We start from the raw sequence: 57,671 nt of genomic DNA, 5'->3' as shown, positions 1-57,671 counted from the left end.
AAAAAACAGATAAAACGGTTTATTACCAGGGAAATAACTATATAAGAAGTGACCGGCTACAGAATCAAAATGAAGATGGAAAGCAAATCAATGTCGTGCAAGTCGGATTTGGGTACTATTTTGTGAATGAACCGATTCGCTTTGACGGGAGCCGGACAATAGAAGGGGATCAGCTCACCATTGAAAATGGGAGCGAGCGTGAGACGTATCAGGTACAGCGTTTATCCAAAGAGGAAATCTTCGCTTTTTATCAGCCGGAAATCAGTGGTTTGGTGCAGCTTGTTCTATTTTATTTTGGGATGCTCGTCATTGCGATTTTCTTTCAATATGGGCAGCACTATTTACTCCAGCGTATTGCAAATCGCATTATTCAAAAAATGCGAGTGGACGTATTTGAACATATTCAAACGCTTCCGATTCGGTATTTTGATAATTTACCGGCTGGAAAGGTTGTCGCGCGGATTACCAATGACACAGAAACCATTCGTGATTTATATGTCACAGTACTAGCGAATTTCGTCACAAGTGCCATTTACATGATTGGCATTTATATCGCCATGTTTTTATTAAATGTGAAGTTGGCGCTCATTTGTTTAGTGGCTGTTCCGATTATTTTCCTATGGTCGATGACTTACCGAAAGTTTGCGTCGGTTTACAATCATCGCATTCGATCCATCATCAGTGAAATTAATGCCAAGCTAAATGAAGCTATTCAAGGAATGACGATTATTCAAGCATTTCGACATGAACAAGCAACGAAAGAAGAATTTGATGAGCTGAATAACAATCACTTTCGATATCAGCGAAAGATGCTTCATTTAAATTCACTGCTCTCACATAACTTGGTGAATCTGCTTCGGAACTTAGCATACGTCGCACTCATTTGGTATTTTGGCGGCGCGTCCTTAAGCGCGACGGGCATTGTGTCGATTGGGGTGCTCTATGCATTTGTCGATTATTTAAATCGTTTGTTCCAGCCGATTACAGGCATTGTGAATCAATTTTCTAGATTAGAATTAGCAAGGGTTTCATCTGAACGGGTCTTTCGATTATTAGATGAGCCTGGTACTGAAGTGGAAGAACCGGTTCAGAAGAAAATCGAGGGGCACGTTCAATTTCAGGATGTTACCTTTGCGTATAATGAAGGGAAAAATGTATTAAAGAACATCACCTTTGAGGCCAAAAAAGGTCAGACGGTGGCACTCGTTGGACATACCGGTTCTGGGAAAAGTTCGATCATGAATTTGCTGCTGCGTTTTTATGATATTCAGCATGGGGACATTCTCATTGATGGAGAAAGCATCTATGATCAGTCGCGCCAAACGCTGCGTAAGCAAATGGGCATTGTACTACAAGATCCTTATTTATTTTCTGGAACGATCGCATCCAATGTCAGTTTAGGAAATGAAGACATTAAAAGAGAAACGATTGAAACATCGTTAAAGCAAGTGGGCGCAGCAGAACTATTAAAGCATTTGCCTGAAGGTTTTGATGAACCAGTTGTTGAAAAGGGGAGTACTCTTTCCTCTGGGGAGCGTCAATTGATTTCATTTGCCCGTGCACTGGCATACGATCCAGCGATCTTAATTCTAGATGAAGCGACGGCTAACATTGATACAGAAACAGAAGCCATCATTCAACGGGCACTGGATGTCGTCAAAGAAGGACGAACCACTTTTGTCATTGCACACCGATTATCTACTATTAAGAAAGCTGACATGATTTTGGTGTTAGAAAAGGGTGAAATTGTCGAACGCGGCAGCCACGAAGAGCTCATGGAGCAAAGTGGACTGTATGCGCAAATGTACGAATTACAAAAGGGAGCTGTGACGAGCAGCTAATGAAGTATTTTAATATAGAAAGCCTCTTTCAACTGAAAGAGGCTTTTCTCAGTGGTGAAACTCAAGTAACTTTAATATTAATAGGAAGATATATTTTTGTAATTATGAATCAATATCACATATGTGAAATAAGATATGTAAAATGGTTAATTAATGAATTTTTATACATATTTTTTAGTTTTTTTATCCAAAAATATATGATTTTCTCTTATTTGTGATATTATATTCTTGTATCAAAAAACAGGAGGATTGAATATGAAGAGTAAAAAAAGGTTATTTAAGAACGTCATCTTGATTGCTGCAACAACATTAATTATTTCTGGATTTAGTGAAATTACATCATCTGCATCAGCAGCTGAACAAAAAGTACCAAAGAAACAAGTAGTCGAGACAAAAACTGATTTATCATCACAAATTCAATCATTTAAGACTGCTAATCAGGTTGGACAAGTTCATGCTTTAGGTAATATTGATTCTTCAGAATATGCTGCAAGGGTTACTCTTAATTTAAGCCAAGTTAGAAAAATGACATCTGCTCAGCGTAATATTTTTGATAAAGGATTTAATAAAAAAGATTACAGCAAGCTAAAAGATGCACTAGGCACAAGTGCGACTGTACTTGGATTGGTATTTGTAACTAGTACACCTGCAGGAGTAGTTGCGGGAGTGTCTGGTTTAATAACTACCTTAGCTCCTAGTGCTCGAGGTACTCTTAAGAATATGGTTTATAATGGATATTGGCAAATGGGGTATTTAGAAGACTTTTTAACTAAGAATAAAAAATACGATCTTATAGATGTTCAATTGCCTTTCATTGAGTACAAAGTAAAAGGAAAAAGAATTAGATTTGTTACAGGAAAAGGTGTAGTAAAAAGAGTTCATTCAAAATCAGGCTGGATTACTCTTTAATTGATTTTTTGAAATATTCAATTTAATTTATTTTTATACTCATATTAAAAAGTCGAGGTGATTTTCACCTCGGCTTTTTGAATTTCTCTGGCTACATTGGGTGTGTTTCCATCAATAAGCGATACCGACGCGTTGATGCACAAATTCCTTTGAGTTTAACTGCTGATACAAAAAGTGTGCGGTATCTTCAACTGAAATTTTCTGTCCATCTATAGGGAGAAAATTCTTTTCATAGCGATATGACCGTGTCACTTCTCCATCTGGTAAATAGGTTGGGCAAATGATTGTCCAATCTAGTTCAGTTGATTGAAGAATTTCAAATGCTTTGGCATGTTCTTTAGCAGCTCGGGAAGTGGTTCGCCTTGATTCATTTGTTTCAAAGCGGTAAAGCTCAGGCTGCTGCCTTGCTTTTAAAATCCCCGCAGTGCCAATCGTTATAATTCTTGATGTTCCTGTTTGCTTCATGGCTTGTACGATATGCTCCATTGAAACAGATAAAGTATCATCACCATCTGTTGATAGACAGCTCACGACAATATCTGATCCTTTAATCGTTTCAAGCACATCCTCTTGATTTCTGGAATTGCCGGTGACTTGAAACATACCCGCAAGCATTTCTTCCCGGTTTGTCCGAATTAACGAGCGAACCATGTAACGATCATCTTCTTTTACGAAACGAAGAAATGCTTGTCCTACACGTCCATGAGCACCGAAAAGAGCTATTTTCATCTGATCGATCCCTCCACTACATACTATAAGTGAAAAGAACTTAAAATGGTACAGTTTTATGTCATGCTTTTTTTATAAAGATGAAAGGACCGAATACTATGAGCATATTCACATAATAGAGAGAGACCGACAAATTGTAGAAGTTCAAAATTCACACCTGAAATAATGTCCATGAAGATCCGCTCCTTTCTAATACATCATATGAATTCAAAAGGAATCGGTGAGGGATAAAACCAAAAAAAGAAGACACCATAAGAGGTGCCTTCTATGATCCAGATATGAAATTAAGCTTTTGTTCCGCCAAGGTTTTGCTGAGCGTAAGATACAAGACGTTTCGTGATTTCTCCACCAACTGAACCGTTAGCACGAGCTGTTGTTTCTGCTCCAAGGTTTACACCAAACTCAGAAGCGATTTCGTATTTCATTTGATCGATTGCTTGCGCTGCTCCAGGAACTAGTAATTGATTTGAACTATTAGAATTTGCCATGATGTGAATCTCCTTTTTATATATGATTTTTTTGGTTGGGTTTGCTGGAATCGCACCAGCGAAATGACCAAGTCATTTGCCACTTGGCGAAACCCAATGTGGTAACTGCTTTGTACTAAATATTATGGTTCGCTACGAAAAAAACATACGGAAATAGAACATGGTAAATGTTGTTTTCATATACAAAAAACCACCACCCAATGGTGATGGTTTGTGGAACGTCTTCTTATTCAGCTGAGCGGATGCGCAGCTCAGTCTCTGTATCAAAGAAGTGCGCTTTATTCATATCAATGGCAAGAGGGATCGTCTGACCTGCCTGAATATCTGTGCGAGAATCAACACGTGCAATAAACGTTTGACCAGCGAGAGAAGAATAAAGCATCGTTTCGGCTCCCATTAATTCAGCCACTTCTACGTTTGCTTCAATTTTTGTTCCTTCAGAAGCCTCTATAAACACAGGCTCATCATGGAAATCTTCTGGTCTGATGCCTAGAATCACATCTTTTCCGATATAGCCCTGACTGCGTAATACTTTCATTTTTCCTTCTGGTACACGAATGTGCGTATTCCCAATGGCAATGGCTCCGTCAGACAGTTTTCCTGTAAAAAAGTTCATCGCTGGAGAGCCAATAAATCCTCCTACAAAGACATTCTCTGGGTTTTCATACACATCCTTTGGTGCGCCAACCTGCTGAATAAAGCCATCTTTCATGACAACAAGCCGAGTAGCCATTGTCATAGCTTCTGTTTGATCGTGTGTGACATAGATGAATGTCGTCTGTAGCCGCTGATGAAGTTTAGAAATTTCGGCACGCATCTGAACTCGAAGTTTAGCATCTAAATTAGAGAGAGGTTCATCCAAAAGAAAGACTTTTGCATCTCGCACAATGGCCCTTCCAAGTGCAACACGCTGTCTTTGACCTCCAGACAATGCCTTAGGTTTTCGATCTAAGTATTGTTCAAGTCCTAATATTTTTGCAGCGTTTCGTACCCGCTCATCAATTTCTGCTTTAGGAAATTTTCGAAGCTTTAATCCAAAAGCCATATTATCGTACACATTCATATGAGGGTATAAGGCATAGTTTTGGAAAACCATCGCAATATCCCGATCTTTTGGTGCCACATCATTCATTCGCTTGCCGTCTAATAGAAAATCCCCTTGTGAAATTTCTTCAAGGCCTGCAATCATGCGGAGAGTTGTTGATTTTCCGCACCCAGATGGACCAACAAACACAATAAATTCTTTATCCTCAATATGTAGATTAAAGTTATCTACTGCTGTTACTTTGTTATCGTACACTTTATAAATTTGATTTAGCATCATTTCAGCCATAGGTGGTAGCCTCCCAGTCCTTTTTGAAAGCGCTTTACTTATAAATGAAGTGTATAAAAAGGAAGGGTGTCTGTAAATGGACAACGTGCACAACATCTTATTTTCATTTTTAGGCAAGGTGCTCATGATAGGATCATTTAAGAAAGATCGAGAAGATTCATCATGAAATAAGCAGCTGACGCTTCTTGAAAATGCCGTATATCTAGCCCTGTCCGTTCAATAAATTTATCAATCCGATACTGAAGGCTGTTTCGATGAACATATAACGCTTTTGCTGCCTGCGATGCATTTAAATTACACTGCATATAGGTCGTGAGAGTCCGGTAAACGTCCCGATCAAAGATTGTTTCTATAAATGCATCTGAAATAGCGGCAGAAACCATGTCTGTATCATGGCGAATGAAAGCAGGTAGACATTGATAAAATGTTGCAACCCCTGACCTAAGTTTTCCTTGCTTCAGATGCCATAAAAAGAGCTGATGTTCATTTAATAATCTCATTTTTAAATTTCCATTCGGCAAATGCAGCTGTCCTTGCATGAAGACAACGTCTGTTAAAAAATCACTTGTGATGGCTTGAGACAAATCATGTAGCTGTTCAAGTTGACCATTTTCTGATGTAGCGTTTGTTTGAATGAGCATAGCTGTTTCAGTGCCTGTCCATATGAAATGAATATGTTCGAGGCTGCTGTTCACAGCCTCTTTTATTTGCTGCCTTTGTTCTGCTTGATGATCCATTTTAAAAAAATGAACACGGACGGATTGATCTATGGTGATTGATTTGTTTTCAAAGAGATAGCTGTACCATTTCTGTTCTTCTTCCGTTTCCTGCGTATGAGGTACATCAATTGGTGTGAGGAATGAATTGAGAAGAAGCGCTTCTCTTTCTGTTAGCTCCGTTTTGTTTACTCCGAAAATTTCGCCTTTGTCTGTTTGATACCAGAGAGTTTGTTTATCATTTGTTGGTGAACTGATGATATGGTGTCCGTAAACAAGTTTTAGCTTTTCTAACATGGCGAGGCTCCTTAAACAGTTTAATCATACACATGGAATAGCATTAATTCGTGAATTTCTTCTTTTAAGGTTGGTTCAACTTCATGAGGCGGAAGCTGAGAGCCCCATTCAATATCACCCGTTTTGTGATAAATGCCTTCATAGTGTGAACCATTATGAAAAAAGGATATTTTCCAGCCAGGTAATTGCGCTTTTTTAAAGAGAGGTTTCCATTGAAAATGAGAAATCATATCATCATTGCCTCCTTGCTTTTATTGATGAAACAATAAATACACACGACAATCCGGAAACAACCTTGAACTTGGTTTTATTGTATCTCATCTGATGAAAAGAGCATAGGGAAAGCACAGATTTCAGAGACATGAAAAGAAAACATCAGTAGGCGTTTGCATGGTCTATAGGAGTAAGAGCCATTTGTGTTAGGTAAGATGCGTATTCAACGATTCTTTTCCCAATCAGCCATTCTGAGTTTTTCAATGGTGCATGCAGAAAAATCTCGCGGCCTGGACGAGAATTGGCTTCAAACATCCAGATAGCACCTAAGTGATCAATACCTAAGTCAAAACCAATTTCGCCAATCAGACCGGGCATTTTTTCATCTATCACACGACTAAGTGCGAGGGCAGTATCAGAGAGCTCTTGCAAAACCTTCAAACGTTTCTCTGCATCAGGAAAGATATCATACAGTGTTTTTACTGAACCACCATGCAGTTGATGGGTTGTGACAGTGTGATCTCCTGAAACTTTTCCAGCAGCGGCTGTAACAGTCCAATGACCATACTTATTTTTATTCGTATGAATTCTAAAATCCAGTGGTTGATTGTCTATTTGAAGAAGCTCAATGCCTTGTTGTGCAATCAAGTCGTGAATTGCACAATCTTCCCGCAGTTTTTTCACGAAATGATCTACGGAATGATATGAAGTGGATTTCCCTTTATTTGAGCAGACAGTGATCCCGTTTTCCGTCTTCTTTAACTGATAAATACCGTCTCCGTGACTGCCGTTTGTTGGTTTTAAATAAATGACATGATGCAGATGAAGGAGTGTTTCTATTGTAATTAAAGCATCAAAAGGATCTAATCGTATGGAATGTGGTAAGAAAAAGCTTGTTTTTTCATCTGTTAATAGCTGTTCATGAATGTCCCATTTATTAAAAAAATAAGGGTTGAACCAAGGGATATCGTAGTCTTGAGTGAGTTTTCGTTTTGTTTCTTGAATGAATGCCGACTGAGCAGCCTTTCTATTAGGCAGCCGGTCATAAACAACGGATGGGAGGGGCATCTGCTTTTTTACCCAGCGCTCCTCTTGGTAAAGCAAACCGTCTACTATTCCTTTATCCCAATCGATAGAATGAGTACCAAAAAGATATGCAAAACCAGCATGCTGCCTGCAAGATTGCAGCAGTTTTATAAAATAGGAAGATCTTGCGCCTAAAGGTGCTGTATTTTGTTCGAATCCTGCAGTGAAAATGCCGATGAGAGGTCCTATATAGAGTGTATGTTGAACTAATATGACATCAGCTTTCGTTTTGTATGGAATGAGTAAAGCGCAATAAAGGTCTTCTGATAATAAAATCCTTTGTGATTGATGATGATAGGAAATGGTGAAATCATCTACTAAACAAGAACCTAAAGCAATAGATAAAATTGCCCCCTGCTCTTTAAACTGGACAGGGAGATGTACTGTTTTTTCACTTGCTGAATGAGGAGCGATGATGTAGCGTTTTCTCTTCATAAGGAACCTCCTTTTCTTCAGCCATCATCGATTTGGCATGTTCAAGTATGGTCTGAATCAATTGATTCTCCCTCTCAGGGTAAGCTTTTAAAAAAGAGGATCGTCCTGGCTTTGATCTTACATTTGAGATGAAAAGTCTGCCTTCATTTGTATGAAGCAAGTCTATAGCGAATTCAATACACGGTGAGAAAGTTTTGTCTATAAACGCTGGAAGAGATGACTGAATGGAGGCAATATCATCTAACAACAGCTCCTTGATGTGTGGCTTTAATGAGTTTAAATAGTGATCAAAGGCTACCACATGAATGGAATTTTGTGTATTGCTTAAAAGGCTGTTTTCTACTGATGGTTTTGTATGAATCCCCATGCTATTCCATTGATTTTGTGAATTTTTTATAAGAAAAATCCTAATTTCATTGAATATAACGTCTTTTTGATCATTCGTGTTAAAAAATTGAAGGAAAGATCGGCCGATATACTTTTTGCACCAACGCTCAACCTCTTCTGAATGTGAAAAGGTGATGATTTGCTTAGCGTTTAGCTGCACAGTAATGAGTGATTTGTCTCTTAAAGAAATGAAGCAAGAGGGTGCTGCGTGCTGTTGAGAAAGCGGCTGTATTTTACAATATCCGCCCTTTCTGACCAAGTTGAGAAGGTCTGAAGGCTCTGTCAATAGAGAGCAGACTGGTAAGTATGGTTGTAAAGAAGGCAGGAGACGGAGCTGCTCGAATAGCCGCATTTTATTTGAAATTCCAGTATTCAAAAAAACGGTTTTTGGATACTTTTTTAACCAATTCATGATAGGTTTTGCTTTTTTAGATTGTGCGTCATGCTGATAAAGACAACGATCATAAATCAAGTCAGGAATCTGAAATTCTGACGCTTCAAATCCTTTGCCAGTCTTAAATTTTTGACCGTGAATGATATTTGAAGCAGGCTTTAAATCTAGAGGTGAAAAACGAACAACTTCTAAATCAAAAGAAGAGGCTGCTTTGGCAAGCTGAAGTGTGAATGCCTCTTCATGCTTCGGAGAAAGAGTGACAATGCCGAGCGTTGACGTCATGAAACAACACCTACTTTTCAAATTCTTTTTTTAACATCTGAAAAACACTTTTTGTTGATTTTACATAAACTTGGCGTTCCTATATCATTACGACAGATCGTTGTCTCATATGTCACATTGAATGCTTCATTTGCTTGGGCTCTTGACAACAACTATAATACGTATAGATAAAAACAATAAACTTCAGGTGTTGTTTGAAAGGTAGATGACGACTTTGGATATATTCACAACGTTTATCTTTATGATTGTGATAGGTGCAGTTATAGGGGCAGCAACAAACCATCTCGCAATTAAAATGCTCTTTCGTCCGTATAAGCCATATTATTTATTTGGGAAGCAGCTCCCATTTACACCAGGTCTTATTCCTAAAAGGAGAGATGAAGTAGCCAAGCAGGTTGGCGTCATGGTGATGGAGCATTTACTAACGCCAGAGGGTATTCAAAAACGATTTGAATCATCGGAGGCAAGGCAAGAGATATTGCAGACAGTGCACCGATATATTGATAAAGGTGCTGAAATGGAAATGACGGTTTTCTCCATGTTAGAAAGATACGGTTTTTCACAGGCTGACGTTAAAGCTGACGCATGGCTTCATCAGTGGACTGATCATAAGCTCCACTCACTGCTTGAAAAGTATGATCAGCAAACGTTGTCTGAGCTGCTGCCACAGGATGTAGAAAATAAGCTTGCATCCAAAATTCCACATGCCGCAGATTATATTTTAAAGAGAGGCATTCATTACTTTGAAAGTGATGAGGGAAAAGCAAGACTCGGTCATATGATAGATGATTTCTTAAAAGAACGAGGAATGCTTGGCAGTATGGTCCAAATGTTTTTAGGGAATTCAAGCTTAATTGATCGCGTACATCCTGAAATGATGAAGTTCTTAAAGAATGCAGAGACAAAAAGGTTTTTATCAGATTTACTTGTTCAAGAATGGGACAAGGTAAAGCAATTTTCTTTACATGAGCTTGATAAAAAATGGAATGTGAAAGAGCTTCTATTTAGTGTGAAAAAGCAATTGCTTTCACATTTTTCTACAAAGGTTCTGTTAGATAGACCAGTAGGAGTTTACATCAGTGCAGTAGCGGATGATCTTAAGACCAAGTTTGCTCCATCTCTCATTGATAAAGGGATTGAAGCCGCATCTAATGCGCTTGAGGGACTGCTCGCAAAGCTCCAATTTGAAGAAATTATTCGTGAACAAATTGAACTTTTCCCGCTTGAAAAAATGGAAGAGCTTGTGATCAGCATATCTAATAAGGAGCTGAAGATGATCACATTTTTAGGCGGTCTTTTAGGTGGATTGATCGGTGCTGTCCAAGCGATTTTTGTCACCTTATTCTAAGGCAAGATCGAGAAATTTCGATGAATTTATTGTATATATGTGAAACGAAAGCCATAGTTTGTTATAGTGGAGTGGTGTCCGCCGATCCATATCGGTGATAACGGATAGAAAGGAGACATAACATGTCTGTAAATCTTTATGATGTTGCATATGACCTTGAAAAAGCACTGCGTCATAGCGAAGAATATTCAGCGTTAAGAAATCTTTATGATGAGGTAAACGGGGATGAATCCTCTAAAAGAATGTTTGAGAACTTCCGTGACATTCAAGTAAACCTTCAACAAAAACAAATGACTGGTCAAGAGATTACACAAGAAGAAGTAGAGCAAGCGCAAAAAACGGTTGCACTTGTGCAGCAGCACGATAAAATCTCTCAGTTGATGGAAGCAGAACAACGCGTAAGTGTTCTCATCGGTGAATTAAATAAAATTATCATGAAGCCTCTTGAAGAGCTTTATGGAAATACAGAAGAAAATTAATTGAAAGGGCGATCATATTCGCCCTTTTTTTCATTCATATCGCCGCTTGTATATCTTTAAAAAAAGGGTTGTCGAAGCTCGTAAATTCTGCGATAATACTTATTGAAAGTGCTTTCAAAAAGCGCTATCGTGATGAATTGGGTGCGTTCCACTTTGGATTTACGGCGATGAGCCAAATGAGAGAGAAGCGCTTCTGGGAGAAAAGCAAAGCATAAGGGGATATGATATAAGCAATGCTTTGGTGTGTGAAAGATGAGGGGATCATGGGGAGCTTCATCACGCCATTGTTACGCATCCAAACCATACATAAAAAAAAGCCTAGGGGTAGGCTTTTTTTATTTGCGATTGAGGCATAAAACAAGGGCTGCTTCAACTGCATGTTCTAAAGCGATAAGCTAGGGCATATCCTCATCGTAAGTACAGTCATCAAGAAGGGGGATGCCTCAGTGTCAAAAAAGCTACTTGCACTCAATATAGATGGAACGTTACTTCGTTCCAATGGGAAAATCCATTCCGCTACAAAAGAAGCTGTGGAATATGTTAAGAAAAAAGGGGTTTACGTGACGATTGTCACCAACCGTCATTTTCGATCCGCGCAAAAAATTGCCAAGGCGTTGAAAATACCGACTTCAACTCTTGTGACGCATAGTGGTGCATTTATCGCTGATAAGCTTGATGAGCCGCTCCATGTGAAGAAATTAACGGAAGAGAAAACATTTAATCTTGTGCAGATCCTTGAAAGCTTTGATTGTAATGTTCGCTTGTTACATGAAAAATTCTCAATCGGCAATCGGAAAAAAACACAGTCTCAACTGATGGGAAAAACGTTGATTCATCCATCTGATCCCATTTTCTATCCCGTTCAATTTGTTGAATCATTAAGTGATATGCTCATGGATGAACCGGTTAGCACACCTGTCATTGAAGTGTATTCGACGGCAGCACTTCAGCCTGAAATCCACACAACCATTCAACAAGCATTCCCATCTGTGGATCTGATTAAGATCAGTGATGAGAAAATGAACATTGTATGCAAAGGGGTATCGAAAGAAGCAGGACTTTCTCTTTTAACTTCAGCACTAGGTTTTACATTAGAAGATACGGTCGTGATCGGTCACGGGACAGACGACATCCCGATGCTTGAGTTAGCTGGCTTAGGCGTTGCGATGGGGAATGCACCTCATTCGGTCAAACGTAAAGCCGATTGGGTGACACGTTCTCATGATGAACAGGGTGTTGCTTATATGATCAAAGAATACTTTAGAATGCAGCAAAGGGAAGGTTTTTTACATCAATTTGATATTAAACGATAATATAATGAAGGCCCTGTCTATTAAGAAATGGCAGGGCCTTCGTCTGTTCTCTTCATTGCTTTTCCTAGATGAATTTTGTAAAATGAAACAAGTTTGAAGATAAAGGTGATACGATGCGAATTTTAGTTAAAGGGCTGTCTGATGAACGATTTCATCGACCGCTTGTCAATATAGCCAATTTATTTGAAGAAGATAGTGAAGTGCTGTTTGATTCCGGTGAAGCAAACGATGGCCTAGTGATGGTGTTTGATTGGAAAGAAAATGGCGGTATGGTGGAGGCTTCTGGCCATATTGCTGGATCAGATATGACGAGTCGTTTTACAAGAGAGATGCCAGAGAGCTTGAATGAAAAAGAGCGCTGGAAGCAAATCAAAAACACTGTGTTGTCTGTTTATTTACATCTGCTTCAGGAATATACAGGAATGACGCAAAAATGGGGGATTCTTACGGGGATACGCCCTACGAAATTACTTCATAAGATGCTAAGAGAAGGCATGACAAAGGAAGAAGCACATGCAGCGTTAAAGCGCGATTACTTGATTCATGATGAAAAGATCCATTTGATGCAGGAGATTGTTGATCGTCAAATCAAAGCCATTCCAGATCTGTACGATCTACAGGAGGAAGTGAGTATTTATATCGGTATTCCTTTCTGTCCAACAAAATGTGCTTATTGCACGTTCCCTGCTTATGCCATTCAAGGACAAGCTGGAAGAGTGGGAACGTTTCTTTTTGGGCTGCATTATGAGATGCAAAAAATGGGCGAATGGTTAAAGGAACATGGGATTAAAGTGACGACTGTTTATTTTGGCGGAGGTACTCCAACGAGTATTACAGCAGAAGAAATGGATTTGCTGTATGAGGAGATGTATCGCTCTTTTCCAGATGTGAAACATATTCGGGAAGTCACTGTAGAAGCGGGACGACCTGATACGATTTCACCTGATAAGCTGGAAGTGCTCAACCGTTATCATATTGACCGGATTAGTATCAATCCGCAATCATATGAGAATGAAACATTGAAAGCGATTGGCCGGCACCATAGTGTGGAAGAAACGATTGAAAAGTATCATTTATCAAGGCAGTATGGCATGAATAATATTAACATGGACTTAATCATCGGGCTGCCAGGAGAAGGGCTAAAGGAATTCCAACATTCCTTGTACAAGACAGAAGAACTGAAGCCCGAATCTTTAACGGTGCATACACTTTCCTTTAAGAGAGCGTCTGAAATGACCCGCAATAAGGAAAAGTATCAAGTGGCAGACCGAGAAGAGATCACACGTATGATGGATGAAGCGGTTGCTTGGACAAAGGCACATGACTATCATCCGTACTATTTATACAGACAAAAAAACATTTTGGGGAATCTCGAAAATGTCGGGTATTCGTTAGATGGACAGGAAAGTTTGTATAATATTATCATTATGGAAGAGGTGCAGACGATCATTGGCATTGGATGCGGCGCTGCGAGTAAATTCATTGATCCGCGAACCGGAAAAATTACGCAGTATGCCAATCCAAAAGATCCAAAGTCTTATAATGATCGTTATGAGCACTATACGGAAGAGAAGATTCAGTTTCTTGAGTCATTATTTGTTTCTCACATGTAAACACTGCGGTGACGCAGTGTTTTTTTCATTTGTAAAAGGGTATATAGGGGGTAAAAAGATAAAGCAGGTGTACATATGATGGATGTGATCGGAATTGGGATTGGGCCAGCAAATTTAGGATTGGCCGCTTTATTAGAGGAGTATGAAGATGTGGCATGCTGTTTTTTTGAACAGGAAACCGAATTTGCTTGGCATCCTGGTATGCTCATCAAAGGAACGGACTTACAAGTTTCCTTTCTAGCGGACCTTGTGACAATGGCTAATCCAAGGAGCAAGTATACATTTTTAAATTATTTACATGAATCAAACAGGCTTCACCGATTTTATACATTTGAACAATTTGATATCCCCCGGAGAGAATTCAATGAGTATTTATCATGGGTTGCAGGTGAATTAGATAGCTGTCAGTTCGGGATGAAGGTGGAAGAAGTGACCGACTGTGAAGACGGGTATCTTGTAAAAGTTCGGCGGTTGAAAGATGGGGCGCTTTCTGAATATCGTGCAAAACATGTCGTTCTTGGAACGGGAAGCAAGCCGATGATTCCTGTCGATGTGCCAGAAGCTGCGTTGCCGCATGTGACCCATAGCAGCCGTTATGTGGATCAACAAAAAGAACTTCATGAAGCTGAAACGGTGGCGGTGATTGGTTCAGGTCAGAGTGCAGCTGAAATTTTCTTAGACCTGCTTCAGCATCAGAAGAAAGGACAGCAGCTTTCATGGTTTACACGTTCAAGTGAATTTAGAGAACTAGAGACAGCGGAGCTTGGTCAGGAGCTATTTACACCTAAGTATGTTGAATATTTTCATTCCCTTCCTTATGAAGAACGGATGAACACATTGCCTAGACTGGCAGGATTAAGGAATGGCATAGATGCATCGACGCTTTCTCACATTTATCAGGAATTGTACCATCGATCCGTTTCAGGAGAAGAGCCATCTGTACTCATTCAGCCAATGACGGAGCTTGAAGCGATACATATGGAGGATGAGCAGCAGTTAGAGCTGCATTTGAAACAATGGCAGCTGAAGAAAGAAAAGAAAATCACAGCCGATCATGTGGTATTGGCTACAGGATATACGCCTAATATTCCGGAATGGTTTAGCGTATATGAACCATTGATTGAATGGGAGAGCGATAAGCATTTTAAAGTGACAGACGACTTCAGGCTTGTGTTTAAAGACAAACGGTCTCATCATTTCTTTACATTCACGAACCTCGATCACTCTCATGGAACAGCGGCGACCAATTTAAAACTTTCGATCTACCGCAATCAGAAAGTCATCCGAACCATTCGCGGGGATACGAAAGAACAAGTGAAGCAAGAAACAGCATTTCAGCAATTTGAATAGATATAAAATAAAAAAAGGGCCCCAGCACAGGGCCCTTTTCAATTAAATGGTTGTTTCTCTTTTTACTTTTGGTTTTTCAGTTTTCCATTTGAAGATTTTGTTTAGGATTTGATAGATACGCTTTGATTCTTTCGTCACTAGCGGTCCTAAAATCGCAAGGATTAATACATATAATGCAGCAAATGGCTTCAATGTAGCGGCAAGCCCGCCTGCAATCCCAAGTTCGGCTACAATGATGGAAAACTCTCCTCTTGATACGATGGTTAATCCAATATTAGAAGAGGCTTTATGAGAGAAACCGGCTCTTCTTCCAGCAAACATCCCGGCGGTAAAGTTCCCGATCAAGGTGAGAATGACAGCACCGATCGCAAGCCAGAAGGCATCTCCTAATGTAAATGGATCAATACTTAGTCCAAAGCTGAAGAAGAACATGGCGCCAAAGAAATCTCTAAAAGGAACAACGAGATGTTCAATGCGGTCTGAATGCTCTGTTTCTGAAAACACAAGACCGAGTAAGAGAGCGCCAATGGCCTCTGCGACATGAATCGTCTCTGAAAAACCAGCCACGAAGAACAAAGCGGCAAAAATGACAATGATAAATACTTCATTTGAACGGATATCGAATAGTTTGTTTAATAGTTTTGGCAGCTTACGCGCGATGATAAAGAAAATCATCATGTAACCAAAAGCGATTAAAATAGATAATAAGGCACCGCCAACGGACGTGGCATCTCCAAGGACAAGACCTGATACGACAGATAAATAAACGGCGAGAAAAATATCCTCAAACATAATAATCCCAAGAATTAACTCTGTTTCAGGGTTCGCTGTCCGTTTTAAATCGACAAGGACTTTGGCGACAATGGCGCTGGATGAAATGGTGATAACGCCTGCCATAATGAGAACTTCAAGGAATCCAAAGCCTGTGATAAACCCATAAAGCAATCCTAAGCTAAAGTTGATCAAAATATAAATAGATCCGCCGACTGCAATGGATTTACCCGATTTTATGAGTTTGCCGACAGAGAACTCAAGCCCAAGGTAGAATAGAAGGAACAGGACACCCATTCTACCAAAAAACGAAATAATCTCGGTGCTCTCGATAAACTTCAAATCAATGATCCCAATGGTTGGTGCATGCGGACCAACAATCATCCCGAGGACAATGAGAAAAGGAATGATAGAAAATTTAATTTTATTGGCGATTAAGCTGGCAATGGCGATGAGAATAAGCGCCGTTCCAACTTCAAAGACTAAATGATCCATTCATCACTCTCCCCCTCTAGAAAGAAAATCACGTATCAATCGCTTCAAGTGTTTTCTTTCGCCTGAAATGACCATCGTATCATTTGCTTGAATAATCGAATCGGCACCGGGGTTGAGTAATTTTTCATTTGTATGTTTAATGATCGCAATGACGGTGACTTCATAATTTTGTCTCACATCTAAATCGCCGAGTGTATGTCCAACCGCTTTTGCGTCTTTTTCTACCTTAAACCATTCAATGATCAAATCATTGAACGCCATTTCAATCGTTTCAAGTGCTTGCGGCTTATACACCATACCGCCAATAATGGCAGCAATTTGCCGGGCTTCAGCATCATCGAGAGAAATGGTGGACAGTACTTCATCTGGATCTTCATCGTCGAAACGATAAATCTCCCGTCTGCCATCATCATGAATCACAATCGTCATCTTTTCTCTATTTCTCGTTTCAATTTCAAATTTCTTTCCAATCCCAGGAAGATCATTTTCTTTAATGTTCATTTTATCCCTCCGAATATGATAGGTTTTGTTTTTCATATAGTGAGTACGGATGAAATAAAATGAATCAGTCGAGGTAATTTGATTGGTACATAATGGGGATCGCACACTTCATTTCTAAAAAACATAAATCAATAGATAACGCTGTGGTTGATGCAAGCTTTACAAGAAAAGCTTTTGAAGCGCCCATTGATAACCTCTGTTTTAACAGAAGAGATGCGGCATGTTTTTTTGAAAACGGAGGTGTCTTCACAGCATTGATTTCTTCATCATAAATCGATGGAGAAATCAGGCTGGGTGTGCTCGCTTCTGCTTGTGAAGCAAAAACGACATTTGAAAAGGGAGAAAACATGACGATGCAGCTAATCAATATACATATGGAACTTCTTATCAATCATTCTCCCCCTTTCATATGATGTTTTATTTCTTATTTTACTATATAAAAATATATTTCTCGTTTCAACAATTATGCTTATTTTAGTATCAGTTGATCTTGAAATTTTTTATGTAGAGGAAAAGGAATTACTTGATGGAAATTGAAGTAAGTGATGAGCTTGAAAAGAAAGAGGGGAATGGATGATGACATATATCAATTGTCAGGTAGATGGGGATATTTTTGAAATCGTTTTCAATAGGCCTGAAGCGTATAATTCGTTTCATGTTGACATGTTTGCTGAATTGAAGGAAGCGTGTGATAGAGCGAGTGAGAGCAGTGCGAAAATTGTTGTACTCAAGGGGATGGGCAAAGGGTTTTCAGCAGGCGGAGATATTGGAATGATGCTAAAGCAAGATCGTGAAGAAGATTTTCATCGCGTGATGGATCTGATCGAGGGAATTACACTTTCTTTAGCCAGTATGAAAAAAGTGACGATTGCACTTGTCCACGGGGCAGCGGCTGGTCTTGCTTTTAGCTTTGCTCTTAGCTGTGACTATTTGTTTATGCATCAAGATGCTAAACTTGCCATGAACTTTAATGGAATCGGGTTAATCCCAGATGGCGGAGGGCATTTTTTCCTCACCAAAAGAGTTAGTGAGCAAACCGCTAAACAATTGATTTGGAGCGGGCAAAAGCTGCCGGCTGAAGAAGCGCTCAAGCTTCGCCTTGCAGACGGCGTGTTTCAAGATGAGGTGGATACGTATCAGAAAGCGTGCGTCAAGACGTTTTTAAATATGCCGCTTCAAGCCTTTGTTGAAACAAAGATGATTTATTTTCAGCAGTCAGAATCACAGCTGTTAGCCGTTCTTCAAAAAGAGCGTGCTGCACAAGCTAGACTGAGACAAAGCCGTGATCATCAGGAGGGTGTTCAAGCGTTTTTGGAAAAAAGACGTCCTGTGTTTCATTAAATAGAAGAATGAATGGCCGGCGGATGCCGGCTTTTTTAACGTTCAAATAAAAGAAGTTTACCTGCATCATTTACGAGCCGGTGAGAATGCTTTGTGTATTGTTGTTCGATTAAACGATGACGTCCTAATTCTTTTGCTTTTTCATCACTATCTGTGGTGATTTTTTCGTTTAATAAGGTTTCACCTGACGAATCAAATACAGTCAAAAAGTAGGTTTTCTCCATCTCTGATCTTCCCTTTCTTCTTGTTTTTTAATGAATTATACAAGGAGGAAGTTAAAACCTCTTTTTTTACCCCTAAAAATGTGTTTTTTAGAATAAGAGCGATAGAACGTGCATTCGTAAAAACGGCGTGATAAAATATGGACAACTACAGTAACGTACAAGGAGATAGACGTTTGACGAAGCTCACTTTTATTCATGCCGCAGATCTTCATTTAGATAGTCCGTTTGCGGGAATGTCCAATATACCGAACCGAATTTTTAAGAGGTTGAAAGAAAGTACATTTCAAAGTGCCAAGAACATGTTTGAACTTGCAATTGATCGAGAAGTAGACTTTATGCTGCTTAGCGGAGATCTATTTGACGAATCGAATCGCAGCCTAAAAGCACAACTTTTTTTAAGAAATCAGTTTCTTCAGCTGCAATCACACGGGATTGAAGTGTTTATTATTTATGGTAATCATGATCATTTAGGTGGTGAATGGACACCAATTGAGTGGCCAGAGAATGTTCACGTTTTTTTGAGCAGTACGCCAAGTGAGCAAGCCTTTTATAGAGAAGGTCAGCTTGTGGCAAGTATTTACGGGTTCAGCTACAAAGAGCGGGCTGTCCATGAAAATATGACACCTTATTATGAAAAAAAAACAGATGCCCCCTATCATATTGCCATGCTTCACGGCACATTAGCAGGTCAAGAAGGGCATGATGCGTATGCACCATTTCAGCTTCAGCAGCTTCTAGCGCGGGATTTTGATTATTGGGCGCTTGGACATATTCATAAGCGGGCTCTTCTGCATGAAGACCCAATGGTGATTTATCCTGGAAACGTGCAAGGAAGACATATAAAAGAAACAGGAGAGAAAGGCTGTTATGTCGTTTACCTATCTGAAGATGCTCAAAGAGCGGAGTTTATGAGCTGTTCAGATGTCATCTTTGAGACATTGATAATAGATATCACACATACCGCTCATATGACCGATCTTGTGATACTTGTGGACAAAAAGATGAGTGGACTGAAAGAGAGAGGTGTTCCTCATTTTGTGAAAATCGAACTAACTGGCGATGCTCCTGCTTATATGGAGCTCACGCAGCTTGAAGTGCTTGAGGAGCTGATGGCTGTTCTTCATGAACAGGAGGAAGATGAAGACTTGTTCGTTTGGGTGATGTCGATTGACTGCCGGACACATGTAGATGCCGTCTATCCAGAAGATTCTTTTTTGACAGAACTAACAGCAGAAATTGCCGAGTTTGATGCGTATGATGAGCTGCTTTCACCGATCAAGCGTCATCCAACCTATAGAAAGGCAGGAAGAGCTTTTACAAAAGAGGACGAGATCGATATTAAAGAAGAGGCACAAAGGCTGCTGGCAGAACAGCTGAAGCAATTATGAGAAAAGGAGAGGCATGATGAAAATACGTTCACTCCATATTGCGAATTTCGGGAAATTTTCCAATCAAACCTTCCACTTTTCTGATGACGGTTTTCAGTTAGTTTATGGCCTGAATGAATCGGGGAAAACGACATTGAAGGCGTTTACTGAATCGATGTTATTTGGTTTTTCCAAAAGCCATATGTATAAGCCGAAGCATGGCTCATTTTATGGCGGGTCTCTTACATGTTTAGATGAGGAATTAGGTGTGATTCATATTGAAAGAACATCTGATCATGGCGGCCAAGCTCAGGTGTTGCTGCCAAATGGTGAAGTGAAAGATGAAGCGTTTCTACATGCGATGTTAAAGGGAACGGATCGCAGATTATACCAATCGATCTATTCTTTTGACGTGTTTGGTCTGCAAAATGTACAAGCATTAAATCAAGATCAAATAGGGGAATTTCTACTCTTTTCAAGTTTGTTTGGCTCAGATGCGGCATCTAAAATGGACAGCAGGCTACTAAAACAGCAGGAGCAGCTTTTTAAACCGAATGGACGTAAGCCTGAATTAAATCAGCAGCTTGATCATGTAAAAGAGCTGTCAGGTAAGTTGAAACAGACCAAATTGGTAGAAAGTCGTTATACCGAAAAGAAAAAAGAACAAGCTGAATTAACCGAGAAGGTAGAAATGCTTCAGCATGAAATGAGACAGACTGAAAAAGAGATTCGGCATTTGACTGAACATATTCGACTTTATCCTATGATAGAAAAAAAGATAGAGTTAAAAAAAGATTTGGCTAGTTATCCAGAACGAGTCAAACGGTTTAGACCGGAAACCGCGCATGAACTTGATAAATTAGAATCACACCTTCACCCAAAAAAGGCGCAATTGACGGCACTGAAACAAAAATTAGATCATTTGCAAACGTCGCTCACGCAAGTTCAGCCACTCTATGACAAGGATACGGTATTGGAGATGAAGCAGGTCATAGCTGAATCATCTGATGCTGAACTTGTGAAGAAACGCTTAGCAGAAGGGAAAACAGAGCAGAATTCTTTGAAACAAAAAATAGAAGAAGCATCAGCGAAGCTGAAGTGGCAGCGTCCAATCAAGCTTGACCAGCTGGATGATTCACTTGACTTTGAGTGGGAATTAAAAGAGGCTGTGAGCCAATACGTTCGTTTAATGGATAGGAAAACACAGCTCGATGACCGGTTTGATCATGCAAGACATGAGCTGGAAGAAGCGGAAACCGCTCTAAAAGGATTAAAGGAACAGCCCGTTAAAGAGCAAGATGCAGAAGATGTCAGGGGCACAAGGGCTACAGTGAAACAGAATCATTCCAGAGTGTGGTTATTCCCGCTGATGTTCGTGCTATGTGCTGTCATTCTCACGGTCTTATTCGTTTTAGCAGAGAGCTGGGTGACGTTACTGTTTGCAGGATTTTCCGTATTTATCTTGATTGCTATTTATCCAGTGCTTAAACAGACTCAGATGAAGGAAGCAAACGACAGTAACGCCTATCATTCTTTTCAAGTTCAAACAGCTTCAGCTGAAACGCTAGTGAAGCAAAAGGAGCTTTTATACGAAAGAATGATACAGCAATATGAAGACTGGGAGCGGGAACTGGAACCTGTACAGCAGCAAGTAGAAGATATGAGAAGGCAGCTGGGTTTGTCCTCAGAGCTCTCATTCCTTGTGGAAGCTTTCCATATCTTGAAACAATTAAAAGCGAATACAGCGGCATATGAGGCGCTTAACAAGGAAATAGAGATGCTCACACAGCAGCAATCGACCTACGAGCAAAGAGTTTCAGCGCTCATGAGTCTCCTTCAAAGAAAAGAAGGGACCATTCAAGAGAATATCTCAGCCTTTCAAGAGATATTGAAAGATGAGGAAAAAAGAGAAAAAGAACGTCAGACATTGCACGTATCCATTCAGCATGTAGAGCACCAGCTGACAACATTAGAAGGAGAAGTTCAATATTATGAAAAACAAACGGACGAGCTTTTTCGAAAAGTAGAAGCAGCGTCAAAAGAAGATTATCATGTCCTATCTCATCTATCCAAAGAATACCGGGAGCGGCTGTACAATTTGCAGCAGCTGAACCAAGAGCTGCACAAAAGCGGTTATATAGATGAGGAAGAGGTCATTGTCCGTAAAGGTTTACGCACCCTTGAGGAGCAGTGTGCACAAGCAAAAAGGCGTCTGAATGACATGCAAGAGAATGTGACGAATATGAAAAGACGCTTGGCAGAATTAGCAGTAGAAATACGCCAAATAGAAGCATCAGGTACGGTGTCTGATTTGACTCATCAGCTTGCTGTAGAGCAGGAGCAGGCAAAGCATCTAGCGAAAAAATGGGCGGCTATTCAGCTCGTTCGTTCCGTCATTCGAGAGAAACTCAATGAGCATAAAGAAACGAGGCTACCAGCACTCCTCCAAACAGCTTCCCGATTTATTCAGCCGTTGACGAATGATCGTTATGAAGTGATTTTATTTTCTGCCGAAGATGACCGGCTGATTGTGAAACGGAGGGATGGACGCCTATTCCGCCCGGAGGAGCTTTCACAAGCAACATGTGAGCAGATTTATCTCTCGATTCGTTTTGCACTTGCTTTGTCCCACCAGCAAGAGTGTCAGCTCCCATTTATGATGGATGACAGTTTCGTTCACTTTGATCATGTCCGTCTAGACAGGGTGCTGGAGCTGATGAGTGAACTCACTCGTTTTGAATCACAGCTGTTTTATTTCACTTGTCATCATTATATGAAACAAGCAGCGGAAGACGGGCAGATTACGAGTTTAGTAGTGGAATGATTGACAAATTATGACTTATGTTATACTTATATGAGCAGAAACATGGAAGGAGCATTTATTGAATGGCTAAAGGGATCATGACCTATGACGTCGGCGAACAAGTTGACCTGCATTTATTAATTAAATCATCTACTAAAGGGATTGCGAGTAATGGCAAACCATTTTTAACGTTAATTCTTCAAGATCAAAGTGGAGATATTGAGGCGAAGCTATGGGATGCAAAGCAGAATGATGAACTCACATATGCTGCGCAAACCATTGTGAAGGTAGTAGGTGATATTCATCATTATCGCGGAAGGAATCAGCTGAAGCTTAGGAATATACGTCCTGTTGCTGAAAACGAGCAAATCCGCATTGATGATTTTCTAGAAACAGCTCCTATTCCAAAGCACGATATGATGGATACCATCATGCAATATATTTTTGATATGAAAAACCCTAATATTCAGCGTGTCACAAGACATTTGCTGAAGAAATATGGACAGGAATTCGCTGATTACCCAGCAGCTACGAAAAACCATCACGAGTTTGTTTCGGGTCTTGCCTATCACGTGGTATCGATGCTTCATTTAGCGAAATCCATTGTTGATCTATACCCATCACTAGATCGAGATCTTTTATATTCAGGGATCATTCTACATGATTTAGGGAAAGTCAAAGAGCTTTCGGGTCCTGTCTCCACCACATATACAGTAGAAGGGAACTTAATTGGCCACATTTCTATTATGGTGACAGAAATTGCGAAAGCCGCAGAGGAGCTTGGCATTGATTCTGAGGAAATTCTGATTCTGCAGCATTTAGTGCTGAGTCATCATGGAAAAGGGGAGTGGGGCAGTCCTAAACCACCAATGGTGAAGGAAGCCGAAATTCTCCACTATATAGATAATTTAGATGCAAAAATGAACATGATGGATCGTGCGCTTGAGCATGTGAAGCCAGGAGAATATACAGAGCGTATTTTTGCACTAGAGAATCGTTCGTTTTATAAACCAACCTTTCACAATGAATCATCATGATAAAACGCCCGTTTGATGCGGGCGTTTTTTTTCATAACTTGTCTTCTTTTCGCATAAGCATGTAACACAAAGGAAGAGAGATTAGTCCTGAAAAAGGAGGGGAAGACAATGTTATTTTTTCCATGGTGGGTATATGCATGTATCATTGGCATTATTTTTTGTGCCTATAAATTAATGACGACAGCCAAAGAGGAGCAAGAGATTGATCAATCCTTTATTGAAAAAGAGGGAGAAATCTTTATCGAACGAATGGAGCAGGAGAGAGAGCGTAGACGTCAAGGACAGCAAATGAAACGATCACAGGAAACGGCGAAGCATGAGGACCATTCGATTGCATAATCAATAAGAATAAAAAAACCCCTCTACAAGTTCATGTAGAGGGGTTTTTCGTTCATTATTGGTTTGTTGTTTGTTGTGTGGTTTGCTCAGATTTTTCTTTGAATGTATTTTCAAGTTCTTTATCTTTTACTTTCACATCAGCATCTTTCACCAATTTGTTTAAGATCGTCTGAATTTCATTGTTATCTGCTTGTTTTTGATCAAGCAGTTCTTTTTTCAAGTCTGCTTTCATGTCATCGTATTTACCGCGTTCTTCGGTCTTTTTAATGATATGGTAACCAAATTGAGATTTTACTGGTTTGCTGATTTCATTTACTTTTAGTTTGAAGGCAGCTTTACTGAAGTTCTCATCCATTTGGCCATCTTTTGCGAACCAGCCTACATCGCCGCCTTGTGCTGCTGAAGCAGTGTCAGTTGAATATTCAGATACAAGGTCATCCCATTTTTCGCCTTTATCTAATTTCTTTTCTACTTCATCTGCTGTTTTCTTGTCAGCAACTAAAATGTGGCTTGCACGGATTTTCCCTTTTAGGTCATCGTAATACGCTTTTACTTCTTTGTCAGTGATTTTGATGTTAGCTTTGGCAGCCTTTTGAGTCAGCAGCTCATATTTTACTTGATCTTTGATGTAATCTTTTCCGAATTCATCTTGAAGTTGTTTTAAACGATCTTCACCAAGTGTCTTTTTATATTCTTCCAATTTCTTATCAATTTCTTTATCTGATACTTTGTATTTGTCAGCAAGAACCTTTTGTTGAACAAGTAGGTTTAAAGCATCTCCACCTGCTTGTTTTTTAAGTGTTGTGTAAAGCTCTTCTTTTGTGACATCTCCTGATTTTGTTGTTGCGATCACTTCTTTGTCACCGCTACTGCATGCGCCAAGAGTTAAAACACTTACTGCTGTTACAGCTGCTAAAGCCATTTTTTTCATTCAAAAAACACTCCTAATCTTTCCAATTTATTTATCATTGCTTGTATCATAACATATTGTGACATGCTGTAAAAAGAAATGCAAATGGGAGGGCATTCGTCTAGTCAAATTTTTGCGACCAACATACACATATATTGATCACAAAAAGGAGGCTGAATTATATGGGAGCAGGATATTCTAATGGGTTTGCTTTATTGGTCGTGCTATTCATTTTGCTGATCATCGTTGGTGCAGCATATCTTTATTAATTAAATCGCTGTTACAGAAAGGAGCCGTCCTGCCATGCGTGCGTGCGGGCGGTTCTTTTTTAAAACGATGACAAGTGCCTAAACGTTTTAAAATTTTCTGCATACACTGAGCTTAGAACAGAGGAAGAACTGGCAGGAGGTGTTTTCACATGGGAGGAGAAGTCTTTGCTGGCGGTTTTGCACTAGTCGTCGTATTATTCATCTTATTGATCATTATCGGTGCATCTTGGATTTGCTAATAGATCATCATACACAAAAAGCTGCCATCAAACAGGCAGCTTTTGCTTTGATCTTAAATAGATATGGTAATTTCAACAAATGATGAGATCAGTAAGATCAGTATCGATACATTGATAAAGCGAAACACCTTATCTTGCCGTTCTTCAGGAATCTCTCTGACAAGGCATAATGTATTAGTAAGCCTGTTTATTGAATACACAATAAACGCGGCAAAGACGATGAAGTAAAATAAAACTATCGGAGATCCCCCCTCTCTATGCTATTCCCATACTACATTACCAAATTTTTTATGAAAAAGATAGAAGTTGGCTTTAAAAACCTCATGATGAGGAAGTTGGGTCAACTAAAATATCAAACTCGTCTTGGGCTTGATCAATGATGCATGATTTTGGCGCTTTTAGCAGTTTCCAAGCAAATAAAAAGTCAGGCAAACAATAGCCTGCATGAATACTTGCGATCATGATAAAATAGTGTGCGTACATTGGAAATGCCATTCCTAAAACAAAGTAAACAGGTGAGATGACACAAAACGGGCTGAGCAGTGAGAAAAGCATCACTCTCTTAGGCACGCGCTGCCAGCAATTTCGTTTAAATAACGTCATTTTTTTCTTATGTTTCATGACTGGGATCAAGTGAACCACGCGGTGGACAAGCAATGTCGCAAGTAAAAGCACGATAAAAAGCGGTGCATTGTGACTGCTGAGCCTCGTTTCAGGATGAGTCAGTTGAAAACATAAAAATGCCATAATGAAAAAAAATACAGTCAGACATATGGCTGAAATCATCATTCTCGTATAACCATAATCCTTTTCAAGATTAATGGTCTTCCAACAATTCATTTTTCATCCTTCCAATCTCAAAAAAACTAATTGAATATCTCAAGATAATTTACTCTTCCTGAGGATAAAAATCAATGGTTTTCAAGAAAAAAAATAAATTGTTACATTCATATGGAATAAAGAGAGGAAACTTTGGGTTTTCAAGAAAAAAAGACATAAGAGGGAGGTTCGTCTCTTTCGTCAATGAGTAATTTCGGCTAAAATAGAGTGACTAAGAGAAAGAGGGAACGTACATGAGTATTGAGGAACGAATGAGCCAGCTCGAATATTATATGGAACTGTTACTGACGGCGACAGATATGAGCCGTTATCCATATTATGCGCTATTGATCCGGCAGCGTGTATCGAAAGAAGAGGCAAAGGACATTGAGCGTATTTGTGCTGAGCTCTCAGATGAAATGGACAAGCAAAAAGCACAAGGCTACGTCATGTTCGACGATCTCCTTGCGCTGTTTGCGGGACAGTTAATTGAAAAGCTGGATGTTCATGAGACGATTTTTGCTTTGCATGATCAAGGGCTGTTTCAGCCGTTAATGAATGAATTTATAAAGATCATTAAACAATTTGATTTGCTTTAGCCGCTTTTTCCTCTGCTGAGTCTTCAAGTTCTTCAGGCTTTTTCGTGACTTTCCCACGTTCATTCAAAAAGTCCTTCTCAATGTTTGAAAACGATTTCTCAAAAATCTCCATGAAATCCTCACCATAAATGTTTCGGATAATACACATCATTTCTAAAATTTCAGGGAACTTTCCGTAAATGTCATGAAGCGGCTGTGCGCCTTTGACAATACCAGTTCGGGCCGGGTCGTAATCTTCGAGTAGTTTATGGAATGTCTCTTCGCCTTTTGGCGTTAGTTCAATATACGTATTGCGTTTATCGTTTAACTTTTTAGAAAATTTTAAAAATCCTCTTTCCTCTAATTTTTTAGAGAAGTTAAACGCCGTTGATACATGCATGACGCCAAACTTTGCAATTTCTGATATTGAAGCTCCTTTTAATTGATACGCAATCCACAAAATATGATGTTCATTGATATTTAGGTTATACGGTTTGATCCACTGCTGCCAGTCCTTTTCAATGGATTTCCAAAGAGCTTTGCTCAATTGGGCCATTCTTTGACTGAATAAAAGTGCTTCTTTTACATCGAAAGGCTGTTCCGAATGATTCATCCATTTCACCTACTTCTCTTTTTCTTGTAATTCTATTATGCCAATAAAATAAAGATTAATAAAGCTGAAAATTCAAGAATTTTTAAAAGTCATGAAAAACATTGACAAAATAACCTTTTTTCAACAAAAAAAGTGCGGGATACGCACCCCGCACACTTTTGTAAACGAATATTTTTTTGTGAGTATATTAGTTTTGTAAGGTTTTCTCCAGTTGTTTGAGCTTTTCCTCAATTTCCTGAATTTCCTTTTGTAAGTCCTGCTGATGAGGTTTGATTTCCTCGCGCCATTGCTGAATGGATGTTTGCAATTCAGTTCCGACCTCTTTAATGACCTCAGCACTTTCTTTTGCGGTTTCAACAATCTGCTCTTTTAAAGCTTGTCCATCTCTTTTTAATCTTGTCAGCGTATCTTCGAATTTGTCATAGCCGTCTTTCATCTTTCCGCGTACATCTCTGCCAGAAGAGGGAGTCGTCAGGAGCACTGCCGCACCTCCGAGGAGACCGCCTACAAATAATCCTGTTAATAAAGAACGTCCACTAGCCATTCCAATCACCTCTAGTCAAATTTTACACATTCGCATGTTCTCTCTGAGCTGACGATCAGCTTCATTGAACTTCCATACATAGCTTGCTTTATTTTAGCATACTTTTGAAGAAAAGGGAGGGGAGAAGGTTGTCTGTCTTTCTGTTCGTTTTTACGTGTATGTGTGTGATTTTCGCAGGTGGTTCTATTCATTATGTAAGGCAGCTTGGGTATGCAGGGTCTTATCCGCCAAAACATGTATTAAGACAAAAAGCAATTGTGTGTGCTGCAGGTGCAGGGATTTCGCTCTCCATTTTGCTGCTTACCCTTTTTCTTTTATAGAAGCATGAAAAAAACCTCTTCATTTGATGAAGAGGTTCCAGCATGTAGACAAACCCTCGCATTCGTTGTCAGTCCTGCGTGCAGGTGCTCACGAATGTCAAATTCGCTCCGCGCCAGTACTCGTCCTTCCTAGACTTCAAGGGCTTTCAATCATGCTGAAAAGAAGACAAAGGGCTAAAATAAAGAATCATTTTAGCCCTTTGTCAACAATATGAAAAAAACCTCTTCATCTAATGAAGAGGTTCAGTTATTCGTTAAGCGACTTCAATCATTCTTGCGCGCTTTAATATGGACTGAGCAATCGGGAAGACAAATACCATAGCTATCGTATTGATCACAGTTGCTGGCAAGACAACACCTACAAGAAGTGCTGGTAACGCAGCCGGCAGTCCAGTAATCAGTAAAGCGGCAGATAGGAAAATCACGCCCGATACGACGGTCCCAACAGCGGTGAGTACAGCGGTCAGAACGACTTTGTTCTTGATCTTCAGGCAAGATAAGAAAAGGGCTAAGAAGATAAAGGCTGTCACCGGTTTATCAATCATATTTGGAATTTGTCCGCCTGGAAAACCTGTTGTCAAAGCGGAAATGACCCCAGTGACTAGGGCGATCACAACGACATGCTGTACCTTCGGAAAAAGGATGATGCTTAAAAACATCATGACCAGCATCATATCAGGTTTCATTCCGAAAAAGATGGGCGGGAAAATCGTATGCAAAACAGCTCCCATTGCTGCAAGCAATGACATAATCACTAATTCTTTTGTTTTCATTTCTATGCTCTCCTCTGCTAAGCTCTTAGAACTCTCCAATAATATGGCTGATCATTTATTGCAAGAGTCATGACTTTATATTTCTCGTTATTATAACAAATTTATTTCACGATAGAAAAGCCTTTTTACTCATTTTCTTGCTGGAACTTTTTCATAAAGTCCGCAAGCTTTTGGCAGTCTTCTATAGAGACGGCGTTGTAAATCGAGGCTCTGCATCCGCCAACAGAACGGTGGCCGGCGAGTCCAACCATTTGTTCTTGTTTTGCTTTCTCCACAAAGGATGCAGTGAGTGCATCATCACGAAGGGTAAACGTGACATTCATATGCGAACGGCTATCAGCACGTGCATGTCCTTTGTAAAAACCGCCGCTTTGATCAATCGTATCATACAGAAGCGCTGCTTTTTGTTCATTGCGTTTTTCTGCTGCTTCTACGCCGCCTGCCTGTTTCACATGCTCCAGGACAAGGGACAGCATATAAATCGCAAAAGTCGGTGGTGTGTGATAAAGAGAATTGGCTTTGGCATGTGTTGAATATTTTAAAATTTTAGGTGTGCCGCTTTTTTCTTTCTCTAATAAACGTTTGCGCGCGATCACAATCGTGATACCAGAAGGCCCTAGATTTTTTTGTGCCCCGGCATAAATGAAATCAAATGAAGACACGTCTATTTTTTTGCTGAGAATATCACTGGACATGTCGGCAATAAGCGGGAGTGACGTGTTCGGGAACGTTTTCCACTGAGTACCGAAAATGGTATTGTTCGATGTGATGTGCAAGTAAGCACCGTCATTTAAAATGGACGCATCTACATCTGGAATATACGAATAGTTGTCGTCTTCACTTGAGGCAAACACTGATGTTTCACCAAATCCTTTTGCTTCTGACAAGGCTTTCTCTGACCAAGCACCTGTTTGGATGAAATGAGCCGTTTCGCCTTCATGTAAGAAGTTCATCGGAATCATTGCAAATTGAAGACTTGCCCCGCCTTGTAAAAAGAGGACCTCATAATCTTCTGGAATGTCCATCAATTCTACCAAGAGTGCTTTCGCTTTATTGTGGACTTCTTCATACTCACCGCTGCGATGAGAAAGTTCCATCACAGACATCCCGGTTTGTTTAAAATCAACAAGTTCTTCCTGTGCTTTTTGAAGCACTTCTAGCGGCAGCGCCGCCGGACCAGCATTAAAATTCGTCGTTCGCTTCATCACAATCTCTCCCTATTTCTCGCGTTAATGGATCAAAAGATAAAACCATCCTATCACAAATTTGAAGCATTTGGACAAAAAATTTGAATCGTCCTAAATATCTTACGATTCAGAGGATAAGCACAGAAAAGAAGTGAAAAAAAGAAAAACCTCATCCATTAAGATGAGGTAAGGCGCGTATGGATGGCAGAAGAAATGTCTTTTAAATCCTCTGATGTATATTGATCTTGGTGAGATTTCCATACGGCACCAAAGCCGTCGCCTTTACCATAACGTGGAATGATGTGCATATGGTAATGGAACACAGATTGTCCGGCTTTTTCACCGTTGTTGTTCAGAAGGTTTAAACCAATTGGTTCAAATTCTTGCTTAATCGCTCTAGCAATTTTCGGAATCGCTTGGAAGTAATGATTAGACACTTCTGGTGTCATGTCATAAATGTTTTCTTTATGTATTTTCGGGATTACAAGGGTATGTCCTTTTGTTACTTGGCTGATATCAAGAAAAGCCAATACATGCTCGTCTTCATATACTTTTGCACATGGAATGTCTCCATCAATGATCTTGCAAAAAATGCAGTCGCTCACGCCATGTCACTCCTCATTATTTTTCCTTTATCGTATCACAAAAAGAAGCAAAAAAGAAAACAGGACAAGCGAACTCCTTTGGTCGCTCATCCTGCTCCTGCAGAAGAAATGCTGATGCTTTCATTTGATATGCCTTTTGAATTCTCTATCTACTGAAATAAAGAATTCATATGCCTGCTATTTCTGCCGTAAACACCTCATTTGACGTTTTGGTTCGTCGTATACATATTTGTATAGGACACAAAAATCAAGAATCAGTGAAGCAAAACAGAAGCTAAGGTTTTTAGATGAAAAACCAACTTGTCATGCGGTTATTGCCTTTAACAAACACCTCATTTACGTATTGGTCATCAAGTTCATTTCTTCTACATACATTATGATGACCAGTATGCCGATGTTTTATTCATGAGTTGTCTATAGGTAAACATTTCAAATTGTCTTTCGTTTTTGGTACTATAAAGGAAAAAAGAAAGAAAGGAACGAACTGATGTCCCTTCTAACTGTAAAAGATGTAACGGGTGGATATACAAAGAATCCCGTTCTGAAAAATATTTCATTTGAATTAGAAAGAAACCAAATCGTTGGTCTCATTGGCTTAAACGGGGCGGGAAAAAGTACAACCATTCGTCATATTATTGGATTAATGAAACCTCATAAAGGGGTCATTGAGCTGAACGGACGAACCCTTCAAGAAGATCAAGAGGCGTATCGTTCACAATTTACGTTTATTCCAGAGACACCTGTCTTATATGAAGAATTAACGTTAAAAGAGCATTTAGAGCTGACAGCGATGGCTTACGGCCTTTCAAAAGAACAATTAGAAGAACGTCTGCCGTCTTTGCTGAAGGAATTCCGAATGGAGAAGCGATTGAAATGGTTCCCTGCTCATTTTTCTAAAGGGATGAAGCAGAAGGTGATGATTATGTGTGCGTTTCTTGTGGAGCCAGAGTTGTATATTATCGATGAGCCGTTTTTAGGGCTTGATCCGCTTGCGATCAACGCATTATTAGAACGGATGAATGCGGCGAAACAAAACGGCGCAAGTGTTCTGATGTCAACGCATATTTTAGCCACAGCGGAACGTTATTGTGATTCCTTTATTATTTTGCATGAAGGGGAAATTAGAGCGAAAGGAACACTGACAGAACTAAGAGAGCAGTTCAACATGAGAGATGCGACACTCGATGATCTTTATTTGGAATTAACAAAGGAAGAAAGCTATGAGTAAAACAACGCAAACCATTTGGAAATCACGATTAGAAGAACACGTACAAGAAACAAGAAAATATTTAAAATATATGTTCAACGATCATCTTGTGATTGTGCTCATTTTTTTCCTTGCAGGCGGGGCGAGCTGGTACAGTAATTGGCTGAAGCATATTCCAGCTCACTTCCCATCCTATTGGGTCATGGCAGTTGTTTTCTCATTGGTACTGACTAGTTCTTACGTGCGAACGTTGATCAAAGAGGCAGATCTTGTGTTTATGCTTCCTTTGGAAGCTAAGATGGACCCTTATTTAAAACAAGCGTTTAACTTTAGCTTCATTTCTCAGTTATTTCCTTTGATTGCCGTGTCCATTATTGCACTTCCGCTATATTCGGCTGTCTCCTCAGGCGATCTGATGCTATATGTGCTCATTTTGGCGCAAATGATCTTAATAAAAGGTCTGAATACAGCAATTCAATGGAGAATCACTTATTTTCAAGGGAAACATGTCAGATGGATTGATGCAGTGATTCGTTTTCTGCTCAATACAATGTTAATGTATACCGTTTTACAAGCAGCTTATGCCATTGCCATCGTCTTTTATCTTTTATATGCTGTCTATCTCATTTATCTAACAAATGCAGTAAAAAAACAGCCCTTTCAATGGGAATTGCATATTTCTGATGAGTTAAAACGAAAACAGCGTTTTTACCGCTTGGCAAACTTATTTACGGATGTCCCTCATTTAAAGAAACAAGTGAAAAGAAGGGCGTATATGGACTGGGTCTTGCAGTTTGTTCCTTATGAACAGCGTAAAGCTTTTTCTTATATGTATGTGAGGGCGTTTTTACGTTCAAATGACTATTTTGGTCTTGTGTTTAGGTTAACGGTCGTGTTTGTGCTCATCCTCTTGTATACAGGTGCAGCAGGCTGGGTGGGGGCATTACTTGTCTTGTTTACAGTCTTTATCACAGGTGTACAGCTTGTCCCGTTAACAAAGCACTTTGCTCATCTGTCGTTACAGGCACTTTATCCTGTGTCTCAGCAAGAAAAAGATCGAAGCTTTTTTGTTCTCGTACGAAATGTACTCATTATCCAGTCAATTTTACTGAGCTCCGCCGTTTTCCCAGCAGGTGGATGGAAGGGAAGCGGACTTGCTCTTCTCATTTCATTGGTATTTGTGCTTGTCCTCTTCAAGCCTTACGTACAAAGCAGATTAAAAAAGATGAGATAAGCATTTTTTACAGCGTGTGTATGATGTCATCAAGGAGGGAACTGGGATGAATGCAGCTGAACGGGAACTGTATGAAGAGGCCATTTTTTTTCAAATGCGTTTTTTAAGAAAACCATCCAAGATCGAGCGGTTTTCAAAAGGCGTTCAGCAGCAAGTGAATCGCCGAATCCCTACTCGATTTCATCAAGTCATCACAAGTGCGGTGAAAACAATGGTTGAATCCACCGTATCAGGAAGCCATTTTACTTCATTTACAGTCATTGATGAACAATTGTCTATTGTAGAGCGAAATGAGCTGGCAAAGGAAAAGGTGACATATTATCAAAAGGCCGCTGCGATTGAAGGAATTGGCACAGGTGCGGGTGGATTGTTTCTCGGAATGGCGGATTTCCCTCTACTTTTGAGTATTAAAATGAAATGTCTATATGAACTTGCTTGTATATATGGATTTGACTTGTCTCAAAAAGAGGAAAGGCTCTTTTTGCTTTGTATTTTTCAACTCGCCTTTTCAAGCAGTGCACACCGTCAAAAAATGATGAAACTCATTGAAGAATGGGAAACAACCCGGGAAGAAATGGATTGGTATAGCTTTCAGCAGGAATATCGAGATTATATTGACCTTGTGAAGCTGTTTCAATTAATGCCTGTGGTCGGTGCCGCTGTTGGCGGGGTGGCAAATCATCAGCTGACAGGACAGCTTGGTGAAGTCGCACGCCATGTGTTTCACTTGCGTGTGTTGAAGGAATTGAAATAGAAAAGCCGCTGCCTAACAGCGGCTTTTTTTTATTCATCGTAGGAAAGGACGGCATGAGCGAGTACCTTTGCTGCGACAGGCATTGCGTTTTCGTTAATATCAAATTTCGGATGGTGATGTGGATACACATCTTGGCTGTTTTCTGGCATAGCGCCTGTGTAGAAGAAAGTACCAGGAACATGCTGAAGGTAGTAAGCAAAGTCTTCTCCGCCCATTTGGGTTTCGGCTTCTTTTACTTCTGTGACTCCTTCTGTCTGTTTGGCTATTTCTGCTATATATTCAGTTGGTGCAGGGTGATTTTTGACTGCAGGATAGCCTCTTACATATTCATAAGTATAAGAGGCATCGTGCATGTGGCAGACACCTTTCACCACCTGTTCAATTTCACGTTCAATGATATGGCGTGCACTCTCTTCAAAGGAACGTGCAGTACCTGTTAGCACGGCCGAATCTGCAATGACGTTAAAGGCATTTTCAGCGACAAATCCCCCTACAGATACCACCGCAGAATCAATCGGGTTGACTTTACGGGCCACGACCTGCTGAAGATTGGCTACAATTTGTGAACCGATGAGTACGGCATCTTTCGTCAGGTGCGGCTGTGCGCCATGTCCGCCTTTACCTTGCACTTGAATAGAGAAACGATCGGCCGCTGCCATAAAGTTCCCGCTTTTATAAAGAACAGTGCCGCATGGCTCTGAGGACCAAAGGTGGGTGCCGAAAATGACGTCAACACCGTCTAAACAGCCATCTTCAATCATTGGTTTCGCACCGCCGGGGGCATATTCTTCAGCGTGTTGATGAATGAGGACGATTTTTCCTTTTAATTGATCTCGGTGCTCATGTAAGATCTTCGCTAAGACGAGAAGTGTTGCTGTGTGGCCATCGTGACCGCATGCGTGCATGACGCCAGGTTTTGTTGAACGGTAAGGTACATCCTTTTCATCATGAATGGGAAGTGCATCAAAATCAGCTCTCAGTGCAATGGTCGGTCCAGGGGAAGCTCCTTCAATAAAAGCGAGTACACCATGTCCGCCTACATGTGTGCGTGTTGGGATATGTAATCTGTCATAATATTGAGCGATGTAAGCAGCTGTTTCCTCTTCTTGAAAAGAAAGTTCTGGATTCATATGGAGATGGCGTCTAATTTCAACCATTTCCTCATAATGTTCATCAAGACGTTCATTGATCCTTTTGTGTAAAGTGGATACTGTCATTGATCCGAAAACCTCCTTTAGGCTCTTTTACTGATTGTATGGTAATTGTTAGAATCTTTCAACAGAAGAGGATGTCGAGAATGATAGAAAAGGTCATTTTACATAAAAGTCGAAGGTTAAGTATGAAGCTTGAAAAAGGGGGAGTGGCATTGGGAAGCTGTCCAAATTGTTCAAAAGCATTTTCTTTCGTCGAAAAATTTCATTTATCGCATACGAGAATGATGCTTTGTCCAAGCTGCCGGCATCAAATCAAAGAAACGTTCGTTTCAAAGATGAGCTTTTTGATGATTTGTCTGATTCCACTGTTGGTACTACTTATTCAGATGAAAGGTGCTTCACCTATGCTCAAATGGCCCATCTTATTAGGATGGATCTTGCTGAATTTTTATGTACTTCAGCCAATCATTCATCGGTACGAGCTTAGAGAAAAGCGTTAAAAGCCCAGCAGAAGGGCTTTTTTTTATGAAAAAAAGAAGTGCGAAAAGCAGCACTTCCTTAATGGTCTATGACGGCATGATAGGATGTCAGATAGGCAGGACGAGAGAAGATGGAGCCAGTATCCTCGTGCGGCTGAAAGAACGCTTCTGACTCTTGAAAGTCTTGAAATAAGTCTTCAGATTCCCAAAGGGTCAAAATCAAGTACACCTCTTCATCCTTTTTTGGTCTTAACACACGAAGCGCCTGAAAGCCGCGCTGGTGTTCTGACATGTTTGTTTTTTTCTGAAAGGTGGATTCAAAAAGTGCTCTGCTTTCGAGCTTTACAGGGATATGATTCAGCGTGACAAAGCCAGATTGGACGAGCTCACCTTTTGTATAAATCACATCATAGGCATGGGGTGCTTTAAAGACTGTCTCACCCTCCGTTTCATGAAAAAGAGCCGCTTGTTCCTTACCGACCGTATAAAGCAGATTTTCAAGATGATGTTTTTTTGCGATTTTTTGCAAAAAGTCTGCTGTTCCATATGTAATATAGAAATTCATCTAAACCGCCTCCTGCTTGATAGTATAACAAAAGAATGATATATAATTCTTTGGTAGTCAATCCATAAAACATATTATGAAGCAATACATCCCATACTATCCGTATAAAGGAATGAGGTGACCTAATTTGAAGAAAAAGAAGATAATCATTCCATTAGTCATTGCAGGAAGTACAATCGTGCTTTCATTTATTGGCTATCTGACCATTTTATTTTTAGGACATTATGTCATAGATGAGAAGAAGCTCGTTTTTCACGCTTCCTCGAAAATCATTGATCAGAATGGAAAAGAACTCACAAGCATGTATTCAGAAAATCGGGACCCTGTGTCATTAAAAGAGGTCCCAGATAAAGTGGCGAAAGCTTTTGTTGCTGTAGAGGACAAGCGCTTTTATGAGCACCACGGAATTGATGCACAATCGATTTCAAGGGCGGTTTATCGAGATATATTAGCAGGTGGAAAGGTAGAAGGCGGCAGTACCATCACCCAACAGCTCGCCAAAAATATCTTTCTCACAAATGATAAAACGTTTCTTCGAAAAACAAAAGAAGTCATTATTGCGATCAATTTAGAAAGAGATTATTCAAAGGACAAGCTGCTTGAAATGTATTTGAATCAGCTTTACTTTGGTCATGGCGTCTATGGGATCCAAGCAGCGGCCAATTACTATTTTAGTAAAGATGTAAAAGATCTCACTGTCAGTGAAGGAGCTACACTTGCTGCCATGCCAAAGGCACCTTCAACGTATTCCCCTGTTCTACACCCAGATAAAAATAAACAAAGACGGGATACCATCCTGAATTTAATGAATGAACAAGGATATTTGTCTTCTACAGAAACAGTTGAAGCAAAAGGAAGAACACTTGGTATTCATTTAAAAAAGAAATCTGAAACCCCTTGGGTGGACAGTTATGTAGATCTCATGATTAAAGAAGCAGAATCACAGTATTCGATTTCGCATGAACAATTGCTTCAAGGCGGCTATACCATTACGGTACCAATCGATATGAATTTGCAAAAAGTTGCCTATGATGCGATGAAAAACAATCGTTATTTCCCGGGAAAAAGCGGTTCACCTGAAGGCAGCGCTGTGTTTATTGACAACGCATCTGGTGGTGTAAAAGCAGCAATAGGCGGACGAGAATATCAGGCAAGAGGCTATAACAGAGTCACAGCTGTTAGACAGCCTGGTTCTGTCTTTAAGCCGATCGCAGTATATGGTCCAGCGATGCAGGAGAAAAAATTCAGACCGTATTCACTGCTTGAGGACAAGGAAAAAAGCTATGACGGCTATTCTCCAAAGAACTACGATGGACAGTACGAGGGCAGGGTCACGATGGTAGATGCCTTAATGAAAAGCAAAAATACATCTGCCGTATGGACGTTAAGCCAGCTTGGCATCGATACGTCTAAATCCTATCTTGAGAAAATGGGGATGGATATTTCGGATAAAGGACTTGCCATAGCGCTTGGCGGTTTAGAAAAAGGGGTTTCTCCGTTGCAGATAGCTGGAGCATTTCATACATTTGCAAATGAAGGCGTCTATAAAAAGCCGTTCTTCATTCAAAAAATCACGAATGATGATGGAGAAACCGTTGAAAAAAATCGAAACAAAGAAGAACGAGTGTTTAGCGTACAAAATGCTTGGAATATGACAAGAATGCTTCAACAGGTCGTCAAAGGCGGAACCGCTCAGAGCGGATCATACGCTGGAGATTTGGCTGGTAAAACAGGCACAACTACGTATGCCGGTGTCAAAGGGGCAACGAAAGATGCTTGGTTTGCTGGCTACACGCCTAGTACAACAGGGGCAATCTGGATGGGGTATGACAAAACGGATAACAGTCATTATTTAACTGGCGGCAGTCAGTATCCAGTGCAGTTAATGAAAGATATTTTAACGACAGCCCAAATAACCAATGAAACATTCCAAAAACCAGAGGGAATTAAAGAACTTCAATCGCCAATCCATTTAGAAGGACTGTCAGGCTTTGAAGCACGTTATGCATTTAAAATCAAAGGGCTCTTTACATTGGAGCTGTCATGGGATGAACAGGAAGACAAACGCGTTGAATATCGTATTTATGAAAAGAGAAATGGAAGCGAGACCCTGATCGATTCTGTAACGGGAACAAACAGCTACACAATGCCGTATGCAAATGTGTTTTCAGATGCGCAGTATAAGGTTGTTCCATACAATACTCAAACACAAGAAGAAGGCGAAGGCAGTGCTTATATCAAGCCAGAGGCTTTTGGACGTTAATATTCGGCGATTTTTTGAACATTGAGCCGCTTTAGTATACCGAGCCTTGAAAAAGCGGTATAGTAAAAGCAGTGTTTGAGCCTTATACAAAGAGAGTGTGAGGCGAAAGGTGGAATGAAAGGTAATGGGAAAAACGAAGGCTTTTAATGACACGTTCTTAAAGGCGTGCAAAGGGGAAAAAACAGACCATGTACCGGTTTGGTATATGAGACAGGCAGGACGCTCGCAGCCTGAATATCGTGCCCTTAAAGAAAAATACGGGCTATTTGAAATTACGCATCAGCCAGAGCTATGTGCTTACGTAACAAGACTTCCTGTAGAACAATATGGTGTAGATGCCGCTATTTTATATAAAGATATTATGACTCCGCTTCCAGCTATTGGAGTGGATGTTGAAATTAAAAATGGAATTGGACCAGTGATTGACTCGCCTATTCGGACAAAGGCAGATATCCAGCGTCTTGGAGAGCTTCATCCTGAAGAAGACCTGCCGTATGTGCTTGATACGATCAAGCTGTTAACAGAGGAGCAGTTGAATGTTCCGCTGATTGGTTTCGCAGGTGCACCTTTTACGATGGCAAGCTATATGATTGAAGGCGGTCCATCTAAAAATTATCATAAAACAAAGGCGCTCATGTACAGTGAGCCAGAGACATGGATGCTTTTGATGAATAAATTAGCCGATATGACGATCACATACATACGCGCTCAGGTAAAAGCAGGCGTCCGAGCATTTCAAATCTTCGACTCTTGGGTTGGCGCTTTAAATGCAGCAGATTACCGGACCTTCATTAAGCCTGTCATGCAGCGTATTTTCACAGAGCTGAAGTCTGAAAACGTACCAATGATTATGTATGGTGTCGGTGCGAGCCATCTGGCGAAAGATTGGCATGACTTGCCGCTTGATGTCGTTGGACTGGATTGGCGTATGAGTATAGACGAAGCGCGAAAAGAAGGCTTAACAAAAACGTTACAAGGAAACCTTGATCCAACGATTTTACTTTCTCCTTGGGAAGTGATTGAAGAAAGAGCAAAAGCGATTTTAGATCAAGGGATGAAATCAGATCAATTCATCTTTAACTTAGGTCACGGGGTATTTCCTGATGTCTCACCAGACACGTTAAAGAAGCTGACTGACTTTATTCACGATTATTCAGCTAAACATAAAAAGACATCCATCTAAATGATTTCAAATGATCTGAAGGAGTGTTGGTTGTGGAGAAAAAGAAAATGGGGCTACTTGTCATGGCATATGGCACCCCATATAAAGAAGAAGACATTGAACGTTACTATACACATATCCGCAGAGGCAGAAAGCCAGAGCCGGAGATGCTGCAAGATTTAAAGGACCGCTACAAGGCAATTGGCGGCATTTCTCCTTTATCCAAAATTACAGAACAGCAGGCAAATGGCTTGTGTGAACATTTGAATGAGATCCAAGACGAGATTGAATTTCATGTATACATTGGGTTAAAACACATCGAGCCTTTCATTGAAGATGCGGTCGCTGATATGCACCGAGATGGCATCACAGAAGCGGTGAGTATTGTCCTTGCACCGCACTTCTCCACATTTAGTGTGAAATCGTATAACAAACGTGCACAAGATGAAGCAGAAAAGCTTGGCCATCTGAACATTACTTCTGTTGAAAGCTGGTACGATGAACCGAAGTTTGTGGACTATTGGGTGAAACAAGTGAAAGAGACGTATGCATCCATGAGTCAGGAAGAAAGAGATTCAGCAGTGCTGATTGTGTCTGCACACAGTCTTCCTGAAAAAATTATTGCAGCAGGGGACCCATACCCTGATCAGCTTGCACAATCTGCAAAAATGATTGCTGAAGGTGCAGGAATTGAGCATTATGAAATTGGCTGGCAAAGTGAAGGCAATACGCCTGATCCGTGGCTTGGGCCAGACGTACAGGATCTCACGCGTGACCTATTTGAGCAAAAAGGCTATAAAACATTTGTATACGTGCCTGTTGGATTTGTCGCTGATCACCTTGAAGTGTTATACGACAATGATTATGAATGTAAAGTCGTCACGGATGAAATTGGTGCAGCTTACTATCGTCCAGAAATGCCAAATGCGAAACCAGCATTTATTGATGCACTGGCAGCAGTCGTATTAAAGAAGCTTAATGAAAGCAAGTAATCATATAAAAGAAGGCGATCCTATGCATGACAATCAAAAACACCTTGTCATCATTGGCGGTGGCATCACAGGTTTGGCCGCCGCCTTCTATTTGGAAAAGGAAATTGAAGAAAAAGGCCTTCCTATCCAAATATCTCTTATTGAAGCGAGTCCTAGGCTAGGTGGAAAAATTCAAACATTATATAAAGACGGTTATATCATTGAACGTGGACCCGATTCATTTTTAGAAAGAAAGGTCAGTGGACCCCAGCTGGCAAAAGATGTTGGTCTATCTGATCAGCTCGTCAATAATGAAACAGGGCAAGCGTATGTATTAGTCAATGAAACCCTTCATCCGATGCCAAAGGGCGCTGTCATGGGCATTCCAACTCAAATCAGTCCTTTCATTACAACTGGGCTTTTTTCAGTTGCCGGAAAAGCACGTGCAGCGATGGATTTCGTTTTGCCAAAAAGCAAACAGACAGAAGATCAGTCTCTGGGGGAATTTTTTAGAAGACGTGTGGGTGATGAAGTGGTGGAGAATTTAATTGAACCGCTACTATCAGGCATTTATGCTGGTGACATTGATCGCCTGAGCTTAATGTCTACCTTCCCGCAGTTCTATCAAACAGAACAGAAGCATCGCAGTTTGATTCTTGGGATGAAAAAATCACAGCAGCATGCTAAAGCGCAACAAGTGACAGCGAAAAAGCAAGGACAGTTCCAGACAATCAATCAAGGGCTGCAAGCACTTGTTGAAGCGGTCGAAAGTAAACTCAAGCTGACGAAGATTTACAAAGGGACAAAAGTAACCCAGATCGAAAAAGCCGAGGGAGGCTATGGCGTTCAATTAGACAGCGGTCAAACGCTTTTTGCAGATTCTGCCATTGTGACAACTCCTCACCAATCGATCTATTCCATGTTTCCAAAAGAAGCAGGGCTTGAGTACTTGCATGACATGACATCGACTTCTGTTGCAACAGTTGCACTCGGATTTAAAGAAGAGGATGTTCACAATGAATATGATGGTACTGGTTTTGTCATCTCAAGAAATAGTGATTTCTCCATTACAGCATGTACGTGGACAAATAAGAAATGGCCTCACACTGCACCTAAAGGAAAAACATTGCTCCGTGCATACGTTGGGAAAGCTGGCGATGAATCAATTGTCGAACAGTCTGATCATCAAATCGTGAGCATCGTGCTGGAGGATTTGAAGAAAATCATGGATATTAAAGCAGATCCAGAGCTGACGACAGTGACTCGCTGGAAAACAAGCATGCCGCAATATCATGTGGGTCATCAAAAAGAGATTTCGACGATGCGAGAAACGTTTAAGCAATCATATCCTGGTATTTATATCACGGGTGCTGCATTTGAAGGTGTTGGGATTCCTGATTGTATTGATCAAGGAAAAGCTGCCATTTCAGAAGCTGTATCTTATCTATTTTCATAAAAAACAAACTCCCTTTTCTGTCATGGAAAGGGAGTTTTTCATGTTCGTATGTTTAGAAAAGAGTGGTGAATAATAAAATTGAACAAAGTTGTTGCATCTGAGGAAAAGGATGTGGTATATTACTTTCTGTACTTAATGACCGAAACGTTCAAATAGTCATTTTGGGAGTGAGATCATGAGTGTTGATAGGAGACAAATGATTTTAGATGGAGCAACAAAGGCGTTTACCCAGTTCGGGTATAAAGCCACGACAATGGACCTTGTAGCAAAGCTTGCCAACGTCGGAAAAGGAACGATTTATACCTTTTTTAAAAACAAAGAAGAGCTGTTCGATGAAATTTTCACATCACTGTTAATGGAGATGAAGAAAATTGCAGATGAAGCAATAGATGAGAAGAATAGTTTCTCTGAAAACCTTCACTTAGCACTCTTTGCAATATTAGAATTTCGAAAAAACCACCAGCTTACAATTAAAATCTTTCAGGAAAATGCGGAGCTTGGCACATCAGCAGTGAAAGAAATGATTGAAAAAATGGAGCAGATGATCATTCGCTATATTAAAACAAAAGTAAAAGAAGCGATTGAAAAAGGCGACATTAAGCCCTGTGATCCTGAATTGACGGCATTTGTGATGGTGAAACTATATATTGCACTTATTTTTGACTGGGAAAAGCGATATGAGCCTTTAACAAAAGAAGAGGTCGCTGAATCGCTCGAGCTTTATGTACTAAAAGGACTGTCTGCAACAACATAATTTTTTTTGAGTTCAAATGACCGAATTCTTAATTTAGTCATTCATCAATGGGAGGAAAACAGCAATGAATGTAATTCGGAATCAATGGAAAGACATTGTGACGAGCAAAAAACTACTGATCCCGATTTTAGCTGTCTTATTTATTCCACTGATTTATAGTGGTGTATTTTTAAAAGCTTACTGGGATCCATATGGTACAGTTGATCAATTACCTGTAGCGGTTGTCAACTTGGATGAAGGCAGTCATTATGACGGCAAAACCCTTCAAGTGGGCGATGATTTAGTGAAGGAATTGAAGAAAAACGATAGTTTTAAATGGCATTTTGTTGATAGTGAAGAAAAGGCCATCAGGGGGTTAAATAACGAAGACTATTATCTCGTCGTCGAGATTCCGAAAGATTTCTCGAAAAATGCGAGTACAGTACTAGACAAACATCCGAAAAAATCGAATCTGAAATATTATACGAATCCAGGCGCAAACTATGCTGCGTCTCAAATTGCGAATAACGCCATTATCAAATTAAAAGATTCGGTTTCAAAGGAAGTCACAGAAAATTATGCAGAGGTCATCTTTGATAACTTCAAAACGATTGCAAAAGGATTAGATCAAGCAAGCGATGGAGCGAAGAAAATTGATGACGGAACAAAAAGCGCAAAAGACGGTAGCCAAAAGTTAAAAGACAATCTGGCGAAATTGGCAGAAGGAACGTTAACGTATAGCGAAGGTGTTCATCAGTTTGCAGGAAAAATGGGTGAACTGAACACTGGAATTCAATCTCTTGATAGCGGTCTTGGTCAGCTCTTAACAGGCTATCAAACGATTGATCAGAAATTTGGTGAGCTTGGCACAGGAATTGATACATTGACCGAAGGGTTAAACACAAGCCGTGAAGGACATGAGCAGCTTTCTTCTAAAATGCCGCAATTCACAGCAGGCATTGAGCAGCTGAACAATAAAGCACAGTCATTTTCAGAAAAAATCGCTGCTGTGGAGAAAGTATTGTCTTCACCTGAATTAGCGAATCTTGAAAAGATGGCGCCTAAGATTGATCAGGTGAAAAAAGATGCAAAAACGTTTAGTACCAAACTTGCTTCTTTAAAAGAAGCATTATCTAATCGAGATGCAAAAGTAAAAAGTATTATTCAAAACAGCTCGATGACAGATGAAGAGAAAAAGGCGGCAATGGATCAGCTAGACAGTCTGCCTACAATCGAACTGCCTGATTTGTCTGGTCTTGAGCAAAGCTTAGCGGCGCTGCAGGAACTGCCTGACGCAAGTGAAGTTCAGTCTGCGGTTGCATCTGCAAAAGCACAGCTACAGCAAGTCAAGCAGCTGCCAGAGAAAACAGAACAGCTGTATACATCAACAGTCGCCATACAAAATGCGATTGATCAAATGACATCCGGTACGAATAAATTGTATCAAGGTGCACTGAAGCTTCAAACGGGTCAAGGGAAATTACAAGATGGCCTGCAAACAGCAAATGGAAAGCTTGATACAGCGAAAAGTGGTGCGGATAAACTGGCAAACGGATCAAGCCAGCTTAGTGCAGCATTGAATAAACTAGAAAGTGGATCAGCGAGTATCCAAAGCAACTCATCTAAACTGGCTGAAGGGTCAAAATCCCTTGATAAAGGATTAGGTGACTTAAAAAGTGGGACTGGAAAGCTTTCTGATAAGCTAAAAAGCGCTGCAGATGAAACAGGAGACATTGATGCGGGGCAGGACAATTACAATATGATTGCAAGCCCAGTCAAAACAGAGAATGATACAGCGAAAAAAATTGATAACTATGGAACAGGGCTCACACCATATATTTTATCAATGGGACTCTTTGTTGGAGCTCTTATGCTGACTGTTGTATTCCCAATGAAAGATCCTGCAGGACGCCCTAGAAATGCGTTTGAATGGTTTGTCAGCAAATATAGTGTGCTTCTCTTAGTCGGTATCTTGCAGGCAGTGATTGCAAGCTCCATGCTCATCTTTGGACTTGGACTTGAGGTGGAAAGCCTCTGGCGCTTCTATCTCTTTGCGATCATCGTCAGTCTGACATTCCTAGCGATCATTCAGCTTCTTGCGACGACGATGGGGAACCCAGGACGCTTTATTGCCGTCATTATCTTGGTTCTTCAGCTTGCAGCAAGTGCGGGTACATTCCCGCTTGAGCTTGTACCAAAATTCTTCCAAGTCATTCACAGTCTGCTTCCAATGACGTATACCATCAACGGATTTAGAACGATCATTGCCAGCGGTGATAACAGTTATTTATGGCACCAAGCAGCGATTCTTGGAACAGTAGCCATCATCATGATGGCTGCAACAACAGCATACTTTGCTTGGAACATAAGAAAAATGAAACAAGAAGAAGCTTAATCAAAAAAACCTTTCTCTTCCATGAGAAAGGTTTTCAGCGTGTAGACAAACCCTCGCATGCGGTGTCAGTCCTGCGCTTCGGTGCTCACGAATGTTAAATTCGCTCCGCCCCGATGCTCGTCCTTCCTAGCATGCAAAGGTTTTCTATCACGCTGAAAAGAAGACAAAGGGCTAAAATCAAGTTCATTTTAGCCCTTTGTCAACAATCTGAAACCTTTCTCTTCCATGAGAAAGGTTTTTTTGATTAGAAATTAGACATCAGGAACCCGAAGCGATATATTTTAAGAAGGATGCTGAAAAAAGGCATGCTTGGAAAGAATTTCTTTTAGATGAAGGAGGATATGCCGAATGACAACGGAAGTAAATGAAACGGTTCAGCTTATTCAAAAGCTTGTGTCAATCCCAAGTCCATCAGGAAATACTGAGAAAGTGATTGGCTTTGTCGAACGTTTTTTACAAGATTTACATATTGAAACGAAGCGAAATCGAAAAGGCGGATTAATTGCCACCCTAAAAGGAACAGATGACAAGGAACACCGCATGTTGACAGCACATGTCGATACGCTCGGTGCGATGGTCAAAGAAATTAAATCAAATGGCCGGCTGCGTCTTGCACTCATTGGAGGCTTTCAATATAACTCGATAGAAGGCGAGTATTGTGAAATTGAAACAGTAACAGGTCGTACATACACAGGTACCATTCTGATGCATCAAACGTCCGTTCACGTATATGAGGATGCTGGAAAAGCGAAGCGAAATCAAGAAAATATGGAGATTCGCTTAGATGAGAAAGTGAAAAATGCAGACGATGTGCAAGCACTCGGCATTCAAGTAGGAGACTTTATCTCATTTGATCCTAGAGTGGAAGTGACATCTTCAGGTTTTATTAAATCAAGACACCTTGATGATAAGGCAAGTGTGGCGCTGTTGCTGAGATTGATTCACCGCATTCAAACAGAGAACATCACATTGCCGCATACGACACATTTCTTAATTTCAAATAATGAAGAAATCGGATACGGTGGGAACTCGAATATCCCGGAAGAAACGGTGGAATATTTGGCTGTTGATATGGGAGCCATCGGTGACGGTCAATCAACCGATGAATACAGTGTGTCGATATGTGTGAAGGATTCTAGCGGTCCTTATCACTATGGTCTGCGCAAACATTTAGCAGCATTAGCTGAGGCAAATAAGATCGATTACCGCCTTGATATATACCCTTATTATGGCTCAGATGCGTCGGCAGCGATTCGAGCAGGGCATGATATCATTCATGGACTGATTGGACCTGGCATTGACTCTTCGCATGCCTTTGAAAGAACCCATGAAGACTCATTGATTCATACAGCCAATCTTCTGTACCACTATGTTCAAAGCAAATTAATCACAGTATAAAAAAAGAACCCCATGATCGGGGTTCTTTTTGATTAGCTTGAAAGTTGTGTTGGCTCAGGTACATCTTGTCCAGTCATCACGCGGTGTCCTTTTTCAGGGTCATATTGCCCTTCCCATTTAGACATCACGACAGCTGCAAGTGCATTACCAGTTAAGTTGACAACGGTTCTTGCCATATCCATGATACGATCAACACCTGCAATAAAGGCTAGACCTTCAGCAGGAACACCGATCGTTCCAAGTGTTGCAAGTAATACAACAAAGGATGTACCAGGAACGGCAGCCATTCCTTTTGATGTCACCATCAGTACAAGAATCAGTGTGAGCTGCTGTACGATTGTGAGGTCAATGCCATATACCTGCGCTAAGAAAAGCGCCGCAATGGCTTGATACAAGACGGAGCCGTCCAGATTAAACGTATAACCAATTGGGATAACAAAAGAAACAATTCCTTTTGGACACCCAATACGCTCCATTTTATCCATGACTCTCGGTAAAACTGTTTCAGAGCTGGATGTACTAAAGGCGAGAAGCATTTCGTCTTTCATGTAAGCAAGAAATCTGAAAATATTGACGCCAATCATCTTTCCAATAATTCCGAATACAACGATAAGGAAGAGAGCGAGCGCAAAATAAACAAGACCTACGAGCTTACCTAATGAAACGAGAGATTCAAGACCAAATTTTGATACTGTCACACCAATGAGCGCGAACACACCAAATGGTGCAGCTTTCATCACAACATTGACGACATGGAACATCGCATGTGACACACCTTCAAAGAAGGCGAGCACTGGTTTGCCGCGTTCACCAATCGCTGAAACGCCAAGTGCGAATAATACAGTGAAGAAAATAATCGCAAGCAAATCACCTTCCGCCAATGATTGGAAGAAGTTCGTCGGAACGATATGAAGGAACGTATCAGCAACCGATTTACTGCTTTGTTCTTTTTCCGTTTCAACATACTGGCTAATATCCTGTTTTTCTGTATGTCCAAAGTCAACGCCTGCACCTGGTTGAACAAAGTTCGCAAGCACAAGACCAAGGATGATCGCAAACGTTGTGATAATTTCAAAATAAAGAATGGTTCTAAAACCAAGCTTCCCTACTTTTTTACCATCACCCGCACCTGCAACACCTAAAATTAAGCTAGATACGACAATCGGAATGACAATCATCTTAATGAGTCGTAAGAAGAAGTCTCCAATTGGTTTTAAATATGTCTCAACACCAGGGTTACCGAAAAAGATCGCACCAACCACGACACCGAGAATAAGACCGATTAGGATTTGAGTAGCTAATCCAAATTTTAATTTTTTCATAGATTTCCTCCCTAACTTATTCATTAAAGGAATATTCCCATTATATTAAGTTTTAATATATGAATTAAAGTATAACTAAAATTAAAGAGGTTCGTCCACGATTAAATTATATTAAGAAAATACAAAATTATTTGAAAAAATGGACACTTCGAACCCCCTTCGTTGTTTTAAGTCAATAAAAAGTGCCTTCCGAACTAAAAGTCATCATATGAAAATACTAAAAAACCCTTTTGTATCAAGGGTTTTACCTTTTTACCTATTTTTCAGAAAAAATAAAAAGCACTTTTGACTCCAACTGACGACGGAGGAAAAAAGTGCTTTTTTATTCTATTTATTTCCTTATTTAAGATAACTTACTTGTGAGCATTCCTCACATTCATTACCGTAACACTCGTGCTGTTCCATTAAATCATTTCCACATTTTGTGCATTTTTTTGAAGGCAAATTTCTAAAAAACTCAGTGATTTTTCCTAGCATTTGTCATCCTCCAATACGTTTTATTGATATCATTGTATTATAACAGATTAATAATTGTCAATCTGTTTTGTAACAATAGGCAAGAAGAATGCTTTTTTTATGAAAAATGGGTATATTGTAAGAAGGGGATTTTTTGAAAAGGAGGAAATATGACGATGAAATTAACCGTGATTGGCTGCTACGGAGGATTTCCAGCAGCTGGTGAAGCCACATCAGGTTATCTTTTTGAATCAGATGGTTTTCGTCTGCTTGTCGACTGCGGGAGCGGAGTTCTGTCAAAGCTTCAGCAATACATTGATATAGAAGAACTAGATGCTGTACTCCTTTCTCATTATCATCACGATCATATTGCAGATATCGGACCTCTCCAATATGCGAAGCTAGTGGGTTATCATTTAGGAAAAAGCAGTGGTCCGCTGACGATCTACGGACATACCGGGGATCAAGCAGCATTTCAGCGGCTCTCTGATGATGTACATACAAAGACAAAACCTTATCACCCGGAAGAGGGCATTCAAATCGGACCATTTCAAATTGATTTTTTGAAAACGGTTCATCCGGCAGAATGCTATGCGATGAGAATTCAGGCAAATGAGGCTGTGGTGGTGTATACAGCTGATTCCAGCTATCAAGATGCATTTATCCCTTTTAGCAAGGATGCAGACTTACTTATTGCCGAAAGCAACTTTTACGCTGGACAAGACGGATCGGGTGCAGGACATATGAACAGCACTGAAGTAGGGAAGCTGGCAAGTGAAGCAAATGTTGGAGAGCTCATCATCACCCATCTGCCTCATTTCGGTCGGCATAAAGACCTAGTCAATGAAGCACAGGCGTTATATACTGGCAATATACAGCTTGCCCATTCAGGGCTTAGATGGAACAAGGAAGGAAGATAGAGATGCTGTTTATCGATAACGAGCAACATTATGACCCAATGATTAATTTAGCCATTGAAGAGTATTGCTTAAAATATTTAGATCCAGAAGAAACGTATTTGCTGTTTTACATCAACCAGCCGTCCATTATTATTGGAAAGAACCAAAATACAATAGAAGAAATCAATACAAAATATGTGGAAGACAATGGCATCAAAGTCGTTCGCAGGTTATCTGGCGGTGGTGCAGTTTACCATGACAAAGGAAACTTGAACTTCAGTTTTATTACAAAAGACGATGGGGACAGCTTTCATAACTTTAAAAAATTCACCGAGCCAGTCATCAAAGCGCTTGAAAAGCTTGGCGTCAAAGCGGAATTAAGCGGCAGAAATGACATCATGGCAGATGGGCGTAAAATTTCGGGGAATGCTCAATTTGCTACACGAGGACGTATCTTCAGTCATGGCACCCTATTATTTGATTCAGAAATTGAACATGTTGTCTCGGCATTAAATGTGAAGAAAGAAAAGATCGAATCAAAAGGGATTAAATCCATTAGAAGCAGGGTCGCCAACATTAGTGAACTGATGGATCAAAAAATGACAACAGAAGAATTTAGAAAAATTCTTTTAAGCTATATTTTTGACACGAACGGAGACGTGCCTGAGTATAAGCTGACAGAAAAAGATTGGGAGAAGATTCATGAGATTTCTCGTGATCGATACCAAAAATGGGAATGGAACTACGGCCGTTCACCTAAGTTTAACTTGCAGCACTCTAAGCGTTTTCCAGCTGGATCGATTGATCTTCGATTAGAAGTGAAAAAAGGCATCATTCAAGACTGCAAAATTTTTGGTGACTTCTTCGGTGTAGGAGATATTGCTGATATTGAGAAACGACTCATTGGGCAGCAATATGATCGCAAAACCATTAGTGATGTATTAGAAGACATGGATATGCGCCATTATTTTGGTAACGTATCAAAAGAAGATTTTCTGGATTTGATTTATTAAGCAAGGACAAGCACGGCTAGAGATAGCGGTGCTTTTTCTAATGAAAGGGATGAAAGCGGTTTACATTTGATCTTGTGAATTTTTTCGATTGTCTATTATAATAGAAAGGAGGAATGTTTGGTCATAAAATGAATGGCTATTCATTCATTGATGAAGTATAAGGGGTGGGAGAATGGATTTGATCAAAAATCTTGAGCAGACTGCGATGACCAAGGGAGAGAACGTCGCACTGATCTTTGAAGGGAACAAGTGGACCTATCAAGAACTGATGACAAGTATCGAACGTTTTGCAGATGGTTTAGTGAGCGAAGGGTTTCAAGCGGGAGATCATATCGCACTGATTTTAGGAAATTCACCGCATTTTGTGATTTCATTTTTTGGTGCATTAAAGGCAGGACTTGTTGTTGTACCTGTCAATCCAACATATACGCCAAGTGAAATCGGCTATATGCTGGTCACTGGTGATGTAAAAGGGATTGTTGCACCGGATCAGCTTCTGCCGATATACGAGCAGGTGTATGAACAGCTTCCAGCTATTGAACGAGTCATTATTTGTGCACAAAATGAATCTGCGTGCAGGTCAAGTTTAAAAGAAGTATCTGATCGTCTTGTTTTCTTCGGAAAGCTTGTGTCTGGAGATGCGCCGGAAACTGAGCATCCTGTCATACAACCTGACGATACGGCCGTTATTTTATTTACATCTGGCACAACAGGAAAACCAAAAGGGGCAATGCTCACTCATGTTAACCTATATTCAAATGCAAGAGACATTGCGGAGTACCTGTCAATTGATGAGAAGGACAAGGTGATTGCTGCTTTGCCGATGTTCCATGTGTTTTGTTTGACCGTCTGTATGAATGCCCCTTTGATTCATGGAGCGACCATCTATGTCCTGCCGCATTTCAGCCCATCAGAGCTTTTACGAATGATGGAGAAAGAAAAACCAACGCTATTTGTTGGTGTTCCAACCATGTATAACTATTTATATCGTCAGGACGGTCATGAGGAAGCGATGAAGTCGGTGAGGATTTGTATATCAGGCGGTGCGTCCATGCCTGTTGCTTTACTTCACGGTTTTGAAGAAAAGTTCGGTGTCACGGTGTTAGAGGGCTATGGATTGTCAGAGGCTTCCCCAGTGACGGCATTCAATCCCCTTGATGGAAAAAGAAAACCAGGCTCGGTCGGCACTGATATTATGAATGTGAAAAATAAGATCGTGAATGAACTTGGAGAGGAAGTTGGACCAAACGAAGTCGGAGAACTGATCGCAAAAGGGCCAAACATTATGAAAGGCTATTATCAAATGCCAGAAGACACAGAAGCAGCACTGAAAGATGGCTGGCTGTACACAGGAGATTTGGCGAGAAGAGATGAAGACGGATATATTTATATCGTCGATCGAAAAAAGGATATGATTCTCGTAGGCGGGTATAATGTCTATCCAAGAGAAGTAGAAGAAGTGCTTTATCAACATGAAGCTGTAGCAGAAGCCGTTGTCATCGGTGTGCCCGATCCAAACACAGGAGAGGCTGTTGTCTGTTACATTTCCCCTAAGAAACATGCTCACATCAATCAAGAAGACATCATCACACATTGTTCACGCTATTTGGCGAAATATAAGCAGCCCCAAACGATCCATTTCATTGATGATATTCCAAAAAACACGACTGGTAAAATTTTAAGAAGAGCGCTAAAGGATAAGTACCAAGCAGAAACAAGTAAATAAAAAAGAGTCTCTTCTTATGAGGCGGCTCCTCAGCGTGTAGACAAACCCTCGCATTCTTTGTCAGTCCTGCGTGCTGGTGCTCACGAATGTCACATTCGCTCCGCGCCTCCTAGACTGCAAAGGTTTTCTATCACGCTGAAAAGAAGACAAGGGGATAAAATCAAGTTCATTTTATCCCTTTGTCAACAATCTAGGGAGTCTCTTATGAAGAGGCTCCTTTTTGAATCGCTTCTTGTACCTGTTTTCGAAAGGAATTTGACTGTTTTTGATTTAATTCATAATAGGTGCCGTCTACTAAAAAAACAACTTGAGAGCGGTTGGTCCATAGCTGAAAAGAAGTGCCATTTGTCCGTCCGAACATGACCTTGGCGATATAATCTGGCTTCTTTACATTCTTTTTGAGATGGCTGCTTGTTTGTTTCCCTTTGTTTAATTGTTCAATTAGATCCTCAGTTGTATCTTTATCATCTATTTCATAAGAAATGGACTGGTTCGTCGGTGAAAGCAATAATTTCTCTGCTCGATTTTCATCGAAGATGTCACTTGTCCGGCTGAACACATAAAAGAAGGTAATCAGTAAAAGCCCAAAGATCACAATTCCTGCAAGGATTTTCTTCATGATGAACCTCCAACTCACTTTTTTATAGTTAGTTTCTCCGATTTTTGAACAGCATAATCATTTTTTTCACTCAAGCTTTTTCAGATAGGGCATGCTATGATGGAGCCACATGAGACAGGTTCTAAACAAAAACGTGCGTGATTACAATAGAGAGAGAAATGGAAAGGAGGCTGACCAGTGCGAGTACGCAAATGGATAGCTCTTGCAACGGTAGCATACATATTGTATGGTCTTTTTATTTATTCTTACTTATTTCTAATGGGGGATTCATCTGTCCCTGACAGTGTGAAAGGGACAAGTGCAGACCCGCATACATTTATGACAAGCCATGAGCTTTTGATCAGTGGAAATTACTCGAACATTCGTAACCTGTTGTACTTTATGACAATTCCTTTAGATTGGTATGTCTTTTTCCTTTTGCTCATTTCAGGGTTTTCAAGGAAATTAGCAGATTGGAGCTTGGCAGCAGCTCGTTTTCACCTTGTGAGCAAACTTGTGTATGTGTTTGTGCTGTCACTTTTGACGATGCTGATCACATTGCCGGTCAAGTGGGTGAGCTACCAGTTGTCCTTGTACTACGGTGTTTCAGCACAAAGCACAGCAAGTTGGCTAAAAGACCAAACGCTTGATTTTTGGATTCAATATCCACTGCTTGTTCTATGCGCGATTGTGTTCTTTTGGCTCATTCAAAAGAAAAGGAAATATTGGTGGCTGTATGCTTGGTGTTTAACCGTTCCAGTTACACTATTTCTCTTCTTTATACAGCCGGTCGTTATTGATCCACTCTACAATGATTTTTACCCATTGAAGGATCAAGCGCTTGAGAAAAAGATATTAACTCTTGCAGAGAAAGCACACATTCCAGCAGATCATGTATATGAAGTCAACATGTCAGAGAAAACAAACACGATGAATGCTTACGTCACAGGAATTGGTGAAAATAAGCGTATTGTTTTGTGGGATACGACACTTCAAAAGCTGAAAGACCGTGAAATCTTATTTATCATGGCGCATGAGATGGGACATTACGTGATGAAGCATGTGTATATCGGTTTAGCAGGATATTTAGTGTTGTCTCTGGTTGGATTTTTTGCCATTGACCGTCTTTATTTTTCCCTTTACCAAAAAGGCGCTTCTCCATTTCGTCTGAAGGCACCACATGACGTTGCTGCTCTTCCGCTTCTGTTGATCATTGTATCTATGCTGTCATTTGCTGCTTCTCCTTTTACAAATGCTGTGTCAAGACATCAAGAACGTGCAGCTGATGAATATGCCGTGAATTTGACGAAAGATGGAGAGGCGGGGGTGACGTCATTTCAAAAGCTTGCAAAATCAGGGCTTTCCCAAGTCAATCCGCCACTTTTAGTGAAAATATTCCGCTATGGACACCCAACGATGATGGAGAGAATCATCGATATGGAAAAAGCCGCAAAAAAAGAGGAAACATCGAAAAAGCAATAAATAAAAAATCCGGCTCAGTTCGCCGGATTTTTTTGTCACACTTATTTTAGTTAGAAGCCGCTTGAACGTTAATTAATCCTTTTCCATAATAGAACGAATTACCAAGCGGTGTTGCCGTATTTTCTAAGCGCTGACGAACCTGAGACGTTGATAGATTCGGATACTTAGAAAGGATAAGCGCTGCTGCTCCTGCTACATGAGGAGATGCCATCGATGTTCCCGTATAAGATGTATATCCACTGCTTGGTACTGTACTTAAAATCGATGTACCAGGTGCAGAAACATCTAATTCAGGACCTGCGCTAGAAGATGAGTTTCTGACATTGTTGCTGTTCACGTTGGCAACAGCAATCGTAGAGTCGTATTTTGCAGGATAGCCTACGGTGCTGGTAGAGCCAGTGGAACCTGAATTCCCTGCTGCGGCAACGACAACTACTCCGCGATTATTCGCTGTGTCTACAGCATTTTTAAGCGCTGTGGAGCCGTTTGGTCCGCCTAAGCTCATATTGATGACATCCATGTTATTGGCAACAGCCCATTCAATACCACTGATAATCCAGCTGTATTGTCCATCGCCGTAACGATCTAACACTTTAACGGCATACAAGGAGGCGCTTGGCGCAACCCCAAGAACACCAATCGTGTTATCAAGGGCAGCAATGGTTCCGGCTACGTGAGTTCCGTGTGATTGAAAGTCTTGTGTGGCATTTGGCTCTGAAGGGACGAAGCTAGCACCGCCTGCAACATTTAAGTCAGGGTGTGCGGCGTGGATTCCAGTATCAAGGACAGCTACTTTGACGTTAGCACCTTTATAACCTTGAGCGTGTACGGCTGGAGCTTTGATTTGAGGGATACCATAAGGGACGGTTTGTGCATATGCTTCTGCTTTGTGGTCTTCTTCTACATAAGCAATGCTAGGGTCGTGTTCAAGTTTTTTTGCGGCTTGTTCAGACATCTTCACTTGTGCAGCATTAATGAGGCGGTATTGTTTTTCTAATTTCCCACCATTTTGTGTCACTGCTTGTTTCTTAGAGCTGTTTGTGGTGGCAGAAGCTTTAAAGCCAACGATATAGCTTTTTTCACTTTCTGACTTTGAGGCAGTCTCGGCATTTGCCATCGAGCCTCCAAACCCTGCTGAAAACAGAAGAGGGACAGCCAATAAAACACTTGTCATCACATTTTTCTTTTTCACGCACATTCCACATCCCTTTTTCTTATTTCAGAATAATCATCCGTAGTCTATTAGAATGATCCGTTTGATTATTCTGTATTTTCAGTTTAATAGAGATAGGCAAATAAGAGTAGACCCGAATTTTTGTGGAAGTCCTAGCGAAAAATAGGGAATTAAGTCGCTTGGAAATGATGGTAAAATATGTTTATTCTGTATTTCCAACGGTTTTCTATTAAAAAGGAATCGTGCTTTTTTTCTCATGATCCATTTGAGGATAAACATTCGATACCCGAAATGCCATAAAATAGGTAGAAAAGGCTATCATCTATTTCGAATTTCGATATAAAAAAATATTATTTTATCATTATTTTTGACATGAAAAAGAACCTGTTATGAAAACAGGTTCTTTAAGAAGGGGCAGATTGTGTTAAATGGCTGACCACGTTGTAATCGTTCACCTTCCATTCACCATCTGTCCATTCCACATAATTTAAGCAGGCATTCTCAAGTCTTGTATCCTTAATACCCATCTGTTCGTCAGCTAGTGAGGTGAGTAAGGCATGGATGGCAGCACCGTGTGCTACGATTAGTACCCGTTGATCTGGGTAGGTTGCTCTCACTTTTTCGATACCTTCTAGCATTCGATCTTGAAGTGCCGATAGTGGTTCCATATTTGGATACTGTTTATTTGGAAACAGTTTCTGACGTTCCTCAAATGACATGCCTTCAGCGTCGCCATAGTCACGTTCAATAAAATCGTCCATGATCACGAGCGGTGCATGTACATGCTGTAAAATCAAATGAGCTGTTTCTTTTGCCCTTGATAGCGGACTGGAAATGACAACATCCCAGTGGGCATCTTTTAAGTAAAGACCGGTTTGTTCCGCTTGCCATTTACCAGTGTCATTTAAAGGGATATCTGTTCGTCCTTGAATTCGTTTTGCTGCATTCCAATCGGTTTCTCCGTGTCTGACTAGGCAAATTGCTGTCAATCAAATCCCGCCTTTTCTATCTTTTCTTCTATTATACTAAAACAGAAGAAGAATGACTGGATCAGTGATTTGTCAGACTCGTTAAGGACTCGACCGAACTTGCCACTTGGGACACTGTTTGTTTGACTTCTTTCAATTCGTTTAGGAATGTTTGCAAATCTATTTCAATTTTTCCGTTTTGGTTTTTGCTTAAGTTCATGCTGCTGACGATATCATCGAATAGCGAGTTGATTTGGGTCATTTTTTCTTTACTGTCTGTCACAAGTAAATTCACATCAGCAATATGCTGTGACACAATGGCGATTTGTGAATTTGTGTTGTTGACGAGCTCAGATACAGTTGAAACCGTTTTCTTTGTATCCTCTGATAATTTGCGAACCTCGTTTGCAACGACAGCAAAGCCTTTGCCATGTTCACCTGCTCGAGCTGATTCGATTGAAGCGTTTAAAGATAGTAAATTCGTTTGCTCCGCAATACCTGTGACGATCCCAAAAATTTGTTCAATTTGTTTCGCAATTTCTTCTAAGCGTTTAATTTCTGTTTCAATCTTTGTCATACTGCCGTCAATTTGGTTCATTTGCGTCTGCTGAATTTCTAACTCTTTTTTACCGCCAATTGATTTCTCTTCAACTTGTGCTGAGATCTTTGTGCCAGCCTGTGACATATCCGCCATCTCATCAGATTTTGATACAAGTTTGTCCACTGCATTTGTTGTGTTTGAGAAGAGAGAAGCAAGTGAATTAGATGTTTCTGTAATTTTTGTATGAAGCTCTTTTTGCTGTAGTTCTGCTTCATCACGAACTTTAGAGTATTCATTTTGGAACGTATCTAGGACAAGCTGTTGCTCTAGATTTAAAATTTTCGTCGTCGCCTTCACTGCCGTCTGATATTCTTTGAAATCTTGGATATGCTGGGCAAATAAATCCATTATGGATAGCAATAGGTCTTGGAAGGCTGCCATATACCATTTAGGTTGAAGTCCAATTCTTAAATGAACTTGTGCAATTTTAATTCTTTTGGCCACATAAGATTCGTCAATCACACCGGCAAACATTTCACTAATATGAATGCGTAGTGTTTTCTTTAGACGCTCGACTGAGCTGTTATCTTGAATGATGTGCATCAAGGAAGACTCGACTTCTAGGTTTTTATAAAATTTATCGACGATATGTTCAATTTCATCTTGAACGATTGGATTCAGCTGTTTCAAGATAAAAAGGTCTTGCTGCGTCAAATCAATCATTTTAATTTGTTTGGCAATGTCCGTATTCTCCGGAAAATTGATTCGTTTTA

At 40.3% G+C, this 57,671-nt stretch carries 58 protein-coding genes (2 of these 58 cut by a window edge); 31 read left to right on the top strand and 27 right to left on the bottom strand.

From position 1 onward, the window contains the following. Together N521_RS18445 and N521_RS18435 are read left to right on the top strand one after the other, a co-directional pair. Positions 1-1,841, top strand: partial view of an ABC transporter ATP-binding protein gene (locus tag N521_RS18445; protein WP_008348945.1) — the 3' portion only. 175 nt of this gene lie to the left of the window's left edge; only the last 1,841 of its 2,016 coding nucleotides appear in the window; its start codon lies beyond the left edge, outside the window; its stop codon occupies positions 1,839-1,841. A gap of 255 nt (positions 1,842-2,096) precedes the next feature. Beyond that, positions 2,097-2,750, top strand: a complete 654-nt coding sequence (locus N521_RS18435) for a hypothetical protein (protein WP_035392539.1) — start codon at positions 2,097-2,099, stop codon at positions 2,748-2,750. 111 nt (positions 2,751-2,861) lie between these two features. Here N521_RS18435 and N521_RS18430 read toward each other — a convergent pair whose 3' ends face one another. From N521_RS18430 to N521_RS18400, 7 genes are all read right to left on the bottom strand, one after another. Next, positions 2,862-3,479 carry an NAD(P)-dependent oxidoreductase gene (locus N521_RS18430; RefSeq protein ID WP_008348943.1) on the bottom strand — a complete coding sequence of 206 codons (618 nt, stop codon included), beginning with the start codon at positions 3,477-3,479 and terminating at the stop codon, positions 2,862-2,864. 284 nt (positions 3,480-3,763) lie between these two features. Then, positions 3,764-3,967 carry an alpha/beta-type small acid-soluble spore protein gene (locus N521_RS18425; RefSeq protein ID WP_008348940.1) on the bottom strand — a complete coding sequence of 68 codons (204 nt, stop codon included), beginning with the start codon at positions 3,965-3,967 and terminating at the stop codon, positions 3,764-3,766. A 226-nt stretch (positions 3,968-4,193) separates the two neighbouring features. Further along, positions 4,194-5,300 (bottom strand): ABC transporter ATP-binding protein, encoded by a 1,107-nt coding sequence (locus N521_RS18420; protein ID WP_024719977.1) that lies wholly within the window; start codon positions 5,298-5,300, stop codon positions 4,194-4,196. Positions 5,301-5,437: 137 nt separating this feature from the next. Continuing rightward, a complete protein-coding gene (locus tag N521_RS18415; RefSeq protein WP_035392536.1) occupies positions 5,438-6,313 on the bottom strand; it encodes a helix-turn-helix domain-containing protein in 876 nt (291 codons plus the stop codon). A gap of 20 nt (positions 6,314-6,333) precedes the next feature. Further along, a complete protein-coding gene (locus N521_RS18410) occupies positions 6,334-6,543 on the bottom strand; it encodes a YheE family protein (protein ID WP_008348933.1) in 210 nt (69 codons plus the stop codon). Between the two features lie 145 nt (positions 6,544-6,688). Continuing rightward, positions 6,689-8,047, bottom strand: a complete 1,359-nt coding sequence (locus N521_RS18405; protein ID WP_035392534.1) for a YheC/YheD family endospore coat-associated protein — start codon at positions 8,045-8,047, stop codon at positions 6,689-6,691. After that, positions 8,004-9,110, bottom strand: a complete 1,107-nt coding sequence (locus N521_RS18400) for a YheC/YheD family protein (protein WP_035392532.1) — start codon at positions 9,108-9,110, stop codon at positions 8,004-8,006. Before N521_RS18400 ends, N521_RS18405 begins: the two co-directional genes overlap by 44 nt. A gap of 214 nt (positions 9,111-9,324) precedes the next feature. Between N521_RS18400 and N521_RS18395 the strand changes: the two genes are divergently transcribed. From N521_RS18395 to N521_RS18375, 5 genes are all read left to right on the top strand, one after another. Continuing rightward, on the top strand, positions 9,325-10,458 hold the full coding sequence (locus N521_RS18395) for a DUF445 domain-containing protein (protein WP_035392531.1): 1,134 nt from the start codon (positions 9,325-9,327) through the stop codon (positions 10,456-10,458). Positions 10,459-10,580: 122 nt separating this feature from the next. Beyond that, positions 10,581-10,937 carry a YlbF/YmcA family competence regulator gene (locus N521_RS18390; RefSeq protein WP_008348927.1) on the top strand — a complete coding sequence of 119 codons (357 nt, stop codon included), beginning with the start codon at positions 10,581-10,583 and terminating at the stop codon, positions 10,935-10,937. A gap of 446 nt (positions 10,938-11,383) precedes the next feature. Beyond that, positions 11,384-12,250 carry a Cof-type HAD-IIB family hydrolase gene (locus tag N521_RS18385; protein WP_008348923.1) on the top strand — a complete coding sequence of 289 codons (867 nt, stop codon included), beginning with the start codon at positions 11,384-11,386 and terminating at the stop codon, positions 12,248-12,250. A gap of 113 nt (positions 12,251-12,363) precedes the next feature. Further along, entirely contained in the window at positions 12,364-13,863 is a 1,500-nt protein-coding gene (locus N521_RS18380) for a coproporphyrinogen III oxidase (protein ID WP_035392528.1), read from the top strand. A 75-nt stretch (positions 13,864-13,938) separates the two neighbouring features. Continuing rightward, entirely contained in the window at positions 13,939-15,213 is a 1,275-nt protein-coding gene (locus N521_RS18375) for a lysine N(6)-hydroxylase/L-ornithine N(5)-oxygenase family protein (RefSeq protein ID WP_026050068.1), read from the top strand. A gap of 42 nt (positions 15,214-15,255) precedes the next feature. Here the strand turns inward: N521_RS18375 and N521_RS18370 are convergent, their stop codons facing one another. From N521_RS18370 to N521_RS18360, 3 genes are all read right to left on the bottom strand, one after another. Then, a complete protein-coding gene (locus N521_RS18370) occupies positions 15,256-16,479 on the bottom strand; it encodes a cation:proton antiporter (protein WP_007497140.1) in 1,224 nt (407 codons plus the stop codon). Positions 16,480-16,482: 3 nt separating this feature from the next. After that, positions 16,483-16,980, bottom strand: a complete 498-nt coding sequence (locus N521_RS18365; RefSeq protein WP_017366937.1) for a cation:proton antiporter regulatory subunit — start codon at positions 16,978-16,980, stop codon at positions 16,483-16,485. 64 nt (positions 16,981-17,044) lie between these two features. After that, entirely contained in the window at positions 17,045-17,371 is a 327-nt protein-coding gene (locus N521_RS18360; RefSeq protein WP_025207030.1) for a hypothetical protein, read from the bottom strand. Positions 17,372-17,556: 185 nt separating this feature from the next. Here N521_RS18360 and N521_RS18355 point away from each other — a divergent pair, with 185 nt between their 5' ends. Further along, positions 17,557-18,321 carry an enoyl-CoA hydratase gene (locus tag N521_RS18355; protein ID WP_231493322.1) on the top strand — a complete coding sequence of 255 codons (765 nt, stop codon included), beginning with the start codon at positions 17,557-17,559 and terminating at the stop codon, positions 18,319-18,321. Positions 18,322-18,356: 35 nt separating this feature from the next. Here N521_RS18355 and N521_RS18350 read toward each other — a convergent pair whose 3' ends face one another. Then, positions 18,357-18,545, bottom strand: a complete 189-nt coding sequence (locus N521_RS18350; RefSeq protein WP_008348907.1) for a YhzD family protein — start codon at positions 18,543-18,545, stop codon at positions 18,357-18,359. Between the two features lie 173 nt (positions 18,546-18,718). Between N521_RS18350 and N521_RS18345 the strand changes: the two genes are divergently transcribed. The 4 genes from N521_RS18345 (at position 18,719) to N521_RS18330 (ending at position 24,091) form a co-directional block, all read left to right on the top strand. Beyond that, positions 18,719-19,933, top strand: a complete 1,215-nt coding sequence (locus N521_RS18345) for a metallophosphoesterase family protein (RefSeq protein WP_017360320.1) — start codon at positions 18,719-18,721, stop codon at positions 19,931-19,933. 16 nt (positions 19,934-19,949) lie between these two features. After that, positions 19,950-22,736, top strand: coding sequence for an ATP-binding protein (locus tag N521_RS18340; RefSeq protein WP_035392526.1), 2,787 nt, complete (start codon positions 19,950-19,952; stop codon positions 22,734-22,736). A 62-nt stretch (positions 22,737-22,798) separates the two neighbouring features. Beyond that, complete coding sequence (gene yhaM, locus N521_RS18335; RefSeq protein WP_007497151.1) at positions 22,799-23,752, top strand: 3'-5' exoribonuclease YhaM; 954 nt, start codon at positions 22,799-22,801, stop codon at positions 23,750-23,752. A 108-nt stretch (positions 23,753-23,860) separates the two neighbouring features. Beyond that, entirely contained in the window at positions 23,861-24,091 is a 231-nt protein-coding gene (locus N521_RS18330) for a sporulation YhaL family protein (RefSeq protein WP_017360318.1), read from the top strand. A gap of 55 nt (positions 24,092-24,146) precedes the next feature. On the opposite strand, the gene N521_RS18325 is transcribed toward N521_RS18330, so the two are convergent. Next, positions 24,147-25,022 (bottom strand): peptidylprolyl isomerase, encoded by an 876-nt coding sequence (locus N521_RS18325; RefSeq protein WP_007497153.1) that lies wholly within the window; start codon positions 25,020-25,022, stop codon positions 24,147-24,149. Between the two features lie 161 nt (positions 25,023-25,183). Here N521_RS18325 and N521_RS19495 point away from each other — a divergent pair, with 161 nt between their 5' ends. Together N521_RS19495 and N521_RS18315 are read left to right on the top strand one after the other, a co-directional pair. Beyond that, positions 25,184-25,270, top strand: a complete 87-nt coding sequence (locus tag N521_RS19495) for a YjcZ family sporulation protein (RefSeq protein WP_008361129.1) — start codon at positions 25,184-25,186, stop codon at positions 25,268-25,270. Between the two features lie 149 nt (positions 25,271-25,419). Then, positions 25,420-25,509: a YjcZ family sporulation protein gene (locus tag N521_RS18315; RefSeq protein WP_017360317.1), complete on the top strand. Its 90-nt coding sequence runs from the start codon at positions 25,420-25,422 to the stop codon at positions 25,507-25,509. 53 nt (positions 25,510-25,562) lie between these two features. On the opposite strand, the gene N521_RS19840 is transcribed toward N521_RS18315, so the two are convergent. Continuing rightward, positions 25,563-25,748: a hypothetical protein gene (locus N521_RS19840; RefSeq protein WP_072368131.1), complete on the bottom strand. Its 186-nt coding sequence runs from the start codon at positions 25,746-25,748 to the stop codon at positions 25,563-25,565. 82 nt (positions 25,749-25,830) lie between these two features. Then, positions 25,831-26,349, bottom strand: a complete 519-nt coding sequence (locus N521_RS18310; protein ID WP_008348895.1) for a DUF3267 domain-containing protein — start codon at positions 26,347-26,349, stop codon at positions 25,831-25,833. Between the two features lie 233 nt (positions 26,350-26,582). On the opposite strand from N521_RS18310, the gene N521_RS18305 reads away from it, so the two are divergent. After that, positions 26,583-26,927, top strand: coding sequence for a YhaI family protein (locus tag N521_RS18305; protein WP_007497157.1), 345 nt, complete (start codon positions 26,583-26,585; stop codon positions 26,925-26,927). Here the strand turns inward: N521_RS18305 and N521_RS18300 are convergent. Continuing rightward, positions 26,905-27,519 (bottom strand): HTH-type transcriptional regulator Hpr, encoded by a 615-nt coding sequence (locus N521_RS18300; protein WP_008348891.1) that lies wholly within the window; start codon positions 27,517-27,519, stop codon positions 26,905-26,907. The genes N521_RS18305 and N521_RS18300 overlap by 23 nt on opposite strands. Before the next feature lie 187 nt (positions 27,520-27,706). Continuing rightward, a complete protein-coding gene (locus tag N521_RS18295) occupies positions 27,707-28,063 on the bottom strand; it encodes a YtxH domain-containing protein (protein WP_007497160.1) in 357 nt (118 codons plus the stop codon). A 128-nt stretch (positions 28,064-28,191) separates the two neighbouring features. On the opposite strand from N521_RS18295, the gene N521_RS18290 reads away from it, so the two are divergent. Next, positions 28,192-28,383: a membrane protein YhzF gene (locus N521_RS18290; RefSeq protein WP_008348888.1), complete on the top strand. Its 192-nt coding sequence runs from the start codon at positions 28,192-28,194 to the stop codon at positions 28,381-28,383. 254 nt (positions 28,384-28,637) lie between these two features. Here the strand turns inward: N521_RS18290 and N521_RS18285 are convergent, their stop codons facing one another. The 3 genes from N521_RS18285 to N521_RS18275 all read right to left on the bottom strand — a co-directional run bounded on the left by N521_RS18285 (position 28,638) and on the right by N521_RS18275 (position 30,948). Then, complete coding sequence (locus tag N521_RS18285) at positions 28,638-29,156, bottom strand: tryptophan transporter (RefSeq protein WP_017360314.1); 519 nt, start codon at positions 29,154-29,156, stop codon at positions 28,638-28,640. A gap of 125 nt (positions 29,157-29,281) precedes the next feature. Continuing rightward, on the bottom strand, positions 29,282-30,361 hold the full coding sequence (serC, locus tag N521_RS18280) for a 3-phosphoserine/phosphohydroxythreonine transaminase (protein ID WP_035392524.1): 1,080 nt from the start codon (positions 30,359-30,361) through the stop codon (positions 29,282-29,284). A 158-nt stretch (positions 30,362-30,519) separates the two neighbouring features. Next, a complete protein-coding gene (locus N521_RS18275; protein ID WP_008348883.1) occupies positions 30,520-30,948 on the bottom strand; it encodes an HIT family protein in 429 nt (142 codons plus the stop codon). A gap of 487 nt (positions 30,949-31,435) precedes the next feature. Between N521_RS18275 and N521_RS18270 the strand changes: the two genes are divergently transcribed. From N521_RS18270 to N521_RS18260, 3 genes are read left to right on the top strand one after another with little or no spacing between them, the layout of a single operon-like run. Then, positions 31,436-32,176 carry an ABC transporter ATP-binding protein gene (locus N521_RS18270; protein WP_008348877.1) on the top strand — a complete coding sequence of 247 codons (741 nt, stop codon included), beginning with the start codon at positions 31,436-31,438 and terminating at the stop codon, positions 32,174-32,176. Next, complete coding sequence (locus tag N521_RS18265) at positions 32,169-33,389, top strand: ABC transporter permease (protein WP_017360312.1); 1,221 nt, start codon at positions 32,169-32,171, stop codon at positions 33,387-33,389. Before N521_RS18270 ends, N521_RS18265 begins: the two co-directional genes overlap by 8 nt. A 46-nt stretch (positions 33,390-33,435) precedes the next feature. Then, positions 33,436-34,143, top strand: coding sequence for an EcsC family protein (locus N521_RS18260; RefSeq protein WP_025207035.1), 708 nt, complete (start codon positions 33,436-33,438; stop codon positions 34,141-34,143). A gap of 29 nt (positions 34,144-34,172) precedes the next feature. Here N521_RS18260 and N521_RS18255 read toward each other — a convergent pair whose 3' ends face one another. Continuing rightward, entirely contained in the window at positions 34,173-35,360 is a 1,188-nt protein-coding gene (locus tag N521_RS18255; protein WP_008348870.1) for a M20 family metallopeptidase, read from the bottom strand. 143 nt (positions 35,361-35,503) lie between these two features. Here N521_RS18255 and N521_RS18250 point away from each other — a divergent pair, with 143 nt between their 5' ends. Then, positions 35,504-35,797, top strand: coding sequence for a hypothetical protein (locus N521_RS18250; RefSeq protein WP_226650789.1), 294 nt, complete (start codon positions 35,504-35,506; stop codon positions 35,795-35,797). A 58-nt stretch (positions 35,798-35,855) separates the two neighbouring features. On the opposite strand, the gene N521_RS18245 is transcribed toward N521_RS18250, so the two are convergent. Continuing rightward, positions 35,856-36,341, bottom strand: coding sequence for an antibiotic biosynthesis monooxygenase family protein (locus N521_RS18245; RefSeq protein WP_007497177.1), 486 nt, complete (start codon positions 36,339-36,341; stop codon positions 35,856-35,858). Between the two features lie 127 nt (positions 36,342-36,468). On the opposite strand from N521_RS18245, the gene N521_RS18240 reads away from it, so the two are divergent. From N521_RS18240 to N521_RS18210, 7 genes are all read left to right on the top strand, one after another. Then, complete coding sequence (locus N521_RS18240; RefSeq protein WP_035392519.1) at positions 36,469-38,604, top strand: transglycosylase domain-containing protein; 2,136 nt, start codon at positions 36,469-36,471, stop codon at positions 38,602-38,604. A 124-nt stretch (positions 38,605-38,728) separates the two neighbouring features. Continuing rightward, positions 38,729-39,787, top strand: coding sequence for a uroporphyrinogen decarboxylase (hemE, locus tag N521_RS18235; RefSeq protein WP_007497181.1), 1,059 nt, complete (start codon positions 38,729-38,731; stop codon positions 39,785-39,787). A gap of 32 nt (positions 39,788-39,819) precedes the next feature. Beyond that, entirely contained in the window at positions 39,820-40,758 is a 939-nt protein-coding gene (gene hemH / locus N521_RS18230; RefSeq protein WP_017366949.1) for a ferrochelatase, read from the top strand. Positions 40,759-40,780: 22 nt separating this feature from the next. After that, the gene (gene hemY, locus N521_RS18225; protein ID WP_025207039.1) at positions 40,781-42,193 is read left to right on the top strand and encodes a protoporphyrinogen oxidase; all 1,413 of its coding nucleotides are present in this window, start codon (positions 40,781-40,783) and stop codon (positions 42,191-42,193) included. Positions 42,194-42,368: 175 nt separating this feature from the next. Continuing rightward, positions 42,369-42,947 (top strand): TetR/AcrR family transcriptional regulator, encoded by a 579-nt coding sequence (locus N521_RS18220; RefSeq protein WP_026050070.1) that lies wholly within the window; start codon positions 42,369-42,371, stop codon positions 42,945-42,947. A 64-nt stretch (positions 42,948-43,011) separates the two neighbouring features. Further along, positions 43,012-45,321 (top strand): YhgE/Pip domain-containing protein, encoded by a 2,310-nt coding sequence (locus N521_RS18215; RefSeq protein WP_035392516.1) that lies wholly within the window; start codon positions 43,012-43,014, stop codon positions 45,319-45,321. A 348-nt stretch (positions 45,322-45,669) separates the two neighbouring features. Next, on the top strand, positions 45,670-46,719 hold the full coding sequence (locus N521_RS18210; protein WP_025207042.1) for a M42 family metallopeptidase: 1,050 nt from the start codon (positions 45,670-45,672) through the stop codon (positions 46,717-46,719). Positions 46,720-46,751: 32 nt separating this feature from the next. Here the strand turns inward: N521_RS18210 and N521_RS18205 are convergent, their stop codons facing one another. Next, complete coding sequence (locus tag N521_RS18205; protein ID WP_008348850.1) at positions 46,752-48,041, bottom strand: cation:dicarboxylate symporter family transporter; 1,290 nt, start codon at positions 48,039-48,041, stop codon at positions 46,752-46,754. A gap of 339 nt (positions 48,042-48,380) precedes the next feature. Beyond that, complete coding sequence (gene yhfH / locus N521_RS19480; RefSeq protein WP_008359029.1) at positions 48,381-48,518, bottom strand: protein YhfH; 138 nt, start codon at positions 48,516-48,518, stop codon at positions 48,381-48,383. Positions 48,519-48,673: 155 nt separating this feature from the next. On the opposite strand from yhfH, the gene N521_RS18200 reads away from it, so the two are divergent. The 3 genes from N521_RS18200 (at position 48,674) to N521_RS18190 (ending at position 52,135) form a co-directional block, all read left to right on the top strand. Then, positions 48,674-49,417 carry an MBL fold metallo-hydrolase gene (locus N521_RS18200; RefSeq protein WP_035392666.1) on the top strand — a complete coding sequence of 248 codons (744 nt, stop codon included), beginning with the start codon at positions 48,674-48,676 and terminating at the stop codon, positions 49,415-49,417. A 2-nt stretch (positions 49,418-49,419) separates the two neighbouring features. Further along, the gene (gene lplJ / locus N521_RS18195) at positions 49,420-50,409 is read left to right on the top strand and encodes a lipoate--protein ligase (RefSeq protein WP_035392513.1); all 990 of its coding nucleotides are present in this window, start codon (positions 49,420-49,422) and stop codon (positions 50,407-50,409) included. A 172-nt stretch (positions 50,410-50,581) separates the two neighbouring features. Then, positions 50,582-52,135, top strand: a complete 1,554-nt coding sequence (locus tag N521_RS18190; protein ID WP_035392511.1) for a fatty acid--CoA ligase family protein — start codon at positions 50,582-50,584, stop codon at positions 52,133-52,135. A gap of 202 nt (positions 52,136-52,337) precedes the next feature. Here the strand turns inward: N521_RS18190 and N521_RS18185 are convergent, their stop codons facing one another. Beyond that, positions 52,338-52,754: a YhfM domain-containing protein gene (locus N521_RS18185; RefSeq protein ID WP_007497192.1), complete on the bottom strand. Its 417-nt coding sequence runs from the start codon at positions 52,752-52,754 to the stop codon at positions 52,338-52,340. Positions 52,755-52,931: 177 nt separating this feature from the next. Between N521_RS18185 and N521_RS18180 the strand changes: the two genes are divergently transcribed. Further along, a complete protein-coding gene (locus N521_RS18180; RefSeq protein ID WP_017360300.1) occupies positions 52,932-54,215 on the top strand; it encodes a M48 family metallopeptidase in 1,284 nt (427 codons plus the stop codon). A gap of 46 nt (positions 54,216-54,261) precedes the next feature. Here the strand turns inward: N521_RS18180 and N521_RS18175 are convergent, their stop codons facing one another. The 3 genes from N521_RS18175 to N521_RS18165 all read right to left on the bottom strand — a co-directional run. Then, positions 54,262-55,407: a serine alkaline protease SapB gene (locus N521_RS18175; protein ID WP_008348814.1), complete on the bottom strand. Its 1,146-nt coding sequence runs from the start codon at positions 55,405-55,407 to the stop codon at positions 54,262-54,264. 386 nt (positions 55,408-55,793) lie between these two features. Beyond that, complete coding sequence (locus N521_RS18170; RefSeq protein ID WP_007497198.1) at positions 55,794-56,378, bottom strand: histidine phosphatase family protein; 585 nt, start codon at positions 56,376-56,378, stop codon at positions 55,794-55,796. Positions 56,379-56,439: 61 nt separating this feature from the next. Further along, positions 56,440-57,671, bottom strand: partial view of a globin-coupled sensor protein gene (locus tag N521_RS18165; protein WP_370539267.1) — the 3' portion only. Its footprint extends 130 nt past the window's final position; only the last 1,232 of its 1,362 coding nucleotides appear in the window; its start codon lies beyond the right edge, outside the window; its stop codon occupies positions 56,440-56,442.

The sequence above is a fragment of the Bacillus sp. UNC125MFCrub1.1 genome (genome assembly GCF_000701305.1).
GTDB lineage: Bacteria > Bacillota > Bacilli > Bacillales > Bacillaceae > Bacillus > Bacillus altitudinis.
This window is presented reverse-complemented; position numbering and strand designations above follow the sequence as displayed.

Excerpts from the sequence above, each read along its gene's own strand:
- N521_RS18315 (WP_017360317.1), top strand. The coding sequence starts at position 25,420 with ATGGGAGGAGAAGTCTTTGCTGGCGGTTTTGCACTAGTCGTCGTATTA.
- N521_RS19495 (WP_008361129.1), top strand. The coding sequence starts at position 25,184 with ATGGGAGCAGGATATTCTAATGGGTTTGCTTTATTGGTCGTGCTATTC.
- N521_RS18420 (WP_024719977.1), bottom strand. The coding sequence starts at position 5,300 with ATGGCTGAAATGATGCTAAATCAAATTTATAAAGTGTACGATAACAAA.
- N521_RS18305 (WP_007497157.1), top strand. The coding sequence starts at position 26,583 with ATGAGTATTGAGGAACGAATGAGCCAGCTCGAATATTATATGGAACTG.
- N521_RS18295 (WP_007497160.1), bottom strand. The coding sequence starts at position 28,063 with ATGGCTAGTGGACGTTCTTTATTAACAGGATTATTTGTAGGCGGTCTC.
- N521_RS18325 (WP_007497153.1), bottom strand. The coding sequence starts at position 25,022 with ATGAAAAAAATGGCTTTAGCAGCTGTAACAGCAGTAAGTGTTTTAACT.
- hemE (WP_007497181.1), top strand. The coding sequence starts at position 38,729 with ATGGGAAAAACGAAGGCTTTTAATGACACGTTCTTAAAGGCGTGCAAA.
- N521_RS18220 (WP_026050070.1), top strand. The coding sequence starts at position 42,369 with ATGAGTGTTGATAGGAGACAAATGATTTTAGATGGAGCAACAAAGGCG.
- N521_RS18410 (WP_008348933.1), bottom strand. The coding sequence starts at position 6,543 with ATGATTTCTCATTTTCAATGGAAACCTCTCTTTAAAAAAGCGCAATTA.
- N521_RS18340 (WP_035392526.1), top strand. The coding sequence starts at position 19,950 with ATGAAAATACGTTCACTCCATATTGCGAATTTCGGGAAATTTTCCAAT.
- N521_RS18380 (WP_035392528.1), top strand. The coding sequence starts at position 12,364 with ATGCGAATTTTAGTTAAAGGGCTGTCTGATGAACGATTTCATCGACCG.
- N521_RS18190 (WP_035392511.1), top strand. The coding sequence starts at position 50,582 with ATGGATTTGATCAAAAATCTTGAGCAGACTGCGATGACCAAGGGAGAG.
- yhfH (WP_008359029.1), bottom strand. The coding sequence starts at position 48,518 with ATGCTAGGAAAAATCACTGAGTTTTTTAGAAATTTGCCTTCAAAAAAA.
- N521_RS18185 (WP_007497192.1), bottom strand. The coding sequence starts at position 52,754 with ATGAAGAAAATCCTTGCAGGAATTGTGATCTTTGGGCTTTTACTGATT.
- N521_RS18400 (WP_035392532.1), bottom strand. The coding sequence starts at position 9,110 with ATGACGTCAACGCTCGGCATTGTCACTCTTTCTCCGAAGCATGAAGAG.
- hemY (WP_025207039.1), top strand. The coding sequence starts at position 40,781 with ATGCATGACAATCAAAAACACCTTGTCATCATTGGCGGTGGCATCACA.
- N521_RS18430 (WP_008348943.1), bottom strand. The coding sequence starts at position 3,479 with ATGAAAATAGCTCTTTTCGGTGCTCATGGACGTGTAGGACAAGCATTT.
- N521_RS18330 (WP_017360318.1), top strand. The coding sequence starts at position 23,861 with ATGTTATTTTTTCCATGGTGGGTATATGCATGTATCATTGGCATTATT.
- N521_RS18210 (WP_025207042.1), top strand. The coding sequence starts at position 45,670 with ATGACAACGGAAGTAAATGAAACGGTTCAGCTTATTCAAAAGCTTGTG.
- N521_RS18390 (WP_008348927.1), top strand. The coding sequence starts at position 10,581 with ATGTCTGTAAATCTTTATGATGTTGCATATGACCTTGAAAAAGCACTG.
- N521_RS18255 (WP_008348870.1), bottom strand. The coding sequence starts at position 35,360 with ATGACAGTATCCACTTTACACAAAAGGATCAATGAACGTCTTGATGAA.
- N521_RS18285 (WP_017360314.1), bottom strand. The coding sequence starts at position 29,156 with ATGAAAACAAAAGAATTAGTGATTATGTCATTGCTTGCAGCAATGGGA.
- N521_RS18200 (WP_035392666.1), top strand. The coding sequence starts at position 48,674 with ATGAAATTAACCGTGATTGGCTGCTACGGAGGATTTCCAGCAGCTGGT.
- serC (WP_035392524.1), bottom strand. The coding sequence starts at position 30,361 with ATGAAGCGAACGACGAATTTTAATGCTGGTCCGGCGGCGCTGCCGCTA.
- yhaM (WP_007497151.1), top strand. The coding sequence starts at position 22,799 with ATGGCTAAAGGGATCATGACCTATGACGTCGGCGAACAAGTTGACCTG.
- N521_RS18205 (WP_008348850.1), bottom strand. The coding sequence starts at position 48,041 with ATGAAAAAATTAAAATTTGGATTAGCTACTCAAATCCTAATCGGTCTT.
- N521_RS18270 (WP_008348877.1), top strand. The coding sequence starts at position 31,436 with ATGTCCCTTCTAACTGTAAAAGATGTAACGGGTGGATATACAAAGAAT.
- N521_RS18415 (WP_035392536.1), bottom strand. The coding sequence starts at position 6,313 with ATGTTAGAAAAGCTAAAACTTGTTTACGGACACCATATCATCAGTTCA.
- N521_RS18350 (WP_008348907.1), bottom strand. The coding sequence starts at position 18,545 with ATGGAGAAAACCTACTTTTTGACTGTATTTGATTCGTCAGGTGAAACC.
- N521_RS18215 (WP_035392516.1), top strand. The coding sequence starts at position 43,012 with ATGAATGTAATTCGGAATCAATGGAAAGACATTGTGACGAGCAAAAAA.
- N521_RS18435 (WP_035392539.1), top strand. The coding sequence starts at position 2,097 with ATGAAGAGTAAAAAAAGGTTATTTAAGAACGTCATCTTGATTGCTGCA.
- N521_RS18245 (WP_007497177.1), bottom strand. The coding sequence starts at position 36,341 with ATGAATTTCTATATTACATATGGAACAGCAGACTTTTTGCAAAAAATC.
- lplJ (WP_035392513.1), top strand. The coding sequence starts at position 49,420 with ATGCTGTTTATCGATAACGAGCAACATTATGACCCAATGATTAATTTA.
- N521_RS18405 (WP_035392534.1), bottom strand. The coding sequence starts at position 8,047 with ATGAAGAGAAAACGCTACATCATCGCTCCTCATTCAGCAAGTGAAAAA.
- N521_RS18310 (WP_008348895.1), bottom strand. The coding sequence starts at position 26,349 with ATGAATTGTTGGAAGACCATTAATCTTGAAAAGGATTATGGTTATACG.
- N521_RS18375 (WP_026050068.1), top strand. The coding sequence starts at position 13,939 with ATGATGGATGTGATCGGAATTGGGATTGGGCCAGCAAATTTAGGATTG.
- N521_RS18300 (WP_008348891.1), bottom strand. The coding sequence starts at position 27,519 with ATGAATCATTCGGAACAGCCTTTCGATGTAAAAGAAGCACTTTTATTC.
- N521_RS18370 (WP_007497140.1), bottom strand. The coding sequence starts at position 16,479 with ATGGATCATTTAGTCTTTGAAGTTGGAACGGCGCTTATTCTCATCGCC.
- N521_RS18355 (WP_231493322.1), top strand. The coding sequence starts at position 17,557 with ATGACATATATCAATTGTCAGGTAGATGGGGATATTTTTGAAATCGTT.
- N521_RS18425 (WP_008348940.1), bottom strand. The coding sequence starts at position 3,967 with ATGGCAAATTCTAATAGTTCAAATCAATTACTAGTTCCTGGAGCAGCG.
- N521_RS18265 (WP_017360312.1), top strand. The coding sequence starts at position 32,169 with ATGAGTAAAACAACGCAAACCATTTGGAAATCACGATTAGAAGAACAC.
- N521_RS18260 (WP_025207035.1), top strand. The coding sequence starts at position 33,436 with ATGAATGCAGCTGAACGGGAACTGTATGAAGAGGCCATTTTTTTTCAA.
- N521_RS18365 (WP_017366937.1), bottom strand. The coding sequence starts at position 16,980 with ATGAACATTAAAGAAAATGATCTTCCTGGGATTGGAAAGAAATTTGAA.